The 57671-nt window shown below is 43.5% G+C and carries 54 protein-coding genes; 30 read left to right on the top strand and 24 right to left on the bottom strand.

Translation table 11 applies throughout. The annotated features are described in order from the left end of the window. Nucleotides 1-11 precede the first annotated feature (11 nt). The gene (locus IWT5_RS09455) at nt 12-665 is read right to left on the bottom strand and encodes a response regulator (protein ID WP_089109707.1); all 654 of its coding nucleotides are present in this window, start codon (nt 663-665) and stop codon (nt 12-14) included. Nucleotides 666-862: 197 nt separating this feature from the next. Between IWT5_RS09455 and IWT5_RS09450 the strand changes: the two genes are divergently transcribed. The 4 genes from IWT5_RS09450 to IWT5_RS09435 all read left to right on the top strand — a co-directional run bounded on the left by IWT5_RS09450 (nt 863) and on the right by IWT5_RS09435 (nt 4397). Further along, nucleotides 863-1180, top strand: coding sequence for a hypothetical protein (locus tag IWT5_RS09450; RefSeq protein ID WP_089109706.1), 318 nt, complete (start codon nt 863-865; stop codon nt 1178-1180). 332 nt (nt 1181-1512) lie between these two features. Continuing rightward, complete coding sequence (locus tag IWT5_RS09445; RefSeq protein WP_089109705.1) at nt 1513-3360, top strand: hypothetical protein; 1848 nt, start codon at nt 1513-1515, stop codon at nt 3358-3360. Nucleotides 3361-3501: 141 nt separating this feature from the next. Then, nucleotides 3502-4029: a MarR family winged helix-turn-helix transcriptional regulator gene (locus IWT5_RS09440; RefSeq protein WP_089109704.1), complete on the top strand. Its 528-nt coding sequence runs from the start codon at nt 3502-3504 to the stop codon at nt 4027-4029. 2 nt (nt 4030-4031) lie between these two features. Beyond that, entirely contained in the window at nt 4032-4397 is a 366-nt protein-coding gene (locus tag IWT5_RS09435; RefSeq protein ID WP_089109703.1) for a rhodanese-like domain-containing protein, read from the top strand. 93 nt (nt 4398-4490) lie between these two features. On the opposite strand, the gene rbsK is transcribed toward IWT5_RS09435, so the two are convergent. Further along, a complete protein-coding gene (gene rbsK, locus IWT5_RS09430) occupies nt 4491-5423 on the bottom strand; it encodes a ribokinase (protein ID WP_089109702.1) in 933 nt (310 codons plus the stop codon). A gap of 208 nt (nt 5424-5631) precedes the next feature. Further along, nucleotides 5632-6384, bottom strand: coding sequence for a type I 3-dehydroquinate dehydratase (gene aroD / locus IWT5_RS09425; protein WP_089109701.1), 753 nt, complete (start codon nt 6382-6384; stop codon nt 5632-5634). Between the two features lie 203 nt (nt 6385-6587). On the opposite strand from aroD, the gene IWT5_RS09420 reads away from it, so the two are divergent. Further along, on the top strand, nt 6588-7247 hold the full coding sequence (locus IWT5_RS09420) for an HD domain-containing protein (protein WP_089109756.1): 660 nt from the start codon (nt 6588-6590) through the stop codon (nt 7245-7247). 266 nt (nt 7248-7513) lie between these two features. Here the strand turns inward: IWT5_RS09420 and IWT5_RS09415 are convergent, their stop codons facing one another. Beyond that, the gene (locus IWT5_RS09415; RefSeq protein WP_089109700.1) at nt 7514-8023 is read right to left on the bottom strand and encodes an aminoacyl-tRNA deacylase; all 510 of its coding nucleotides are present in this window, start codon (nt 8021-8023) and stop codon (nt 7514-7516) included. Between the two features lie 159 nt (nt 8024-8182). On the opposite strand from IWT5_RS09415, the gene IWT5_RS09410 reads away from it, so the two are divergent. Beyond that, nucleotides 8183-8911: a GntR family transcriptional regulator gene (locus tag IWT5_RS09410; protein WP_089109699.1), complete on the top strand. Its 729-nt coding sequence runs from the start codon at nt 8183-8185 to the stop codon at nt 8909-8911. A 122-nt stretch (nt 8912-9033) separates the two neighbouring features. Then, on the top strand, nt 9034-10005 hold the full coding sequence (locus IWT5_RS09405; protein WP_089109698.1) for a nucleoid-associated protein: 972 nt from the start codon (nt 9034-9036) through the stop codon (nt 10003-10005). A gap of 47 nt (nt 10006-10052) precedes the next feature. On the opposite strand, the gene IWT5_RS09400 is transcribed toward IWT5_RS09405, so the two are convergent. Both IWT5_RS09400 and IWT5_RS09395 read right to left on the bottom strand, forming a co-directional pair. Beyond that, nucleotides 10053-10493, bottom strand: coding sequence for an Rrf2 family transcriptional regulator (locus IWT5_RS09400; RefSeq protein ID WP_089109697.1), 441 nt, complete (start codon nt 10491-10493; stop codon nt 10053-10055). Nucleotides 10494-10556: 63 nt separating this feature from the next. Beyond that, nucleotides 10557-11411, bottom strand: coding sequence for an NAD(P)H-binding protein (locus tag IWT5_RS09395; RefSeq protein WP_089109696.1), 855 nt, complete (start codon nt 11409-11411; stop codon nt 10557-10559). A gap of 413 nt (nt 11412-11824) precedes the next feature. On the opposite strand from IWT5_RS09395, the gene IWT5_RS09390 reads away from it, so the two are divergent. Next, complete coding sequence (locus IWT5_RS09390; RefSeq protein WP_089109695.1) at nt 11825-14203, top strand: phosphoketolase family protein; 2379 nt, start codon at nt 11825-11827, stop codon at nt 14201-14203. Nucleotides 14204-14657: 454 nt separating this feature from the next. Then, the gene (locus IWT5_RS09385; protein ID WP_089109694.1) at nt 14658-14885 is read left to right on the top strand and encodes a hypothetical protein; all 228 of its coding nucleotides are present in this window, start codon (nt 14658-14660) and stop codon (nt 14883-14885) included. 197 nt (nt 14886-15082) lie between these two features. Here IWT5_RS09385 and IWT5_RS09380 read toward each other — a convergent pair whose 3' ends face one another. Next, nucleotides 15083-15760: a hypothetical protein gene (locus IWT5_RS09380; RefSeq protein ID WP_089109693.1), complete on the bottom strand. Its 678-nt coding sequence runs from the start codon at nt 15758-15760 to the stop codon at nt 15083-15085. A 240-nt stretch (nt 15761-16000) separates the two neighbouring features. Between IWT5_RS09380 and IWT5_RS09375 the strand changes: the two genes are divergently transcribed. Together IWT5_RS09375 and IWT5_RS09370 are read left to right on the top strand one after the other, a co-directional pair. Further along, entirely contained in the window at nt 16001-16894 is an 894-nt protein-coding gene (locus IWT5_RS09375; protein WP_089109692.1) for an ABC transporter ATP-binding protein, read from the top strand. Further along, a complete protein-coding gene (locus IWT5_RS09370) occupies nt 16891-18111 on the top strand; it encodes an ABC transporter permease (RefSeq protein ID WP_089109691.1) in 1221 nt (406 codons plus the stop codon). Before IWT5_RS09375 ends, IWT5_RS09370 begins: the two co-directional genes overlap by 4 nt. A 127-nt stretch (nt 18112-18238) precedes the next feature. Here IWT5_RS09370 and IWT5_RS09365 read toward each other — a convergent pair whose 3' ends face one another. Both IWT5_RS09365 and IWT5_RS09360 read right to left on the bottom strand, forming a co-directional pair. Next, entirely contained in the window at nt 18239-18643 is a 405-nt protein-coding gene (locus IWT5_RS09365; protein ID WP_089109690.1) for an OsmC family protein, read from the bottom strand. A gap of 13 nt (nt 18644-18656) precedes the next feature. Next, complete coding sequence (locus IWT5_RS09360; RefSeq protein ID WP_089109689.1) at nt 18657-19094, bottom strand: OsmC family protein; 438 nt, start codon at nt 19092-19094, stop codon at nt 18657-18659. A 147-nt stretch (nt 19095-19241) separates the two neighbouring features. Here IWT5_RS09360 and IWT5_RS09355 point away from each other — a divergent pair, with 147 nt between their 5' ends. Then, entirely contained in the window at nt 19242-19682 is a 441-nt protein-coding gene (locus IWT5_RS09355) for a MarR family winged helix-turn-helix transcriptional regulator (protein ID WP_089109688.1), read from the top strand. Nucleotides 19683-19799: 117 nt separating this feature from the next. On the opposite strand, the gene IWT5_RS09350 is transcribed toward IWT5_RS09355, so the two are convergent. Next, complete coding sequence (locus IWT5_RS09350) at nt 19800-20711, bottom strand: RluA family pseudouridine synthase (RefSeq protein WP_089109687.1); 912 nt, start codon at nt 20709-20711, stop codon at nt 19800-19802. A 62-nt stretch (nt 20712-20773) separates the two neighbouring features. Beyond that, the gene (locus IWT5_RS09345) at nt 20774-21244 is read right to left on the bottom strand and encodes a universal stress protein (RefSeq protein ID WP_089109686.1); all 471 of its coding nucleotides are present in this window, start codon (nt 21242-21244) and stop codon (nt 20774-20776) included. 372 nt (nt 21245-21616) lie between these two features. Between IWT5_RS09345 and lplA (IWT5_RS09340) the strand changes: the two genes are divergently transcribed. From lplA (IWT5_RS09340) to IWT5_RS09310, 7 genes are all read left to right on the top strand, one after another. Then, on the top strand, nt 21617-22627 hold the full coding sequence (lplA, locus tag IWT5_RS09340) for a lipoate--protein ligase (protein ID WP_089109685.1): 1011 nt from the start codon (nt 21617-21619) through the stop codon (nt 22625-22627). 124 nt (nt 22628-22751) lie between these two features. Beyond that, entirely contained in the window at nt 22752-23762 is a 1011-nt protein-coding gene (gene lplA / locus IWT5_RS09335; RefSeq protein ID WP_089109684.1) for a lipoate--protein ligase, read from the top strand. A 301-nt stretch (nt 23763-24063) separates the two neighbouring features. Then, nucleotides 24064-25260 (top strand): RNA-guided endonuclease InsQ/TnpB family protein, encoded by a 1197-nt coding sequence (locus IWT5_RS09330; RefSeq protein ID WP_225360263.1) that lies wholly within the window; start codon nt 24064-24066, stop codon nt 25258-25260. A 151-nt stretch (nt 25261-25411) separates the two neighbouring features. Beyond that, nucleotides 25412-25864 (top strand): hypothetical protein, encoded by a 453-nt coding sequence (locus IWT5_RS09325; RefSeq protein ID WP_089109683.1) that lies wholly within the window; start codon nt 25412-25414, stop codon nt 25862-25864. A gap of 11 nt (nt 25865-25875) precedes the next feature. Next, nucleotides 25876-26370: a hypothetical protein gene (locus IWT5_RS09320; RefSeq protein ID WP_089109682.1), complete on the top strand. Its 495-nt coding sequence runs from the start codon at nt 25876-25878 to the stop codon at nt 26368-26370. A 364-nt stretch (nt 26371-26734) separates the two neighbouring features. Continuing rightward, complete coding sequence (locus IWT5_RS09315) at nt 26735-27547, top strand: hypothetical protein (protein ID WP_089109681.1); 813 nt, start codon at nt 26735-26737, stop codon at nt 27545-27547. 11 nt (nt 27548-27558) lie between these two features. Further along, nucleotides 27559-27930, top strand: coding sequence for a DUF1304 domain-containing protein (locus IWT5_RS09310; RefSeq protein WP_089109680.1), 372 nt, complete (start codon nt 27559-27561; stop codon nt 27928-27930). Here the strand turns inward: IWT5_RS09310 and IWT5_RS09305 are convergent. The 9 genes from IWT5_RS09305 to IWT5_RS09265 form a co-directional block, all read right to left on the bottom strand. Further along, the gene (locus IWT5_RS09305; RefSeq protein WP_225360262.1) at nt 27895-28593 is read right to left on the bottom strand and encodes an endonuclease III domain-containing protein; all 699 of its coding nucleotides are present in this window, start codon (nt 28591-28593) and stop codon (nt 27895-27897) included. The two genes, IWT5_RS09310 and IWT5_RS09305, sit on opposite strands and share 36 nt — an antisense overlap. 179 nt (nt 28594-28772) lie before the next feature. After that, nucleotides 28773-29201 (bottom strand): MarR family winged helix-turn-helix transcriptional regulator, encoded by a 429-nt coding sequence (locus IWT5_RS09300; RefSeq protein WP_089109679.1) that lies wholly within the window; start codon nt 29199-29201, stop codon nt 28773-28775. Nucleotides 29202-29596: 395 nt separating this feature from the next. After that, the gene (trpA, locus tag IWT5_RS09295; protein WP_089109678.1) at nt 29597-30388 is read right to left on the bottom strand and encodes a tryptophan synthase subunit alpha; all 792 of its coding nucleotides are present in this window, start codon (nt 30386-30388) and stop codon (nt 29597-29599) included. Continuing rightward, nucleotides 30381-31595: a tryptophan synthase subunit beta gene (gene trpB / locus IWT5_RS09290; protein ID WP_089109677.1), complete on the bottom strand. Its 1215-nt coding sequence runs from the start codon at nt 31593-31595 to the stop codon at nt 30381-30383. The genes trpA and trpB overlap by 8 nt, the downstream gene beginning before the upstream one ends. Before the next feature lie 18 nt (nt 31596-31613). After that, nucleotides 31614-32192: a phosphoribosylanthranilate isomerase gene (locus IWT5_RS09285; RefSeq protein ID WP_089109676.1), complete on the bottom strand. Its 579-nt coding sequence runs from the start codon at nt 32190-32192 to the stop codon at nt 31614-31616. A 4-nt stretch (nt 32193-32196) separates the two neighbouring features. Further along, nucleotides 32197-32976: an indole-3-glycerol phosphate synthase TrpC gene (trpC, locus tag IWT5_RS09280; protein WP_089109675.1), complete on the bottom strand. Its 780-nt coding sequence runs from the start codon at nt 32974-32976 to the stop codon at nt 32197-32199. Then, on the bottom strand, nt 32973-33995 hold the full coding sequence (gene trpD, locus IWT5_RS09275) for an anthranilate phosphoribosyltransferase (protein ID WP_089109753.1): 1023 nt from the start codon (nt 33993-33995) through the stop codon (nt 32973-32975). The genes trpC and trpD overlap by 4 nt, the downstream gene beginning before the upstream one ends. 490 nt (nt 33996-34485) lie before the next feature. Then, a complete protein-coding gene (locus IWT5_RS09270) occupies nt 34486-35094 on the bottom strand; it encodes an anthranilate synthase component II (RefSeq protein WP_089109674.1) in 609 nt (202 codons plus the stop codon). Beyond that, a complete protein-coding gene (locus tag IWT5_RS09265; protein WP_089109673.1) occupies nt 35078-36553 on the bottom strand; it encodes an anthranilate synthase component I family protein in 1476 nt (491 codons plus the stop codon). Before IWT5_RS09265 ends, IWT5_RS09270 begins: the two co-directional genes overlap by 17 nt. A gap of 1141 nt (nt 36554-37694) precedes the next feature. Between IWT5_RS09265 and IWT5_RS09260 the strand changes: the two genes are divergently transcribed. The 7 genes from IWT5_RS09260 to IWT5_RS09230 all read left to right on the top strand — a co-directional run bounded on the left by IWT5_RS09260 (nt 37695) and on the right by IWT5_RS09230 (nt 47189). Beyond that, nucleotides 37695-38561, top strand: coding sequence for a shikimate dehydrogenase (locus IWT5_RS09260; protein WP_089109672.1), 867 nt, complete (start codon nt 37695-37697; stop codon nt 38559-38561). Nucleotides 38562-38572: 11 nt separating this feature from the next. Then, nucleotides 38573-39592 carry a 3-deoxy-7-phosphoheptulonate synthase gene (gene aroF, locus IWT5_RS09255; protein WP_089109671.1) on the top strand — a complete coding sequence of 340 codons (1020 nt, stop codon included), beginning with the start codon at nt 38573-38575 and terminating at the stop codon, nt 39590-39592. Between the two features lies 1 nt (nt 39593). Next, entirely contained in the window at nt 39594-40670 is a 1077-nt protein-coding gene (gene aroB, locus IWT5_RS09250; protein ID WP_089109670.1) for a 3-dehydroquinate synthase, read from the top strand. A 190-nt stretch (nt 40671-40860) separates the two neighbouring features. Next, nucleotides 40861-41850, top strand: a complete 990-nt coding sequence (locus IWT5_RS09245) for a LacI family DNA-binding transcriptional regulator (protein WP_089109669.1) — start codon at nt 40861-40863, stop codon at nt 41848-41850. A 255-nt stretch (nt 41851-42105) separates the two neighbouring features. Continuing rightward, nucleotides 42106-43521, top strand: coding sequence for an SLC45 family MFS transporter (locus tag IWT5_RS09240; protein WP_089109668.1), 1416 nt, complete (start codon nt 42106-42108; stop codon nt 43519-43521). 58 nt (nt 43522-43579) lie between these two features. Then, nucleotides 43580-45838 carry a glycoside hydrolase family 65 protein gene (locus IWT5_RS09235; RefSeq protein WP_089109667.1) on the top strand — a complete coding sequence of 753 codons (2259 nt, stop codon included), beginning with the start codon at nt 43580-43582 and terminating at the stop codon, nt 45836-45838. Nucleotides 45839-46043: 205 nt separating this feature from the next. Next, on the top strand, nt 46044-47189 hold the full coding sequence (locus IWT5_RS09230) for an RNA-guided endonuclease TnpB family protein (protein WP_089109666.1): 1146 nt from the start codon (nt 46044-46046) through the stop codon (nt 47187-47189). Nucleotides 47190-47320: 131 nt separating this feature from the next. On the opposite strand, the gene IWT5_RS09225 is transcribed toward IWT5_RS09230, so the two are convergent. Together IWT5_RS09225 and IWT5_RS09220 are read right to left on the bottom strand one after the other, a co-directional pair. Next, nucleotides 47321-48169: an SAM-dependent methyltransferase gene (locus IWT5_RS09225; RefSeq protein ID WP_089109665.1), complete on the bottom strand. Its 849-nt coding sequence runs from the start codon at nt 48167-48169 to the stop codon at nt 47321-47323. Between the two features lie 58 nt (nt 48170-48227). Then, a complete protein-coding gene (locus IWT5_RS09220; protein ID WP_089109664.1) occupies nt 48228-48671 on the bottom strand; it encodes a helix-turn-helix domain-containing protein in 444 nt (147 codons plus the stop codon). Nucleotides 48672-48808: 137 nt separating this feature from the next. Between IWT5_RS09220 and IWT5_RS09215 the strand changes: the two genes are divergently transcribed. Genes IWT5_RS09215 through rny form a run of 3 tightly spaced genes read left to right on the top strand, consistent with a single transcriptional unit; the run spans nt 48809 to nt 52131 of the window. Beyond that, complete coding sequence (locus IWT5_RS09215) at nt 48809-49768, top strand: alpha/beta hydrolase (protein WP_089109663.1); 960 nt, start codon at nt 48809-48811, stop codon at nt 49766-49768. 43 nt (nt 49769-49811) lie between these two features. Further along, a complete protein-coding gene (locus IWT5_RS09210) occupies nt 49812-50492 on the top strand; it encodes a YoaK family protein (RefSeq protein ID WP_089109662.1) in 681 nt (226 codons plus the stop codon). A gap of 49 nt (nt 50493-50541) precedes the next feature. Next, nucleotides 50542-52131, top strand: coding sequence for a ribonuclease Y (gene rny, locus IWT5_RS09205; protein WP_089109661.1), 1590 nt, complete (start codon nt 50542-50544; stop codon nt 52129-52131). Between the two features lie 136 nt (nt 52132-52267). On the opposite strand, the gene IWT5_RS09200 is transcribed toward rny, so the two are convergent. Together IWT5_RS09200 and IWT5_RS09195 are read right to left on the bottom strand one after the other, a co-directional pair. After that, nucleotides 52268-53854 carry a bifunctional metallophosphatase/5'-nucleotidase gene (locus IWT5_RS09200; protein WP_089109660.1) on the bottom strand — a complete coding sequence of 529 codons (1587 nt, stop codon included), beginning with the start codon at nt 53852-53854 and terminating at the stop codon, nt 52268-52270. Between the two features lie 569 nt (nt 53855-54423). Further along, the gene (locus IWT5_RS09195) at nt 54424-56643 is read right to left on the bottom strand and encodes a cation:proton antiporter (protein ID WP_159459316.1); all 2220 of its coding nucleotides are present in this window, start codon (nt 56641-56643) and stop codon (nt 54424-54426) included. A gap of 471 nt (nt 56644-57114) precedes the next feature. On the opposite strand from IWT5_RS09195, the gene spx reads away from it, so the two are divergent. Further along, on the top strand, nt 57115-57513 hold the full coding sequence (gene spx / locus IWT5_RS09190; protein ID WP_089109658.1) for a transcriptional regulator Spx: 399 nt from the start codon (nt 57115-57117) through the stop codon (nt 57511-57513). The last annotated feature ends 158 nt before the right edge of the window (nt 57514-57671 follow it).

Here is a 57671-nt window from a genome sequence, read left to right as displayed (position 1 = left end):
TACGGGTCTTTTTAAAAATTAACGATACCATTCTTAACAGCATATTTAACTAATTTTGCGTGAGAAGGATAATCGAGTTTACGCATAATGTTAGCTTTATGTGCCTCAACCGTTTTGGTGGTAATAAACAGCCGACTGGCAATCTCTTTATTTGACCAGCTTAAAACCATTAGTGGTAGGACTTCTCGTTCCCGGCTGGATAGCGCGTTATAATAGTAGAGCTGCTCGTCAGCCTGAGCTGAGTCAATCCGTTTAAAGTCAGCCGGTGTCAGCACGATGTTTTGGTCAACAAAAATTCGGTTTTTGACCACGGTTGTGAGTGCATCAATAAACTCTGACTCGGGTGAATTCTTTAAAACGTAGCCAGCAGCACCATAGTGGAGACTATCATCGATGTAGTGATGCTCATCATGGGCGGTATTGATCAGTACTTTAACGTCAGGGTAATCTTCATGAATTCGCTGAGTAGCGCTGATACCGCACTCACCAGGAGGCATGGTCATTGCCATCACCACCACATCAATACCGCCTTCGGCAACTTTTACGTAAGCATCCGTGGCGTCGCTAACTTCAGCCATGACTTTAAAATTTGGCTGGGCATCAATAATGGCTTTTAGGCCAACCCGATAAATGGGATGATTGTCAGCAATTAGCACACGATACATAGTCATTAGCTCCTTTCTATAGTTTTGATTAAGATTATATATAACACCGACATTCAGAGATTAATTACCTCAATAATACCATGTGTTGATGGCTAAGAAAGCGATTTCATCCCATTTCTTTCAATCTTTTTAGAGTTGTGTTAGACTTAAAGAAAAATGAGAGAATCATGAATTTAAATTGAGAGTGGTGGTTCAAAGTGAACGACAGTATCTACTTGCTAACGCCAGAAGATAAAAATTTCATTTCTCATGTTTGTCGTAATTTACAGACATTTACACTATGGGTTGATGAATCTGGACATTCTGAAGACTTTAAATTAAAAGAAGCACGTGAAAGTAGTGCAGACTATTTATTAAACACATTGTTAGAAAAATATCACATTGAGCTGACTGATAAGCAAAAAGCTGAAAAATTACTGGCAACTGGGAGCTTAGCAGTCAAAGACATCAACGTTGTTACGGTGATTCAAGAAATTGCCCGGCTGATTGACACGTTTGCGGCAAGCGTCTCTTAGTCGAAGGTATTAATGTGAGAACATAGATATAAGCTGACCATAAGTCTATATCGACAAGAAGTTAATTTAATTTCTTGTCCCACACTCATCCGAAAATTTGCTTTAGAACATTACTTAAATATAGCCTTAGCCGGCTCTACAACTCAGATTCCGGCCATATAACACCAAACGACGCCATCCCGATAAAGCCCATCGGAATGACGTCGTTTGGTGTTATATTCTGGAATCTACCGAGTTGTGTCACAGCCTCTTGTGTTCTTCTCATACTGTGAAGGCGACAATTTGGTATACTACAGTTAACTCATTTTGGATAACAGGAAAGAGGATTAGCCATGCTTAGTTATTTTGCCTTGATTACACTTGTTAAATTATCAGGGTTATTGATTCCGTTTATTTGGTTCCTATGGATCAGTAACCGGCGATGGCGGCTTTGGGGGATCGTCACCATTGTCGTGCTCTTTATTGTGAGCTATATCAACACCTACTTTAATTTGCCAGATTTGGCCTACCCATCGTTAATTGATGGCTGGTTGATGTGGTTAATTGGCGGTTTTGTGGTGACAGCGGTGTTACGGCGATTTGTTTTCAATCCGAATGCCGTCAAAGAACGGGCACTTAACGAAGATAATTATTTTAGTCGTTTATTACGCAATTTTGGTATCACGATTGGCTGGCTTGGCCGGTTAGTTGGCGCAGCTGTTGCAGCAATCGTCGCAGTTATGATCCTTAGCGGTGTGGCTTCAGTTGTGACTTCAATGAATCCCAAGCCCGCAGTCAATTCAATCAAAACTGAAATGAATAATTCCACGGATGGCGCGCCAATGCCAGTCATCAAGAATAGTGCTGAGACGCCCGTTGTCAACGCACCGCAAACGGTCTCTACTGACATGAATAACTCACTGAACAGTTTTAAGAATTCTAACGTCTATGATTTGAACCATATGCGAGTACAGATGTACAGGGGCAAGATGGTATACGTCGCACCGGTTGAATTTTCAGGTGGCTTCTGGCGCTATATTCACTACCAAAAAGTCCCAGGTTATTTCATGACTAATGCCACGGACAAGAATGCTGATCCTAAATTTATGCCTAAAGCGATGCGTTATACGCCAAGTGCCTATTTTAACCGCGATGCAGATCGGCGAATTAATGCTTATAGTATGGGCTACACGATGGTGGGTGACACTTCTCAGCTTGAAGTGGATAACAACGGCACGCCTTACTACGTTAGAACGTTAGCGAAGCCCCTTTCTTACTTTAACCGTAACCTTGATTTTAAGCACTATAAAGTGGCTGTTTTGAATACGATCAATGGTAAGGTGAAGGTTTACTCGCCAAATAAAGTTCCGAAGTTTGTGGACGTTGCAGCGACACCGGAACTGGTTGAAAAAGAGGTTTCTATGTTTGGCCGTTACCGGCACGGTTTCTGGAACGCAACTAGTTTCGGGGGTCATAATGATGTGATGCAGCCAACCAAGGCGGGTACTGAAGGCGGCGATACCTTAACACCGTATGCATATAAGGGTCGTGTCTACTACTTCACGGGAATGACCAGTGTGAATAGCCATCAAAGTTCTATCTTGGGTTACGCCTTTGTGGATGCTCGAACCAATACGCTTCATTACTACCGTGAGCACGGTAACGTCATGACGCCAGAACGGGCGATTTCATACGCGCAGCAAGATATTAACCCGCAAAACTATAAGGGGACCTTACCGTTACTGTACAGAATCAATGGCAATCCGACCTGGGTTGTTTCCATGCTTGACCGGGATAATAACTCCTTTATGAAATTTGTTTATCTACTGGCGGATGGAAATAACCAAAGCGGGACCTATGCCATTGGCGATGATGCCCAGAGTACGCTGGAAATTTTCCAGCAGCGGGTCGGCGCTAAGACAGGCGCAATATCTGCGCCGAAAGTGACCGGTAAGACGATTTCTGGAACCGTCGAACGAGTGGTCAAACCCGATGATAAGCAGATCTTGTTTATCTTAAAGGGTGACAGCCACGTTTACCGGATGGATACTTCCGCAAAGACTTTCCAGCCAATTGATCAGTTCATTCAGGCTGGTGATAAGGTCAGCTTTAAAGCCACTGCTTCAGATAAGAACCAGCTGGCAACGGCAAATGTTGGCCTGGAAACCTATAAGAACCAGTCGATTAAGACACAGAAATAACGAGTAATCATAAGCGGTAAGCTCTGGATAAATGAGCTTACCGCTTTTTTGAATTGGATAGTTGACTTATTTTTAAATGTCAGTATACTGTTCAAGGTGATGTAGTTAGCCGGCTAATTAAATGATAGAGGTCTGAAAAAGATGGAAAAAGGTAATTTCAAAGACCGTCCGAATGCTACTCGGTTAGCGCTAAGTATCAGTAAGGTTAATTCCGACATTGATATTGATACCGTACAGCAGTTTTTGAACTTTCAGTATTCATATCGTGAGATGCAGCGCCAATATGACGCGGTGTTAGCGAAGTACCAGTTAACGGAATCGCGATTCGTGATTTTGATGTTTCTTTACGAAGCACCGCATCGGCAGTTATTGCCACTGCAACTCGCTGAAAAATTAGGTGCCACTAGAGCAACTGTCAGCAAGCTATTAAGGGGGTTAGTGGACCAAGGACGGGTTAATAAACAACCGTCCCCGACCGATAAGCGAGCTACCTTAATTGGGTTAACGGCGGAAGGCGAAAGAGTTTTGCTGGACTTTTTACCGCATAATTTTAGTGCCGTCAAAACCTTATTTGGTGATTTATCTTCGAACGAATTAACCACACTGTCACATTTACTAGCAAAGATTCAGAATGGTACACAGACACTGGAACAAGAAATGGAGAAATAAACATGGAAAACGAAAAAATTAACTTCTTGGAAACTTATCTGAGTCTCTACATTGGTCATGACGAGGTTTTACCAGAAATGCAAAAACCAGACTCAAAGTACGTTGTGTTAGACGTTAGAAACGCCCCAGCCCAAATCAAAAAGGACCAAATTAAGGGTGCCGTTGCTATTGCTGCTAAGGATCTTTCTGATCATCTTAATGAGCTGGATAAATCTAAGACTTATGTGGTATATGATTGGACTGCTGGTACGACACTGGGCAAAGCAGCCTTGCTGACCTTACTTTCAGCTGGCTTTAAGGCTTACGAACTTTCATGTGCCTTAGAAGGCTGGAAGGGTATGCATTTGCCAACTGAACCAGTGGCATAAATCAATATTAAACGTTAAAAGCAGCAGACAAATAAAAAGGATGTATTCTCACCGGTATTAGTGAGGACACATCCTTTTTAATAGTTTAGCTCATTATTTAGCAGCTTTTTCCGCAGCTTCAATTTCAGCTAAAGTTGGAATTGAAGGGTGAGCACCCATCCGTTGAACGGTGATGGATGACGCACGGTTAGCAAAGCGGATAGCTTCAGGCAGGTTGCTGAAGTCTGGCTTCAACTGAGAACTTAAAGCACCGATGAAGGTATCACCAGCAGCAGTCGTATCAACAGCATTGACCTTGAAAGCGTCAACGAAGCCGTAGTTACCATCAGCGGTGTGGTAGAAGGCACCCTTACTACCAACGGTGATGATGACACCCTTAGCGCCCATCGCATGGAGCTTTTCGGCGCCTTTGATCATAGAAGCTTCGTCAGTGATCTCAACACCAGTTAAGGTTTGGCATTCAGTTTCGTTTGGCACAACCAGGTCACTAACAGCTAAGAGGCTAGCTGGAATCGTTTCCTGAGCGGGAGCTGGATTCAAAATAGTGACAACGTTGTTTTCCTTAGCAACTTTGAAAGCTGCTTCGGCAACGTCAAGCGGTGTTTCAAATTGGGTAATGATGAAATCACTCTTAGCGATCGTGTCCTTAGCGTTATCAACGTCTTTAGTTGATAAGACTTGGTTAGCACCACCATAAACAAGGATTGAATTTTGACCGTTCTTATCAAGCAAAATGAATGCTTGACCAGTCTTGGCATCGTCAGTAACGGTGATTTGGTCCACATTAATACCAGAATCAGTCATTGATTTCACCATAAACTTACCGTTAGCGTCATCACCGATTTTACCAATAAAGTAGGTGTCGGCACCTGCACGGCCAGCAGCGATACCTTGGTTAGAACCCTTACCGCCACCAGCGAATGATTGATCACCCATAGCTAAAGTCTCACCAGGCTTTGGCAAGCGTGGGATTTCAAGGATAGTATCCACATTTAAACTACCAATTACAGTTACACGATTAGTCATCTTAATAAGCCTCATTTCAAATTGTGATTTAATTTACGATTAAAGTTAAGTAAAACGTTTTACGTATCTTGCTCTTAATAATATAGCAGATAGTGTAAGCTGTTTCAATAATTCTGGTAAAATTCTCATTTACTTGCTGTTTCAATCTTGATCCCCAACTTTTGATTTTTATTGGTTTCAGCCTCTTTAACAGGAACTATTGCTGATTTTATTGTGCAATAATTTTCAAAATCTGCCGAGTTTGGTCAACCGTCAATTGTCCCGGCGCTGACAGCGTTGACGTGGTGGCGAAGGTTAGCACGCTGTTAAACGTCTGACCGGCTACCCGGGTAACGGCTCCCAATGGCCCCATAGCCATTGTAATAATCGGCTGGGAAATGGATTGGCTAGCCTGATGGGTTGCCAGCATCAGGTTCAAAACATCATCGTTATTTTCAGGCATGACAGCCAGTTTAACGATATCACCATCTAGTTGGGCCATTTTAGTGAGCTGATCGATCATTTCTGATTCCGATGGGGTGTGTTCAAATTCGTGATGGCTGATAATGGTTCGAACCTGATGTGCTCGAGCAAAAGTAATCAGCTGTGAAGTGATACTGGGATCACGTTGCCACTCGACATCAATGGCGGTAACCTCGGTATGTAGGATGATTTGCGTGTAAATCGCTAAATAATCGGCGTCTGCGATTTGGCGTTTACCGCCTTCGGCACGTCCGCGTAACGTCATGATTAAAGGCAAGTCGCCAAGGATTTCAATGAGCCGGTTTGCTGTGGAAAGCACTTCGGCAGTATCTTCTAAATTATTAAAGTAATCTAGGCGCCATTCAGCAATATCTGCGGAAGAAGAAACGGCTTCTCCTGCTTGGCCAATGACAATATTGGGATCGGCCCCTGTGAGCGGCACACAAATTTTAGGTACGCCGCTGCCTAACGAAAGTCCCTTGAAAGATACGGGTGTCATTTGAACGATGATCCTCCTTTAGTTAATCTATTTCTCATCTGAATTTAGCATGTTTAAGTAGGGGAAGCAAGGAAAGATGCGAAAACCGCACATTGGTATTTTACATCTGGATGACAAAGTTTGGGAAAGCATTCATTCTAATTGAAAATTAATAATAATCAAGTAGAATATCTTCTATTATTGAGAAAGTTTAGGTGAGTGACTTGGAAGCAACTGAGCAATTAGCTGCAATTAGTAAATATACCTCGCAAAAATTGGCAGGCGATGCCACTGGTCATGGTATTGATCACATTAACCGGGTAGTGACGAATGCTAAAATGCTGTTGGCAGAAGAACCGTCAGCCGACTATTTGATAACGCTAAGCTCAGCTTATCTTCACGATGTGATTGATGATAAGCTGGTTTCTGACGTATTAACTGCGCAACGGAATGTGGAGCGTTTTTTAAGTTCAATCGGTTTCGGTCCAGATCAAGTGCAGACGGTGATGTTTATCATTAACAATATGTCATTTAGTAAATCACTAACGGATGATCAGCACCCATTACCATTAGAGGGTCAGATTGTTCAGGATGCGGACCGATTAGACGCTATCGGCGCAATTGGGATTGCTAGAGCCATCTATTACGGTGGACATCATAGTGAAAAAATTTATGATCCTAAAATCAAGCCACGTCAAAATATGACAAAGGCCGAGTACCGTAATTTAGATAACGAAACGATTATTAATCATTTCTACGAAAAATTGCTGAAGTTGCCAGATAGTATGAATACGCCGGTAGCCAAAAAAATCGCCAAGGGGCGGCAAAAAACGATGACCGACTTTTTGGAGAATTTTAAAGCAGAGTGGAATGGTATGAGATAAGTAAACAAGAGGCTGTGACACAACTCGGTAGATTCCAGAATATAACCACAAATAACGTCATTCCAATGGGTTTTATCGGGATGACGTTATTTGTGGTTATATGGCCGGAATCTGAGTTGTGGAACAGGTTAAGGCTATATTCAAGTAATGGAACTAAAGTAAATTTTAGGCTATGTGTGAGTCGAGAAATTAGATTAAATCCTTGTCGACATAGACTTATGTCACACGCGTCTTGTTTATCAGCAGTATTCAGAAAGCAAGAGCGCCTATTCTTCTTCTAGTAAATCTACAAAATGACCATTTACCAGTTTGCAGACTGCCTCAGCATTCACTTTCACAGAACGGCCAATCTGCCCTGAAGAAACAATAATTTCACCCTGTTCTTTGGCGGTATTATCAAAGTAAATGGGGTATTTAAGCTTTTCCCAAATACCAATCGGGGTATTAGCACCGTGTTCGTAGCCGGTCGTCTTTACCAATTCTTTCAATGGCACCATGTTGACTTTCTTATTCCCTGAAGCTTTAGCTAACTTTTTAAGATCCAAGTGCGTATCTAATGGCAGAACACCGACAACTGGACCAGTCGTTTTCCCCGAAGCTACCAGCGTTTTATAGATGGTGTGCTGGTCGAAGGTGCTTTCATCGACATCCATTTGCTGAACGTCACCAGCTTCGTGAGTGGCAAATGATAACTGTACATAGCTGATTTTAGCTTTGTCGAGGATCTGTTCGACTAAGGTTTTATGTAATTGACTCTTTTTCTTCTTTTTTGACATAGTGACCATTCCTTACATAATAAATTTGGTGCAGTCCAGATAAACAATTAATAAGGACCAATTTAATGAATAGTGCGTTTCAATCTATCCGAACACTACAAAATCTGTTATACTCGATTTAATTATAAAATCAGTGAGCTGGTTGCAAGGGAGATTGGAATGACAGATTTAGTTTACAGAAGAGTATTGCACGACTTGAAATCGCGAATTCACGATAATCAGTTTCCAGACAAACGACTACCAGATGAGCGAAGTCTAAGTGAAGCATACAACGTCAGCCGTAGTTCAATCAAGCGCGCACTTAGTGTTTTAGCAAATCAAGGGATTATTTTCAAGAAACGCGGTTCCGGTACTTTCATTAACCCATTATACATGAAGAACCAGACGATTTTTCACTATGAGGGGTCAAATCTAGGGATTACCGACAGTTTTAAGAGTGATGGTCAAACGCAGGGCATTAAGTTATTGTCCTTCAAAGTGGTTCCGGCTAATGAGGAAATGCAGCAGGATCTGTTCTTGGAAAAGGGCGATTTTGTGTATGAAATCAAGCGGCTGCGATTGTTTGATGACCATCCATTTATGATTGAGCGCGGGTTTATTCCAATTAGAATTGTACCGGAATTATCGCAAAAAGTTGTGTCTGGTTCAATCTTTAATTATTTAGAAGACGTTCAAAATAAGGTGGTTACCAAGTCATTTATGACGGTCAAAGTGGCGCCATCAAACGAAGAAGATCAAGACTTGTTAGGGTTAAAACCAACTGAACCGGTTGCCATTATGGAAGGTATTTTCTTCCTAGATGATGGTACACCGTTTGAAGTGTCTAATATGCGTTTACGCTATGATTACTTTAATTACAACACGTTTGTTACTTTGGATGAAGAGTAGCAGACCGGCATTGGATGAGTGATTAAGCGAATGATTGAGGGTTAGGGGCGCGTCGCGTGCCGCTAACCCTTTTAGTTTATCTTAATGATAGCAAGTAAATTAAATCAAGTAGGAGTAGTCCCATGAGAATATTAAAGGCAGTTGTCCACGTGATGGACAAGGATTCAGGCAATGTTGTGGTGTCGCATCAGGCGGTTGACCCAGGTAACGTGGTTATGGAGGAATATCTCCAAAAGCTCATCGACAAGTTAATGAAAACTGAGTATACGGAAACCAACCTTGAGGACTGTCAGGTTGTGAAACAGCTCGTAGATGATCCGGCTAATTTTGTTGATCATTCCGCTCAAATTAGTTTGGCCTTTTTTGATGCTATCAAAGGCGCTACCAAAATCAGCGGCGGCGACCTGCTCTTTTTCCGCGCCCAAAACGATGATTTGGTTGAGCTGACTGGGATGGTTAAGCTTGACTACACCGCGAAGTATTCGCATGCGATCGAGTATGATAATGACACGTTGGTCAATACCATCATTCAAAATAAAACCATTTTGCCAGCGCCGGTTCAAACGGTTAAGGACGGGTTCTTGGTCATGGGAAATACGATCCGCGTTCAATCGAAGAAGTATGACAACAATGGTGAGGATTGGAGCTTCGCCCAAAATATTTTGAAAATTCCACCAGTCAAAAAAGTCTCTGAACACATTAAAGTCATCGAAAAAACGGTGAAAGAAACGGCTAAGAAGTATACTGAGACTGACGTACTAACAGTACCGGAGACTCATAAAGCCGTTTATGAGAGTATTAAAAAGGACGAAAGTATCGATAGTGACTACGTTGCAGACACCGTCTTTCAAAATAATCCGGAAGCTAAAGTCGCTTTTAAAGAAAAGCTGAAGGAACGCGGGGTTGCGGAGACGGTGCGGGTGCCAAACGCACCGATCTTTGAGAAAAAGTATCAAAAGCAAAAAATCAAGCTTGGCAACGGGATTGAAATGACGGTGCCGGTAGACGTTTTGAAAAATAAGGACGTCGTTGAGTTTCGAACCAATCCTGATGGCACCATGTCTGTCATTGTGAAAAATGTTGAACGAGAATAAATAACAAAATGGCCAGCCCTGTGTATCACGAGGACTGACCATTTTTGCTATTTGTTTGCTGCCTTCAATCGACGTACTTGAATATCATCGACGATCTGGTCTAGCGTTATTTCCGCCATACTTTGTTCAGCTTGTGCCTGAACTTTGGCATATGCATCATTAAGTGCACCTTGAATATTCGCACCAACCAGACAATTTGGGTTAGTTTTTTCGTCAACATGCAATAGGCTGTGATCATCCTCGACAGCATTATAAACTTCGAGCAACGAAATTTCGGCAGTGGGCTTGGATAAGGACGGCGCGGCAATACCAGGTTGGGTGACTAATAAGCCTGCCTTAACTAAGGCTGACATGAGACGTCGGACTAAGCTTGGATTTGATTCGATGCTCAGCGCGATGCTATTACTGGATAAGTCGCCATCATCTTGAAAGATGTCGATATAGGCAAGGACGTGCACGGCATCGCTTAATTTGTGAGAATACTTCATCTTAATAACCTCGATTAAATAGTGAATCCATTCTATAGCAAATGCCCGTCCCGATACAAGCCGTTACTTATAAGATTGAATTAAATCAGCTATATCGGTTTGCGGACGACCCAGTACAGCAGTCAAATCACTGGTCTCTTCCGTTAAATCACCGCTATTAATGAGTGCTTGAATTGACGTCACGATTGAAGCTGTACCAGAATCCAGTCCATTGTCGATCAAGTTTTGCTGGTAGGTGGCCTCACTTTCAGCACGGACTTCAAACGGCTTATCACTGACTGTCTTCACAATTTCGGCCAAATCCGAATACGAGCGAGACGCACCCGCAAATTCATAAATCGCCTTGGGCTGATCAAGCGTCATGACCTTAGCAGCCGCATCAGCATAATCACTTTCAGCTGCCCAGCCGACGCGGCCATTCCCAGCCACGTATTCGAAAGGGTGACCCTTTAATGCAGCCTTGATTGGGTCTAAATCATTTTCCAGATACCAGTTATTACGCAGAAAACTGTGAGGAATGCCACTAGTTAAAATGGCTTTTTCGGTATACTTATGGTCTTCGCTCAGAGGAGATTGAGCTGATTCCAGTTGCGGATAGCTCGTATAGGCTATATAGCTGACACCCGCCGCCTTAGCCGCGTTGATGACGTTTTGATGCTGCGTTTGTCGCGGCATTTCAGCACCAGGGATTGATGACACAAACAGCAATTTATCAACGCCGGTTAATGATTGAGTCAAACTTTGCTGGTCTGTATAATCGCCTTTTCGAACTTCAATACCAGCAGGAACTGATTTTGAAGCTTTATCGACATTTCTTGCTAAAGCAATGATGTGAGCATCTGGCACTAATTGTACCAGTGTGGTTAATGCTCGGTTACCAAAATGGCCGGTGACGCCTGTTACAGCATAAGTTGTCATGATATTACCCCTTTTTAAGTGTTACTTTTTGATTAACATGTTATTTGTAATGTAACACCTTGTAAATAAGCTGTCAATTGCAGTGATTAGGGTGTTGGGGAATGCACTGCGTAAACTAGTCATAGTTAAAGCCAATTGAGATGGTATTTTCAGTTTTTGACGGTTAATGTAAACGCGACAGTCATCGTCAAACTCTTTGATATCGGCGTTTGGCTGTTTTATTTTAGTCACTTGATTTTGTCTAGAAATTGGACCGCATCAATTTTCAAAGCGGTTGACTTTTATGTAAATGGGACTATCATAGTGGGTGTAAATTATCGGTACAATACGTATCTGGTAATTCACGCCTCATATTCAGCTGCATTGATTACGTCGTGCAGTTATCTTTAATCAATTAAAGGAGTGTTACTCTAATGGCAGAAGATTACGATTCCAAACAGTATTTGGAAGGCGTTGACACGTATTGGCGTGCCGCCAACTATTTATCTGTTGGTCAACTATATCTACGGGACAACCCATTATTGAACCGCGACTTGACTTCAGACGATGTTAAAATTAAGCCGATTGGTCACTGGGGAACAATTGTTTCTCAAAACTTTATCTACGCACATTTAAATCGGGTCATCAAGAAGTATGATTTGAATATGTTCTACATTGAAGGTTCAGGGCATGGTGGTCAAGTTATGGTTTCTAACTCATATCTTGATGGCAGTTATTCAGAAATCTACCCTAACATTTCTCAAGACGAAAAGGGTCTTCAGAAATTATTCAAGCAATTCTCATTCCCAGGTGGCGTTGCCTCACATGCTGCCCCTGAAACACCAGGTTCAATCCACGAAGGTGGCGAACTTGGTTACTCACTTTCACACGGTACTGGTGCCATTTTAGATAACCCAGACGTAATTGCCGCTGTTGAAATTGGTGATGGTGAATCCGAAACTGGTCCATTAGCAACATCATGGTTCTCAGACAAGTTCATCAACCCAATTAAAGATGGTGCTGTTTTACCAATTATTAACATGAACGGCTTCAAGATTTCTAACCCAACCATCCTTTCACGGATGAGTGATGAAGACTTGACTAGCTACTTCAAAGGAATGGGCTGGGATCCAGAGTTCGTTGAAGTTAAGAACCCTGACGATCACGAACCCGTTCACGAAGACATGGCTAAGGCTATGGACAAAGCCATTGAAAAGATTCGCGCTATTCAAAAGAATGCCCGCGAAAACAATGATAATTCATTACCTAACTGGCCAATGATCATCTTCCGTTCACCTAAAGGCTGGACTGGTCCTAAGGAAGACTTCGATGGTAACCCCGTTGAAGGTTCATTCCGTGCTCACCAAGTTCCGCTACCAATTGCCTCAGGTGCTATGGAACATGCTGACCAATTAGTTAAGTGGTTGAAGTCATACAAGCCAGAAGACTTCTTTAATGAAGATGGCACAATCAAGCAATCCGTTCGTGATATGGCGCCTAAGGGCGAACAACGGATGGCTATGAACCCTATCACTAACGGTGGGATCAAGCCAGAACCATTGAAGCTGCCTGACTACAAGAAGTATGCTATCAAGGTTAAGACTCCAGGTGCTATCACTGCTCAAGACATGATCGTTTGGTCTGACTGGGTTGCTGATACCATGAAGATGAACCCTGATAACTTCCGTGCATTCGGTCCTGACGAAACGAAGTCAAACCGTTTGTACTCAATGCTTGATACTGGTAAGCGTCAATGGGAAGAATCAATCAAAGAACCTAACGACGAAAACATGGCTCCTCAAGGCCGTGTCATCGATTCACAACTTTCTGAACACCAAGCTGAAGGCTGGTTGGAAGGTTATGTCTTGACTGGTCGTCATGGCTTCTTCGCAACTTACGAATCATTTGGTCGTGTCGTTGACTCAATGTTGACACAACACATGAAGTGGTTACGTAAAGCTTCTGAACAATCATGGCGCAAGCAGTATCCTTCATTGAACTTCGTGGATACTTCAACTGTCTTCCAGCAAGACCACAATGGTTACACTCACCAAGACCCAGGTATGTTAACTCACTTGTACGAAAAGAAGCCAGAGTTAATTCGTGAATACTTGCCAGGTGACGCTAACACCTTGCTCGCCGTTGCTGATGTTGCATTCCGCAGCTATCAAACAATCAACTTGCTGGTTACTTCAAAGCACCCACGTCCACAATGGTTCTCAATCGACGAAGCCACTAACCTGGTCCACAATGGTTTAGGTTACATCGACTGGGCTTCAACTGATCAGGGTCAAGAACCTGACATTGTCTTCGCTGCTGCTGGTAGTGAACCAACTTGGGAAGTCTTTGCGGCCGTTTCATTGCTGCATGACGCATTCCCAGAATTGAAGATGCGGGTCATTAACGTTGTTGACATCTTGAAGCTTCGTTCACCAGAAAAAGACCCTCGTGGCCTGAGTGACGAAGAATTCGACCGTTACTTCACTACTGACAAGCCAGTTATCTTCGCCTTCCACGGTTATGAAGACATTGTCCGTGACATGTTCTTCGACCGTCACAACCACAACCTTCGTGTTCATGGTTACCGTGAAAACGGTGATATCACCACACCATTTGACATGCGTGTCTTGAATGAACTCGACCGTTACCACTTGGCAAAGGATGCTTTGCTGAGCATGCCAGAATATGCTATCAAAGGTGCTTCCTTCGAACAGCATATGGATGACATGGTTGCTAAGCACACGGCTTACATCCGTGAAAATGGTACCGATATGCCAGAAGTTAACAACTGGAAGTGGACACCACTTAAGTAATTCAATTGCTTAAAAGCATTTTAAAAGCACTTCGAGATTTAGTTCTCGAAGTGCTTTTTTGTCGAGTAAGATCGATATTAAGTAAGGAGATAGAATAAGGGCTCATTTCGTTGCGTGAAACCAGGCAGCTCGTCGTGGCTTGCTCCGGAGCTAGCACTTCGCTTCGCTCAGGGCGGATCTCCTCCGTCTGCGCAAAGCAGTAACCTTCCAAAGGACGGAAGCTAACTGCTTTCGACACCACGATCTGCCTGGTTTCACTCCACTGCATTTACGCTGCCGCATTTTAGTCAGCGGAACTGTCTGGTTGCTGTCGCAAATGGGTAAATATCAATAAAGGTAAAAACGTTTGTTAGCCCAATGGCTGATTAAATCACTTGACTGATAAACGCTCTGTATGTGACACTTAAAATATTCTGGATCCAAAAATAATAGAAAGAAGTTTGTAGAATAACTGATGAAACCTTCTAAGGTATTTTTAAAACCATTTGATTCATGGAGCAATGCTTTAGATATTTTGGGCGGTATCGGAATTGTGTTACTAATTTTGGACTGGTATTTCCCGTCTTTTTGGCTAACTAGTGTGTTAGTTTTGGATGGTTTTGTGGAGACGATAGGTATTATTGTTCTCATTATTCTGAACGAAAAAAAGAAAAGAAGACTAAGGCGGCATGAGAAACAATAAACTAGTGATTTACAAAAAAAGAGAAGCCAGAAGACTTTTGAAAGTCCTTTGGCTTCTCTTTTAATGTCACCGACCAAACTTCTTACTCCGCTACATGTACTTTGCCATGTTTAGTCAGCAGAATTGTTTGGTTGCTGTCGCAAATGCCCCTATATTAAAAAAGGGTCTAGACTGTCTAGACCCTTTTGGTGTTAACTTTAGGCCATTGGAGCTGGCAAGCAGAAGTAATTCTTAAGCGTACCAACTGAATAGCTGGTAAATAATTTGCTAAAGTGATTCTTGTTGAGGCGAACCGCTAACCGATACTGATAATTTCCCTTTTTAGAGATGTGTCTGTCAGGTAGCTTCAACATCTTTTTCTTCGCATAATAGTGAGTTAAATCGCCCTTTTGCTTAGTGGCAGTAATCTTTGTGGATGAAGTTGGTTTAGTACCGGTATTGCCATTGGCAAAGTATTCGACGTAATTATTTGAGGTAATGGCAATTTTGGGTGCCTTAATATAATTACTCTGGGTAGTAAATTGTTTGCCTTTAGCAATTGTTACAGGACGTGGAAACTTTCCTTTTAACACCTTTAAATTGCCACTGTATGGAACAGTCATTTCTGCGTTCTCGTTGTTATGTCTGATATCATAGCTTAAATCGCCCACATCAATTTTAGCGTAAACTTTATGATTTTTGGTTGTTGGTGCAAATAGATAAACACGCGTCTTTGCAGGGATGGTTAATTTGCCAGATTTGATTTGGCGAGTTGTTTCGGCATATGAATAACCTGAGTAACTTTTGGCGGAAACATTCGTTTGTGTCGACAGACCGATTCCGACAGCTGCTAACAATGTTGCTACGGTGAGACCAATCATTTTATTGAGTTTCATGTGAAATCCCTCTTCGTCGTTATAGTAATACTAAATAATAGTGAAAGCCACCTCATGAACTCGTTAAGAATCACCTACTGTATCACGGATGCGTGGAAAATCAATTTGAGAGCGTGAAACAGGGCGCTTAGATTATAAACAGCCTTTTAATATATTTGTGAACGCGCTCAAGCATTTACTTCCCTGGTTTATTTGATATGATAAACACAACGATGAACATGGCAAATGGGGAGGTGCATGATGCTAAAAATCGAACACTTATCGAAACAGTTTGGTGATTTACAAGCTTTAAGCGACGTGACTTACAACGTTAAAAAGGGTGAGATACTAGGCTTAATTGGTCAAAATGGGGCTGGTAAATCGACCACGTTTCATAGCATATTGAGTTTTATTCACTATGATGGAAAAATCAGTTGGGATGATCAGCCGATTAATGAGCGGGTCTTCGATCAAATCGGGTATTTACCTGAGGAACGCAGTCTGATGCCTAAGATGACGGTTGAACAGCAGATCCTATATTGGGCACGGTTGAAAGGTAAATCCGCTAAGCAAATCAAACCGGCGATTGATCAGTGGATGAAACGGTTTGAAGTGAAGGGTAAGAAGACTGATAAGATCAAATCATTATCCAAGGGGAACCAGCAAAAGGTTCAATTGATTTGTACGTTGATTCACCGACCATCGCTGATTATTTTGGACGAACCCTTCAGCGGCTTAGATCCGGTGAACGTGGATATTTTGGAGCAAGCCATTTTAAACGCTAAAAAAGAGGGCGCGGCAATCATCTTTTCCAGCCATGATATGGGCAACGTGGAAGCACTCTGCGATGAGTTGGTGATGATGCGCAGAGGTGAAATGATTTTGCATGGGGAGATTCGGACGATTCGTGAACAATTCGGGAAAAACGAAATCTTCGTGACAACGGATTGGCCAACGGCACAGTTATCGCAGTTACCTCATATCGTAGAAGTGACAGAACTTTCACATCATCGTTACCGGCTAAGGGTAGACGATCCCGCTGCCGGTAAACCAATTTTCCAGCAGCTCTCAAATGGCGAGTACATGGAAGAATTCAGCCAGCAACCGCCAACTTTAGACGAGATTTTCCGATTGAAAGCGGGTGACCCCAGATGAAAAAAATGTGGATCGTGACGCTGACCACTTATTTACGGCAGGTTAAATCGTGGAGCTTTGTGATTCTGGTGCTGTCGCCATTCATCATGCTGCTGGTGTCGTTTGGCGTTGGCTTTGTTTCTGCTAACTCAACTAGCAGTAGCGATGATATTGCGGTGATCGCCAAACAACCAGCGCTTCGTAAAGGCTACATTCAAGTCGCTGGTAAAGACAACGTGGATACTAAACTCACAACTGCGAAGGCAGCTCAGCATGCATTGAAGAAAAACGATATTAGTGGCTACGTTATTTTGAGTGCGGGTCAGCAGTACAGCGCGGTTTATCACGGTAAAGAAGCCATGTCAGCCTCAGATAAGGCCCAATTAACAGGTTATTTAGGCAAATTGCAGACCCAAAACAATGTCGCCCAAGCTAAGCTGACGCGGCAGCAGCTGAAACAACTGTCCGTACAGCCAGCCTTTAAACAGGTAGTTCAGAAACGCGAAGGTATCGTTAAAATGGCCCGCATGGTGTCATTTTGGATCTTAGTTTTCATGGTTTACATGATTTTAACCACGTACGCTTCAATTACGGCGCAGGAAATTGCTTCTGAAAAAGGGGCCAAAGTGATGGAAATGGTCTTTTCCAGTACCACTGCCTCTAAGTATTTCTGTGGTAAGATTCTGGGCGTGTTAATGGTGATTGCCACGCAACTGCTAGTATACCTGGCAGGCGGCTGGGTGAGCCTAGTCGCAGCTAAGCAGATGAACATGGCGAAACCGTTCTTTGACCAGTATGGCTCATTAGTTAATCAGGTCGTGCATAATCTCGTTAACGTTAACCTTCTGTTTTTATTCTTAGGCGTCATCATCTATACGATATTAGCGGCGTTCAGTGGGGCGTTAGTTTCGAAGGCTGAAGATGCTTCGAAAGCAGCGTATCCTGCCGTCTATCTCAGTATGATCGCTTTCTTTGCGACTTTCCCGTTCCAGAATAATGCGGATGCATTGATGGTCAAGATTATGTCCTATGTGCCGTTTTTCTCATCGTATTTCATGCCGTTACGGATCATTAACCAATCAGCGAGTTTCATGGAGATTGGCATATCGCTAGGAATTTTGATTCTGACAATCATCGGTTTAACTTGGTACATCAGCAGTATCTATAAAGGGCTGATTCTACAGGCGGATGAAAGTCACTTCTGGCAACGACTGCGTAGGGGCGTAGCTTATAAGTAGGTTTAAAGGAAAATGAAAACCAGTCCTCATTTCAAACAGAAATGGTGACTGGTTTTTTAATTTAAAAGATCAAGGCTTAAAGTTTGGTGCCACATGTGGTGTTTAAGTGAAAGATCATCTGGACAAGTTAGTGAACAGTACTAACTTCAGTCCGAGTAATTGGGACGGTATGAGTTAAATTATCCATGACTGGACATGTATTTTCTGCGAATTCGACAAATTCAGCACATTTTTGTTTTGATTCGTTGGTTTTGAAATGAACCGTAACTTCAATGTCTGAAAGACCCGTTTTATTTTGATTGCCCACCAAGGTGTAGTAGAGACTATTATATTTAAAGTTTTTTTGCTTGTTGAACGAAGCCATTACAATTGATTCACATGCACCCAATGCTTCCAAAATTGTTTCATAGGTATTTACATGAAAATCATTGGGTTCTGAGGAAAGTGTCAAGTTAAAATCTCGAACTTTAATATGATAATCTTTATCGGATATTTTATGATTAACAGAAACTTTGTAGGTTTCGATTGCCATGAGGGGAGCCTCCTTAGTTAATTTCAATACCATTTAGTTTTACGGGAATACCATTTGATAAAAGTTGCTCAATCGGACAATTCTGTTTTATCAGGTCGGCAAAATTTTGGCTTTTTTCCGGTGATTCATTAGTTTTGAATATCAATTTATAGCGAATTTCTTGAAAACCGTTTCGAATATCTGGATCGCCCATGAATCCCGCTGGATCAAGATCGCCTTCTAAATCAATGTTCAATTCTTGATAATTGAAGCCGTTTTTTGAGGCTAGTTTCATTGCAGTGTCTTGAAGGGAAGATCCTAATGAACAAAGTTCCAATTCCACTGGATTCATACCAGTATTGGTTCCTCCTGAATTAACTGGTTCATCAATTGTGGTATGAATACCACGAGAATGAACGTCAACTTGTAGACTGGAATTAGTTTTTCTGGCAGAAGCGGTGTACTGTGGCATAATATCTACTTCCTTTGAGTTATTGTGTAAGCGCTCACAAACACAGTATAACTGAATCCTGAATTAAGTCAATAGTTAGCTAACTATCTATTTTGATGTTAACTTGTGTTATAATTATGCCGACAACGAGGAAAGTAGGTAAAGCATATGGCAGCTAAACGATTTGATTTGAACAGCTGTATGATGTTCATAACTACCAGAAGCAGTAAATTATTTGCAACTAAGTTTAATCAAGCACTTAAAACTGAAAATATTGCTCGAAGTGAGTGGATGTCTTTATTTTATATTGATCAACACCAACCACTTACACAACGCCAATTATCCGATTTAGTGGGTATCACCGGACCTAGTATGGTGAAAGTTATAAATAAGCTGGTTACAAGAGAATTGATAATCAGCGAGCAATCGCGTACCGATAAACGGGAAAGGCTAATTTCATTAACTGCAGATGGAGAGCGGCTTCTAAAGGAAACTCTTCCAATTGCGTCACAATTTCAGGATGCAGTGACAGACGGTATTTCACAGAGAGATTTAGATAAAGTTGCGGATGTAATGGATAAAATGGTTGAAAATGCTAGTAAGTTATAAGTCTTAAATTAAATGAGAAAAGCCAATCTTGATACAAAGAGTACCTTACAACTGAGAAGAAGCTGTAGGGTACTCTTTTTGATTAGATATGACTCCTGATTTAATTATGAAATCAAATCAATGCTTTTGCTGTTCAAACTGCTTAAAAGTCTCTGGCAAACTTGCCGTTAACGTCACGTGCTGAAACGAAAAGGGCAACGGTAGGCGTAATTGCCAGCTGTGCAGTAATAGCCGTTGTTGTCGCGGGTCCTTGGCATACAGCGGGTCACCAACGATTGGGTGACCCAAGCCTGCGAAATGAACCCGGATTTGGTGAGTACGGCCGGTTTGCAGCTGAACGGCCACTAGGGTAGCACCCGGCTTACGGCCGATAACCTTGTAACGAGTAATGGCCATTTGCGGCTGGCCGCCATTTAGCTGCCGCTTCCGCTTATCGGTTAAGCTCCGGCCAATCGGCATTGCAATGAGACCCTGTGAGCTATTAAGCCGGCCGTGGACCCAGGTAAGGTAAGTTCGCCGGATCAATTTTTCTTTCACTAACCGGACTAAAACGGGTACCACTGCCGGATTCTTCGCAATTAACAGCGCCCCGCTGGTTTCTTGATCCAAACGATTGATCACATAGGGCTGTTGATTTTTAGGTGCCAGATAAGCAGCAACGTGATTCAGGGTTGTGCCAACTTCATCCGGTTGATTCGGGTGGGTTTTACTGCCCTGAGTTTTGTTGACCACTAGCAAGTTGGTATCTTCATAGAGTACTTTAACGGTGGCGGCGCTATCTGGTGTGACGTTTGAGTATGGGTGATCAAAATCGGTCGCCAAAAAATCCAACGAGATATGGTCACCCGGATGCACATCAAAGTTAACCGGCAAGTATTGATCGTTGACTAATACCCGCTGACCGCGTTTTAAGCTGAAGATTAAGTGTTTCGGCAAATACCATTCATCTATTAGCAGCTGGCGTAAGGGTTTCGGCTGAAAATCACTGGGTAGCTGGCAGTTAAACCGCCACTGTGCGGGTTGAGCCATTTGAGCACCTCCAAAAAAGCACCCTTACCCGAGAATGGGCAAGGGTGCTTGACGTTTAAAAATTAATCTTTATCTAACTTCGCTAATTCAGCTGGCTTAACGATTAAAACATCGCAGACAGCAGAACGGCTGACGTAGTTAGTAACGGAACCGATCATCAAACGTTCAACGGCGGTTAAACCGGTTGAACCAATAACGATCAACTGAGTATCGTGGTCAGCTGGAAATTCACGAGCAATAACTGGTTTAGGATTACCAAACCGAACGTGAATATCAACTGACTTAACACCAGCATCCAGTGCCTTTTGTTTTAATTCAGTCAAGCGGGCTTGCACGTCTTCAGAAAGCTTGTAAATAACATCACCGCTAACAGCGCCACCATACGTGTCACTGAATTGGTTAACTTCCAAAACGTTTAAGATATCTAAATGAGTATCGTTTAACTTTGCGACTTCAATTGCTTTGTCTAACACCGGATCGGTGGCTTTTGATCCATCAACCGGCGCGAGAATGTTATTGTATTGCTGGTCCATATACGCCACTCCCTCACAAAATACTAAATAGCTGAAAATTCTTCTTCGTAAGCACGTCATGGTTTTGCCCAACAAAACGAACCACTGGTACTTCACACTTTATTTTACCATAATTTAGCCACTAGTATTAACAAAATGAAAACTTGTTAAACACAACGCTTTCATATTTGAAACTAATTTTGTAAGCTGTTTCGCAGACTAAATCGTTGTTATTTGATAAGTTTGGTTACATAATTAAAGCGTAGAAATGATTGGCGACTACGGCCGTCATTAAGAGACCGCTGTAACTGGCATCAAGCTGATTACAGCGGTTTCATTTTACCTATAAAGCGGTAAACTTAGAGTAAGATCAATTAAAGGAGCAGCAAGCCCATGTACTACTATAATATGGAAACGGAAGACATCGGCTATAATCTAGCAACCGAGCAGTATTTGATGAATAATAAGGATTTTGATGAACCTATTCTGCTTTTTTATTATCAAAAGCCTTGCATTATTGTCGGCCGAAATCAAAATACGCTAGAAGAGATCAATCAAGATTACGTCGCTAAACATAATATTCAAGTCACTCGGCGGCTTTCCGGTGGCGGTGCGGTTTACGATGATCTTGGCAACGTCTCATTTAGCTTTGTTGTCGACCGTGATGATGACCGATTTGGCGACTTTAAGGCCTTTACTAAGCCGATCGTTGATGCACTTAAAGAAATGGGAGCAACCTCAATTGAAGTGTCAGGTCGAAACGACATTTTAGTTAATGGTAAGAAGTTCTCGGGTAACGCGATGTATGTCAAAGATAACAAGATGTTTTCGCACGGGACATTGATGTACGATGTGGATCAAAGTGTGATCGCTCACGCACTCAACGTTCCAAAGGATAAAATGGCTTCAAAGGGGATCAAATCAGTTCGTTCCAGAGTAACGAACCTGAAACCATACCTGAAACCAGAATATCAAAACCTCACTATTGCTGAATTTCGCGATACGATTTTGCGTAAAGTTTACGGTGTTGATGATCTTGCCGAAGTAGCTGATAAAGCCTATCACCTGACCGATGAGGACAAGCAGCAAATTCAAAAACTCTACGATGATTACTATAATAACTGGGATTGGGTCTACGGGACTTCACCAGAATTTACGGTTAAGCGGCGTCAGCACTTTGATTCGGGTACTATCGACGCCCGAGTGTTAGTCGAGAAGGGCCGAATCAAGCAAGTCACCTTCTTTGGTGATTTCTTCGGTGAAAAATATGCGGTTGATTTAGCCAAGAAGTTAGTCGACGTTCGCTACGATCAATTATCATTACGGCAAGCGCTGGCTGATGTCAATGTGGGCGACTACTTTGCGGGTATTACGCTGGATGAATTTGTTCAGTTTTTGGGTTAAAAATGAGCTGAGAACATTTTTCGTGCACAATTTAAGTGTACAAGCTGTAACCCCTTTCATGAGTATGGTAAAATGAAAACCAGTTACATGAATGTTGCTTAATATTTGGAAGGGAAGTTTGGACATGCGGTATGTTTCTATGACGGCACATGATATTGGCCGTAACTTAGCTACTGAACAGTATTTAATGAACAATAAGGATTTTGGTGAACCTTTAGTCTTATTCTACTATGAGAAACCATGTATTATTGTCGGTCGCAACCAAAACACTTTGGAAGAGATCAATCAAAAATACGTTGAGGAGCACGGTATTACTGTTACCCGTCGTTTGTCCGGTGGTGGTGCGGTTTATCAAGACCTTGGTAACCTGTGCTTTAGCTTCGTGCTGGATAGTAACTCTGAACAGTTCGGTGACTTCAAGTCTTTCGTTCAACCAATTGTTGATGCCTTGCACGACATGGGGGCTACCTCTGTTGAGGTTTCAGGCCGGAATGACATTTTAGTCGACGGTAAAAAATTCTCTGGCAATGCTATGTACACCAAGAATGGTAAGACATTCTCACATGGGACTTTGATGCTGGATGTGGATCAAAACGTGATTGCGGATGCGTTAAACGTGCCAGCAGACAAGATTGCCTCAAAGGGGATCAAATCAGTCCGTTCTCGTGTGACAAACTTAAAGCCATATTTGGCACCCGAATATCAAAATATTACGGTACCGGAATTCCGCGACAAATTGTTGAAGGAATTATTCCACGTGGATAGTCTAGATGAAATCAAGGATAAGGAATACGTTGTTACCCCTGATGAACAAAAGGAAATCGACAAGATCTACGAACAGTACTATAACAACTGGGACTGGGTCTACGGGACTTCACCAGAATTTACGGTAAAGAAGCGTCAACACTTTGATTCAGGGACTATCGATGCTCGAATCTTAGTTGAACAAGGTAAGATTTCCCAGATTAAGTTCTTTGGCGATTTCTTCGGCCCGAAGGATGCTAACGAATTGGCTGAAAAGTTGAAGGGTATTCGCTATGACCGTGAAAACCTTGAAAAGGTCTTTGCTGATGTTGATATCAGTCAATACTTCATGGGTATTAAGAAGGATGAGTTGGTGGACTTGTTAGCATAAGGTGCGGAACCAAGCGATTAGAGACTGGAGCCTAAGACGCTTTAGACATAAATCCCGGTTTTGGATTTGTGTCTAAAGTGACTTAGGTGCAAGTCTCTGCTTGGTGCAGCCCAATTCGGCTATGTAAAATATTCAGTTCATTAATCAAATACCAATATTCCAAAGACAGGTTTACCCCCAGCAAAACATTGCTAGGAGCAAACCTGTCTTTTTTATGTCGAACTATGCTACAATTTGAACTATTAATAATGATTAAGGAGGTGTTATCTGTACTTCATTTCATATGGATTCTTATAAATAAATGTTAAAGGGTGATCTGATGCTAACCACCTATAAAGTTGAAGTTAAGCCCACTGCTAAACAAGCATGGCTGATTGATTCTCACATCAGCGGTAGTCGTTGGGCTTACAATTTGTTTTTAGACATCAATAAACAACGTTATGAAATGAGTTACCACTACTTAAATGCTTATGCTTTTAGTAAGTGGTTTAATCATGAATACCTTGAAGCTAATCCTGATGATAAGTGGATCAAGGAATTGTATGCCAAATCGGTTAAGCAGGCTTTTATTGACGCTGATGCGGCCATGAAGCGATTTTTCAAGAAACAAAGTGGTTTCCCACATTGGCGATCTTTTAAACGCGGTCAAGGCAGTTACTACTTTGTTAAAAACAGTAAAACGCAAATCATTGCCTGTCAGCGTCACCGAATCAAGTTACCGAAAATCGGTTGGGTACGCTTAAAAGAATGTGGTTATATTCCCACTGATGCTGAGCATTTTGTGATTAAACACGGTCGGATCAAATTCAAGGCTGGCCGGTATTACTTGACTTGTTTAGTAGAACAGGCTGAATTACCCAAATTAGAATTAACTGGTGAACCTATCGGTATTGATCTTGGCCTAAAAGAATTTGCCATTCTAAGCGATGGCATTTTGTATCCTAATCAGAATAAAAGTAGTCGGGTAAGACGGATCAAAAAACGTCTGCGACGGCTGCAGAGAAAAATGTCCCGTCAGTATCAAGCACTGAAAGCTAGAAGACAGAAAGAAGGAAAGTCTGCTACTGATTTAAATCTAGCGAAAACTCAGCGGAAAGTGCAACGCTTATATCAACGTCTAACTCACATTCAAGCTGATTATCAAAATAAGCTGATTGCCAGTGTGGTGAGAACCAAACCACAGTGGGTAGCCTTAGAAGACTTGAATGTTAAAGGTATGATGAAAAATCGGCATTTAGCTAAAGCAGTCAGTTATCAAGGCTTCTATAACTTTAGAATCAAACTGATCACTAAATGCCAGCAATTAGGCATTCCGGTGCACTTAACTGGCCGGTTTGAACCAACTTCTAAATTATGCCATCAATGTGGCTATAAAAAAGTTGATTTAAAGCTAAGTGAGCGAACCTATCAATGTCCTAAATGTAGTTATACCGAAGATCGTGATATCAATGCGGCCCTGAACATCAGGGATACTGAAAACTTTGAATTAGCCTACTAATACGGGCTTCAAAGCATGTACCGGTGGCTAGCCGGGAATTAACGCTTGTGGACTATCATATCAACTGTATTAGTGAGCTTCGTGCAAAGCAGGATAGGTAGAAGCAAGAAAAATCTATAACTTTCTTATAAGTTATCAGTAGCAGTATCAAATGTTAAAGCAAAAATTAATCACATTCGGCATCGTTTCGTGGGTGCTTTTCTCCGCAATGAATCTGCTGCTGTCATCTAAGTTGATCGGATTAGGCAAATCCTTTCAGATGTCAGCTGTGATACGGTCACTGATCATTTCACTGGTTCTTTATGCAGTGCCAATGATTTGGGCCGCGCTAGGCCATAATTCCGGCTATTACTTGTTAGCAGTGGTGATCGTCATTTATTCATTTGGCTTACTAAATGGTATCGTGACGGTGATGGTCAGCAGCCATGCAATTCTCAGTATTAAGGCGGCAATGATATTAGCCAATGTTTTAGTGATCCTCTTTAATGGCTATTGGATGGTATTGGCGTTAAGATATCGTCACTGGCTTGATAATAAGCGTGATAATGATAAGCTGGAAGAAATTAAGCGAATGCAGCAGGAAAAAGTCAAACAAAATAAGTAATCGAGGTAACTATGGAAAGTTTAGTTAAGGACTTCGTTGAAGAAGTTGAAGCTGAAAATTATGAAACGCAAAATTTCGGCGGCAGTTTAGCTGAAATCAAGAAGAGTGGTGCAGCTAAGGCACTTGAACCAATGGTTGAGATGATCGTTAAAGCGGTTGGTGAAAATAAATTAGCTCAGGCAACGTTGACTTTAACGGATGCTGATATTCAGGTTCATTTGGAAACCAGTATTATTAAATTACCGCTGCGTTATCTGAACGCAATGAAGAAAATGTTAGCGGATGATGATACTTTGCCAATTAGCGTCTACAGCATTATTGAGTCACCAGACATCAACGCATCTTCACTGCGAATTGATAAAGTGGCTTCGGCAGATGATTTCGTTAGTCATCAAGGCGATATGGCAGATGCGATTGCAACTTGGCTGGATCAGCAATTAGACCAAATTAAAGAAAATCAGGAAAAGAAAGCCGCAGATGAGGATGCAGAAACGACTGATAAGTGATCATGCCGATTTGCTTCTGATATCATTCCGTGCTATGATGTTTTACATGCGATGAGTCGAGAATATCACGTCGCTAGCAATAGCGGTTTGCGCGAGCAACTAGGTGATTTTTTTGCACAGCAGGCAATGTAACACCGCCGGATTTGCGGCTGCCTTGGTTCAAAGGAAATGTGGATTTTTGAGAACCCATTTAGTTTCGGCTAAGTGGCTGTATGGGCGTCCCAGCAATGGGGCGTCTTTTTTTATTTCACAATTTAAATTGTCGATTATTTTGGCAAGAAAATTAAGCTCCCCCTTGCGACCAATGTTTGCCTCTGTTACATTTGAGTTAAATCAATCATCGATCGAAATGGGGGAGTTTCAGATGAACAAAATAGTGTCCGCATTAATAGCAGGATTAGTAGTTGGCAGTTTGGGAGAAGCGGTATTGCCGACAACAGGGCAGGCTGCCACGTCCTGGAAGGTAGTCAAAACAAAGTCGTATAGTGACGTTGCCTACCATTCAAAAACAACCGGTAATCAATATATGTGGAATTCAACCCACACAAAAAAGATTCATAATTTAAAGAACTATCCCCGCACGACTTGGTACGTCTATAAGGAAGTTAAACTTCAACTAGGGAAAAAGTCGGGCTACTATTATCAAGTAACGAATAATAATGGCAAGATTAAAGGCATCATTTACCATTCCTATTTGACCAAGGGGGACAATCCCAAAGATGCCTTTGCGCATAGTTCAATCGTGAAATCTTATGGTGGTGGCCTAGCCGGCATTAAGTCAGTTCGTGAGGCAGCTAAATTACAGGCGGACATTCTAGCCATGTTCCCGGGAACGATATTGAATACGAGCTATTCTAAGGATGCCCAGAATGATTTAAATGCTGGTGTCAGCAAAGCGACGCCGTATTCAGCACTCAATAAGAATTCAGCAGCAACGGGGATTTTTTCACCCTATAACTGGGTCAGTACGTCAAGTAAGACTGATTATAGTAAACTAGTTGCCGATACGCTATCAGCACAGGGATACTCAGCTTCAAAGCGTGCTAAATATAAGGGTTACCAAATTGGAATTTATGCAACCCCGCATGGCTATACATCTGCTTACAAGAATTGGCCTAGCGGTTACGGTTCATTTGGTATTTATCTCGTGCCAACTGGTGATTCTAAATTATTTTAGGGGGAATACAGATGTCACTCATGAGTACGATACTAGTTGTCATCGTGGCAGTAGAAGCACTTTTAATCTGTTGTTTAGAGATATTCGGTTCTCAAACAGCAGCAGCTCAGCGCGCTTTTGGCTTTTCAGCCGAGTATCAGCATCGTCCAGAAACCAAGAGCACCATGGCCAATATTGGTTTGTATAATGGCTTTATCGGAATCGGTCTGCTGTTTATGCGTTTTGGCTTACCGGCCAATGCCGCGGTGGCAGGATGCCTGTTATTTACCGGCTTTGTGTTTATTGCGGGTATCTTTGGCGGATTAACCGTTAGACGGCAAATTGTGTGGACGCAAGGGCTTCCAGGATTACTGGCGCTTTTGAGCTTGTTGGTATTCCGCTAATTTCTGGGCTAAAAAGCTATCCTCAAAAGTGTCATCACGTTGAAGATATTGCTTACCGAATTCATCTAATTGACCGTGAAAGTCCTGTGCTATTTGATAGGTAAAATTTGAGGGCAAGGTGATCTGCTGTTTCAGATGCTGGTAGGTATCCGTTTTCTGGTAGCCTAAGTGTTTGAATAGCCGTCGCGTATATGAATCAGCAATGAATGCCGGCTGATCAAAAATGTAGACGATGTAAACGTCAGCGGTTTCCTGACCAACACCAGGAAGTTCTAGCAATTGTTTGCGGAGCTCAGGCTGACTTAAGCGTGATGCGATACCGGCATAGTCCCAGTTACGATCATTGAACCACTTGAAAACGTTGTGGATTGCTTTTGCCTTATTTCGGTAGAAACCACTTACCTTGATCAAATCAATTAATTCAGGTTGCGATAGTGCAAGCATTGCTTCCGGATTTAGACCAGTACGGTGCTTTAAGCGATTGAGACTGATATCAGCGTTTTGCCAAGCGGTGTTTTGAACTAGGATTGCGCCCACAATGATGTCACGCTTATCCTCAGCGGGCCACCAGCCAGAAGGCCCCATGTGTTGCCGTAAAGTTTGATATAACCAGTTAATGTCGATTGAAATAGTGCAGTCCTTCTTTCCATTCGTGCGGGTCACAACTTATATTCTACACGATTTTATAAGATGGCGAATGTGGGATGAAACTAGGAAGTTTTCTGAATCCAAAAAGCCTACTCTGTTGGTGAGAGTAGGCTTTTTTCATATTCAATTTTTTATTTACACCATATCAGCAAGTATCCAAACTTAATTTTACCCCATCTATACATACCTAAAAGTCAATCTTGATTTTCGTCAACCTGCTTTTGAATGGTATTGAGTAGTTGCGTTAACTTTGTGGCTTCAGCATCCGACAGCGGTTCTTCCAAAAGGCCGTTCATTTGAGTGAATGCCTGTTGAATGTTAGCCACTAAATCTGCTCCAGCCTGTGTTAACGAAAGGAGTTTTGTCCGCTCGTTTTCAGCCGGAATTGTCCGAACGATTAAGTTGCGACGAACCAAGCCCTTTAATAGATTGGTGACACTGGCTTCTTGCCGATTAAGGTAGTGAGCAATGTCCCGCTGCATACTATTAGGGTGGCTAGAAATATAATTGATAGCTCGCGCCTGATCAGAATTGAGATCTATTGAGCGGAGCCGCTGATTCAAATACTGTGTTTCGAAACTGGCAATGCGATGAATGAGACTAGCTGTTGTTTTACTATTCAAGTTTTCCCCCTCCTCCTATTCTAATTCGACTGTAGGATACCAGTATATGCTTGCAATCACAACCATAAAGACTTGATTTTGACAAATAAACTTAAATCAGTTGGGTTTGAAATGGTTACAAAAGCCGCAATCACGCCATTATTAAGCAAAAATTAATCATGAAAAAACAAAATAGTTACAAATGATAAAACAAGTTTCTAAAAATGTATCTCTAGAAATAAGCAATCAAATTGAATGTTATTTGAACACGTCACTGATGTTACTAAAGGTTTGGGTAATCTCATCTTGAGTAGGCACCTCTCCAGTTTCGACAACGGACAAAATGATCCCCGTTAAATTAGATTAAACAAAAGTCGCTCAAGCAGACAGCTTGAGCGACTTTTTGTGCGCTGTGCTTATCTCACTGGATGAGCATTAACAGCTGCTTTCATTTGTTTGGTATAATCGGTTAATTTTGCGGGTGCTTGGCGGCCGTATTCGGCCACAATGTTGACACAGGCACTACCAACGATGGCGCCATCAGCAATTTGTGCCATTTCGGTAGCTTGTTCTGGGGTGTGAATCCCAAAACCAATGGCAGTTGGGACGTCGGTGACTTTACGGATCCGGTTCACTAGGTCGGCCAAACCGTTGGCAAATTCACTACGTTCACCGGTAACACCCAATGATGAAACTACGTAGATAAAGCCGGTAGCTGCGGCCGCAATCTTTTCGATGCGGTCACCGGAAATTGGCGTTACCAGAGGAATCAAATCAACATGGTGTTTCGCAGCGATTGGTTCTAATTCGTCGCGTTCTTCCAATGGCATATCCGGAATAACTAAGCCGTAAATACCAAGTTCTTCACAACGGGCGGTAAAGGCGTCGTAACCGTATTGGAAGACGATGTTTAAGTAGGTCAGAAAGGCCAGCGGTACATCGGTTTGCTGATGAATCTCTTTGACCATATCGAAAATGGTGTCCATTGGTAGGTCAGGATCCGCTTTTAAAGCACGTAAGTCCGCGGCCTGGATAACAGGGCCATCAGCAATCGGATCTGAGAAGGGAATCCCTAATTCAACAATATCTGCGCCACCCTTAGCCAGTGCAACCACGTTGTTGACGGTGCCTTCAAAGTCCGGATCGTTAGCTGCAACGAACGGGATGAAAGCTTTTTGATTTTTAAAGGCATCTGTTAATTTACTCATCGATATCCACTCCTCTGTATTTAGCGATTGAAGCTACATCTTTGTCGCCCCGACCTGAGAGGGTGCAGACAATGATTTGATCTTTTCTCATTTTTGGTGCGATTTTTCGTACGTAAGCAACGGCGTGACAGCTTTCGATAGCAGCCACAATGCCCTCTGTTTTGGCGATATATTCGAAAGCATCCACAGCTTCGTCATCGGTAATGCCAACGTATTGTGCCCGGCCGGTTTTAGCAAGGTAGGCATGTTCGGGTCCAACACCAGGGTAATCAAGGCCAGCTGAAATTGAGTAAACGGGGTTGATTTGCCCCGTCTTGTTTTGCAGGAACATGGACTTCATACCGTGGAAGATACCATCTGATCCTCGTTCAACGGTGGCGGCGGTGAGTTCAGTTTCAACCCCTTTACCGGCTGCTTCGGCGCCAACGAGTTGAACACTTGGATCGTCGATATAGTTAGCGAATGATCCAATGGCGTTTGAACCGCCACCGACACAGGCCACGACCATATCAGGCAATTTACCGGTCTTTTCTTTGAGTTGAACTTTTGATTCTTGGCTGATCACTGATTGAAAGTCACGGACCATCAAAGGATAAGGGTGAGGACCAGTGGCTGAACCCATGAGATAGAAGGTGTCGTCAACCCGTTTAGTCCAGTCTTGCAGTGCCGCGTTGATGGCATCTTTCAAGACCATTGACCCGCTGGTAACGGGGTGCACCTTGGCGCCTAATAATTCCATCCGGTAAACGTTTAGCCGTTGACGGTCAGTATCTTTCTTACCCATGAAGATTTCACATTCCATACCGAAGTAGGCGGCAATTGTCGCAGTAGCCACACCATGTTGACCAGCACCGGTTTCTGCAATCAAACGGGTTTTGCCCATGTGTTTTGCCAGTAAAGCTTGGCCGATAACGTTGTTGATTTTGTGGGCACCAGTATGGTTCAGATCTTCACGCTTTAAGTAAATTTGTGCGCCACCAAGGTCTTTGGTCATGCGTTCTGCGTAATACAAAAGTGAAGGACGGTTAGCGTAGTCCACTAGCAGATCATGGAGTTCGGTTTTGAATTCTGGGTCGTTCTTGTAATGCTCGTAAGCTTTAGTCATTCGATCCAGTTCGTTCATCAGGGTTTCAGGAATATATTGCCCCCCGTATTCGCCGTAGCGACCGGAAGTGTTCTTGTTAAGTTTCAAATTAAGTTCAGTCATTTATCAAGTTTCCTTTCATTAGTTAGCATGAGTAGTTGCAACGATTGCGCGAATCTTATCGGGATCCTTTTGACCGTTGGTTTCAACACCGCTGGAGACGTCGATCACATCGGGGTGAACCGTGTTGATGGCGGTGGTGACGTTGTCGGGGGTAAGCCCACCAGCGAGGATAAATGGGTGGGGTGCTTTTGGCACTCGCGTCCAGTCCAGGGTAATTCCTGAACCGTTGCCACTATCCAGCATCACGTAATCAGCTGCGGTGGGTGTAATCTTGGCGTTCGGTTTAAAGACTTGAAAAACAGTCGCTCCCGCCTCTTTTAGTGCTTTAACCGTTTCTTCGGATTCGTGCCCGTGCAGTTGAACGATTTGAATCGCACCGCTGCGGTAAATGTTTAACATGTTTTCTAGCGGTTCATTAACGAACACGCCAGCAGTAGGAATTGACGGATCAAGCAGTTGCCGGAATTTTAAGGCAGTTGCCAATGAGATTTGACGGCGACTTTTCGCAAACACAAAACCAGCGAAATCCGGGTGCACTTCATTAACTACCTGCGTATCTTGTTCTCGCATTAACCCACAGATTTTGATTTGCGTCATGTCATCACACTCCTAGCAATTGCGTAATTTTTTCTGCTTTATCAGGTGCAGTCATTAAGGCTTCACCAATCAAGATGCCGTTCATGTGGTTGGCTTCCATTACTTTCACGTCGTCTCGGGTATGAATCCCGCTTTCAGCAACGAAGGCAATTTTGTTTGGCACCAGTTTACGTAACTTGATGCTGTTGTTCAGCGAAACATCAAAGGTTCTAAGGTCGCGGTTGTTGACCCCAATCAGTTGAGCGCCTACATTCACGGCCCGCTGTAATTCCTGTTCATCGTGGGCTTCGACTAATGCGGCTAATCCAAGTTCGTGGGCTAGTTTAAAGTAGTCTTTCAGCTGCTGATCACTGAGAATTGCTACTATTAATAACACGATGCTGGCACCGGCAGCTTTAGCTTGGTAAAGCATGTACGGATCAACCACGAAATCTTTTCGCAGAACGGGGACATTGACGTTGGCTGCAATTTCTTGCAGGTAGTGAATGTCGCCCTTGAAGTAATCCGGCTCAGTGAGCACTGAGATGGCGCTGACACCGTGCCGGTCATAATCTTCGGCAATTTCTAAGTAGGGGAACTGTTTTGCAATCAGCCCTTTAGATGGGGAAGCTTTTTTAACTTCACCGATCAGATGAATGCCAGGTGCATTGAAGCGGTCGTAAACCGCTTGTGGATCCTTAGTCGGCGTTGCGGCGGCTTTAGCTTTCATGTCGTCAACTGAGATAATGGTTTTTTCACGTTGGAGGCGGCGTTTTGTGGCTGCCACAAGGTCGTCTAGAATCATGCTACCTGTGCTCCTTTCGTTAAGTCGATTAATTCGTTTAATTTCTTTTCAGCGGCGCCACTGTCGATCACTTCAGCAGCTTTCTTAACGGCACCTGCCATGGTTAACTCTGGATGAGCAGTGTAGAGTGCCAAGCCGGCGTTCAAGAGAACGATGTCGCGCTTTGGACCAGGCTTGCCAGCCAGGACATCGCGAGTGATCTGCGCGTTGTCAGCAGGTGTGCCGCCAACGATGTCTTGCTTTTCAGCACGCTTCAAACCAAATTGTTCTGGGGTGATGGTGTAAGACTTGAAATCGTCACCACGAACTTCAACTACGTGGGTTGGTGCGGAAATGGAAGCTTCATCTAAACCATCAGTACCATGAATGACTAAAGCATTTTTAACACCTAACTCGTGAAGGACGTGTGCCATTGGTTCTAGAAGCTCATCATCATAGACACCCAGTAGCTGCATTCCTGCGTGAGCTGGGTTGGCTAATGGCCCAAGGACGTTGAATAAGGTTCGAATTCCCAGTGTTTTACGAACGGGAGCCACAAAGCGCATGGCCTTGTGATATTCCTGTGCGAATAAGAAGCAGATGCCGATTTGATTTAAGATATCTTCACTGGCTTCTGGTGTGACGTTGATGTTCACACCTAAGGCTTCAAGCACATCAGCGGCACCGCTCTTAGATGAAGCGGCCCGGTTACCGTGCTTAGCAACTGGCGTACCAGCAGCTGCGGCAACTAATGATGAAGTGGTTGAAATGTTAAATGAGTTGGCGTGATCACCACCAGTACCGACGATTTCAAGAACCGGTTCCCCGGCTTTAAAGGTTAAAGCGTGATCTCTCATTGAATTAGCAGCACCCGCAATTTCTTGCACGGTCTCGTGCTTGACGGTTAAAGCGGTCAGTAAACTTGAAATTTGAATGTCATTAGCTTTGCCATCCATGATCTCGTTCATCACGTCGTTCATTTCGTCAAAGGTTAAATCGGTACGGCCTGCTACTTTAGTAATTGCGTTTTCAATTGTCATTGTCATGGTAAATTCCTCCAGTTTATTGTCAGTTCGTGTTCATCAATTGAGTTGATTCAGCTGAGAGGCTTTGCCATCGTTTTTGATTTAGATTTGTCATCATTAAGATCTCCTTTGGAATAGAAAAACTCCGCCCATAACATTCGCGCTATAAATAGCGTTTTGTTAAGGACGGAGTTTGAATTCCGCGGTGCCACCTTAATTTGATGCAGGGACTTCTCCCTCACATCACCCTTAGCGAAATGCGTAATCACATTTCCGACAACTGACGTATGTCTGTACGTGCTCCCGTACTCGGAATCTTTCGGGGCGCCCCTCCGTGGTCCATTTGATTACCTGCGTTCGGTCGCACTCTCAGCTACGGCGGCTCTCTTTACGTGCACGATAATCTTGATCTCCACATCATTGGTTTGTATGAGCGAATTTGTTTGATTGACAATAGATTAAAACTTTATGAAAATATTGTCAACACTTTATTCTAAATTTAATTTTACGCAAGCTTGCCAAGCGCCATTGCAACGCGAATTTGAGCTAAATAATTTTTTATAATCTGTTTGCCAACTTCAGCGTCAGTCATGATGGATTCGGGATGGAATTGCACACCGTAAACCTGGTTAGCTTCATCAGCCACGGCTTGGATCGTACCGTCATCAGCTGTTGCTGTTACGGTTAAATCGTCCGGCATGGTTGATGGCTCAATGACCAGTGAGTGGTATCGAGCTGCCTCAAATTGAGTAGGACAGTTGTTAAACATATCGGCGTGTCCCTGCTGTGTCATGAGTGACGGCTTCCCGTGCATGAGCTTTGGCGCGTGAACCACTTGGGCGCCATAAGCTTCACCAATGGCTTGGTGACCGAGACAAACGCCGAGGATTGGTACCCGGCCGATAAAGACCCGGAGAATCTGCATCATATTGCCGGCGTCTTCTGGACGACCAGGCCCTGGGGAAAGGATGATTCCCATTGGATGCTTAGCTAAAAGTTCATCAGCCGTGAGTTCATCATTTTTCACCACGGTGATGGGTTCCTCACTAAGTGTGCCGATAAGTTGATACAAGTTATAGGTGAAACTATCGTAATTATCAATTAGATAAAGCATGAGCGACGCCTCCTTGATCTGCTGTGTTGATCGCGTTAACCACTGCGCGGGCCTTGTTGTTAAATTCCTGATATTCATATTTAGCAATGCTGTCAGCTACGATCCCGGCACCGGAATGAACCACAATTTGGTCACCCTTCCGGTAGGTCAGCCGGATACCGATACAAAGGTCCAAGTCGCCGCTGAAATCCAGGTAGCCTAGGCAGCCGCCGTAAACCCCACGTTTGCGGTTTTCCAGTTTGGAGATGATCTGCATAGCGGATATCTTCGGCGCACCTGATAAGGTACCGGCGGGAAGAACAGCGTTAACGATATCCATGGCGGATACCTTCGGATTGGCGGTACTTTCTACTGTTGAACCCAAGTGCATCACGTTGGCGAATTTCAGTAAATTCCGAGTCTTGGTGACTTTGACAGAACCAAACTGACTGACAACGCCCAAGTCATTTCGCCCTAAATCAATCAGCATATTATGCTCGGATTTTTCCTTCTCGGAAGTCTGCAATTCGTGGGCAAACTTATCGTCCTCTTCCTTGGTCGCACCACGTCGACGAGTACCGGCCAGCGGATAGGTGAAGAGGGTGTCGCCACGTTTGGTGATCAAGGTTTCAGGAGATGCACCTAACGTTTCAAAGTCACGGTGGTGGAAATAGAACTGGTAAGGACTGGGACTGTCTCTAAATAAGGTTGGCGCAACCCCTAGCAACGAACCGCTCATAGCAGCCTGTTGCGGGTTGGAGAAAATCAGTTGAAAAATGTCGCCGTCCACGATGTGTTTTTGAGCAACTGCTACTCGTTCTGAAAATTCTGACAAGCTGAATTGGAAATGGAAGGGTTGGGTCAATGCAAATCGTGGTAATGGTTTTGGCTGGGCATTGACGATCAATTGTTGAAGCTGTTTCAAATCGGCCATCACATCGTCGTAGCGTTCAGCCAGTTCGTCAGTTGGAATGATTTGGCTGAGGGTGACTTTTTGTTGGCGATGGTTGTAAGCAATCACGCGGTCAACCAGTAGGAGGTCGGCATCGTCTAAGTCCATTGGATCAGCTACTTTTTGTTTCAGTGCGGTAGTGGCATATTTAGCATAATCATAACTGAAATAGCCGATTAATCCGCCTGTAAATGGTGGTAGTCCAGGGATAAGGGGTGTTTGATGCTGTTTTAAGATGGTTTCCAAGATGGGTTTTAGTGCCGTTTTCTCAGTGGTCGTTTTACCACCTTCAACAGTGGTCGTCAGCACGCCATCACGGTAGGTGAAAGTTTGTTTTGGTGCGAGTCCGATGAAGGTATAGCCATCTTCGGTCTTCTTTGGTTTCCCAGTTAACAGAAAACCGGGTTCTTGCGCTTCTTTTAAAGCGTTGAACAAACTGACAGCATCAAAGTCAGCAAGTTGAAATTCTAAAGTCACCGGTGCAGCTGGATAGCCTTTAGCGGTGGCAAGCAGTTCGTTTAATGTCATGGTGAATTCCTCCAATATAATGTTTGTTAGTGGTGGCTACATTTAATCTTGGAGTTTGCCATCGTTTCTGGTTGTTTGGGTTTGTCATAAGTGAACACTCCTTTGCGGTATACGAAAACGCCGCCCATAACATAAAACGCTATTACTAGCGTTTAAGTTAAGGACGGAGTTTATTTCCGCGGTGCCACCTTAATTTGATGCAGGGACTTTACCCTCGCATCACCCTTAGCGAAATGCGTAATCACATTTCCGACAACTGACGTATGTCTGTACGTGCTCCCGTACTCGGAATCTTTCGGGGCGCCCCTCCGTGGTCCATTTAATTACCTGCGTTCGGTCGCACTCTCAGCTACGGCGGCTCTCTTTACGTGCACGATAATCTTGATCTCCACATCATTGGTTTGTATGGACGGTGTTTAATTGGCACTTACATTACGCAATAATTTAAATTTTGTCAAGTTGAAAGAAGAATGTCATTATTCAATTCTCATAATCTCTAATGGAAGGACACCGTTTTATGATAAAGGAGCACTTTTCCATTTAATGTAGGGAAGAGAGTGACGAAGCCTTTTTTTACCGGTAAATTAAACAATCAAATTAATTTAGTTAGCTGAATCGGTTAACAATCGTCAATAAAGACCGTACTTAAAGCAATTTAAAAGAGGAAAGCTAGATTCAAGGGTAAAACATCAAAAAAATTTAAAATTATTATTGAGCCGAGAATACTGTTATTATGCAGTTCTTTAAGTGTGTTTAAAAATTAAAGAAGATTAAAATTAGGTTAGTGCTTGACAGAATAATTCTAATAGTTTATTGTCATATACAACAAATCAAAACAGCAAAGGGAGTTTCAATTATGATTCTGAAAACGAAAGCATTAAACCGACAATTAAATCGATTTAGTTACTATTGGTCAATGTAGTGTCTACACCGGACAGGTTGCAGACACGCATCACTGCAATCTGTGCGGCCAATAGTTTTTCAGCATCACTTGCCGGTCACACAGAAGTTTTCAAAACACTGTGTGACACGGAAGACTCCGTTGTTATAATTTCGACGTTCAAACGTCTCGCAGTGTTTTGTGAAAGCAAAACATTACGAGACGTTTTTATTTTGATTAGAAAGTTAGGGAGGTGACAAATTGGTTGATGCACACACAAGTTTATATGGCTTTATTGCAAAGCCCGCGCGGCACAGTTTGTCACCGCTGATTCACAACACGAGTTTTCAAGCTTTAGGCATCAACAGCGTTTACCTCGCATTCGACGTTGAACAATCACAGTTCGAAAATGCAGTTCAATCGATGCGAGCGCTGCCGATACGCGGTATTAACGTTTCGATGCCCTATAAGCAGCAGATCATTAAGTATCTTGATGAGCTTACCCCAGTGGCTAAACAACTGAGGGCGGTTAACACGGTGATCAACCGATCAGGCCGCTTAATCGGTGACAGTACGGATGGCGAAGGATTTATCAACGCGTTGGCGGATGAACAAGTCAGTGTGAAGGGAAAGCGAGTAGCAGTATTAGGAGCTGGCGGTGCGGGCAGAGCGATTATCCTAGCTACAGCTAATGAGGGCGCAGAAGTAGTCGTTTTTAAACGGCAGAACGGAACGTTTAACGAACTGAAGCAGCGACTGGCTAGCTGGTCGGATCACATTCGGGTCTTACCCTATGAAGATGAAGACCAGATGGCAGCAGAACTTCAGCAGGCAGACGTCATCGTCAACACCACTAATTTGGGAATGGCGGATGATACTCGCAGTCCCGTTTCACCGCAGGTCATGGCTGTACTTCATACCGGACAGATAATTGCTGATGCAATTTATGCGCCACTTGAAACACCATTTTTAGCCCAAGCGAAGCAGCAGGGCTGTCATACCATGAACGGTCTTGGCATACTGGTTCAGCAAGCAGCTGGATCCTTTAATCGCTGGATGGGTCAGAAAATGCCAATTGATAAAGTTAAAAATGTAATCAAACAACAATTAGAACACACCAAAAAGTGAGGATGATAAATATGATTATTGTATTGAAAAGTAACGACCAAGAAACGATTGCAGAGCTCCAACAGCACTTCAGTAACACCCACGAAATCTTCGTCCATCATAACCGAGTAGCCATTCAAGGGATTACGGCAGCTGATTTATCAGACAGTGAACGTGAAGCAGCTACTGAACTGATCAATGACGTACCCAAGGCTGTTCAAGGCAGCCGTGAATTTCACCCAGAAGATACGGTGATCAAAACCAAGCACAGCATCATCGGTGGCGATAACTTCACGATGATGGCAGGCCCATGTTCCGTTGAATCAGAAGAACACGTGATGAAGATGGCAGCAGTTGCTAAAGCCAATGGTGCAACGATCCTTCGTGGCGGTGCTTACAAGCCACGGACCTCCCCATACTCATTCCAAGGGTTAGGCGAAGATGGATTGAAGTTCTTACGCCGCGCAGCTGATCAGTACAACATGGATGTGTTGACAGAAGTGATGGATGACGAGCACGTGAAACTGGTTGCTAAATACACGGATATTTTCCAAATTGGCGCTCGTAACATGCAAAACTTCTCACTGCTTAAAGCCGTTGGTAAGACCAACATTCCAGTGATGTTGAAGCGTGGTATGTCAGCTACTGTGGATGATATTTTAAACGCCTCAGAATACATTGCTGCAGGTGGTAACCACAATATTATGATTGCTGAACGTGGGATCCGGACCTTCGATAACAAATACACCCGGAACACCATGGATGTTGGTGTTGTACCAGTCCTCCAGAAGTTAACGCATTACCCAGTTATCATTGACCCAAGTCATGCCTCAGGTCACACGGAATTTGTGACACCATTAGCCTTAGCCGGTGTTGCAGCTGGTGCTTCAGGCTTAGTTGTTGAAATTCATGATGACCCAGCTCACGCGCTTTCCGATGGACCACAAGCTTTGAAGCCTAACGAATTCAAAGAATTATCCGACAAAGCCTTTGCCATTCGGGAATTATTAACCACTGGTTTACCAGTAGAACAAGCGGAAGCGGGGCGCTAAGATGACAACTGTTTCTGTGACGTTACCAGAGACAAAATACGATGTTTTAATTGAACGCGGCTTGTTAAAGAAGGTCGGCGAGTTAGTTGCAAAACAGTGGTCAGCCCGAAAAATTGCGCTGGTCAGTGATGATAACGTTGCCCCTTTATATCAAGAACAGGTTGCTGATGCGTTAACGGCTGCTGGTTTTGATGTTCATCGTTACGTTTTTCCGGCAGGTGAGGCGTCTAAGTCACTGACGGTCTTAGCTGATTTAGCACGGCAAATGGCAGCGGATGCCTTTAACCGTGATGATAGTGTCATTGCATTAGGTGGTGGCGTTACGGGTGACCTAGCAGGGTTACTGGCTGCTTCATACATGCGTGGACTGTCCTTTATTCAAATACCAACGTCATTGCTGGCTCAAGTGGATAGTTCAGTGGGCGGTAAAACGGCTGTGGACCTTGATAACATTAAAAATATTATTGGCGCTTTTTACGAACCGGATCTAGTCATCGTCGATCCTGATACCTTAGCCACCATGAAACAGCGTGACTTAGTTGAAGGTTATGGTGAAATCGTGAAGACTGCCGCACTGGAAGGTGGTGACTTTTGGCAACTGATCGAGACCATTAACAGTCCGGCTGATTTGATTACTCATTCGCCTGAACTCAGTGCCCGCTCGATTCATTATAAAGCGTCTGTCGTGATGGCTGATGAAACCGAAAGCGGTACGCGTCAGTTACTGAACTTTGGCCACACCATCGGTCATGCTGTTGAAGCATTGGCTGATGGCGGCTTACGACATGGTGAAGCGGTTAGCATTGGTACCGTCGCCATTATGCGGGTATTTGAAAATGCTGGCTTGGCGGAAGCAGGTATCACTGAAAAGTTACGTGATCGCTTTGCGGCGGTTGGGTTACCAGTGACTGATGATCTATTAAATTCACCACTGGTACTGGATAAAGTTAAAAACGATAAGAAAAACCGGCATGGACACTTGAATCTGGTTTATCTGACGGCCATCGGACGACCCAAGATCAAGTCGATTCCAAGCAACGAAATTGCTTCATTTTTACACCTACCCGTGGCTGAATAGTTATGAGTAGGGCGTGGTAACAACGTTTGGGAAGGCGTTGTTATAGCGTGAAGGACATTATTGCGAAATTTGAAATAGTTTAAAAAAAGCTGAGGGATGAAACCTTCAGCTTTTTTGTGTTTGGGTTGATCGCAGTTTAAAATGGGATAAGTGTGATGTCCATCATGCGAATGACCGGTTTTCTGATACAATGGAAAAAGTAGAGGGGGAAATCACCATGGTGACGATTCGTGATATTGCTAAGCGTGCGGGGGTATCAGGTTCAACTGCTTCACGGGCACTAAATAATCATCCCAAGATCAGTCAGAAAACTAGGGATAAAATTAAGGCGATTGCTGATGAAATGGGCTACTTACCAAATTACAATGCCAAGAATTTAACGAATGGCGTCTCTAACGCTATTGGCGTCGTCTTTCCACCAGGTGAAATGAGTACCGCCAGTAATCCATTTTACGTGGACATTTTAATGGGGATCAACCGGGAATTACGACCACGAAACGGGGTATTATCAGTTGCGATTGCGAATACCATGGATGAATTAACGGCAAACGTGGCAGCGTTGATCAGTCAGGGGCTGATCCGTTACTTCGTTTTACTCTACTCTAAGAAAGCGGATCCCGTTATCAAATTACTGCGAGAACAAAAAGTTGACTACGTTGTGATAGGTGATCCTAATGCCGAGGATGAGTGCTTTGTGAATAACGATAATCAGTTGGCCGGGCAAAAAGCGGGCGAGTACATGCTCCGAAAATTCAACGCCAAACGGACGCTTTTTGTTGAATCTGATCCAGAGCAAGGGTTTGAGCGTAAGCGGCGGTTAGGCTTCCAGCAGGCTATGACTACTGCTGGTATTCCTTCCGAAGTTCTTAAAGTATCCCTTAAAGGGCAGATGAAGCTGGATGATGCCATCGCCCAGTTCCTAATGACGCGACAAACAATCGATGGCATCGTCACAACGGATGATCGGTTAGGTTTAATGATCTATCAACTATTATGGCGGCAACTAGACCGAGAAGTTCCTTTAATCAGTTTTAACCGGAATCGAACAAATAATTTGTTAATGGGTCCCATGGTTCGTTTTGTTGAACTGTATCCACAAACGATGGGGGCTGCTGCCGTTCGAGTTTTAGTTGATCCAGCTAAACATTCTGAGATGATTCCCTTTACGATTGAACGGTAAGTTACTTGAAACAACTATCGTGGCGGGCTTTTGGAGCAGTCTGATCATGGTGGCCTATTCTGAATTTTAAATAAAAAATTTAAAAAAAGTGAAATCGAGTTAAAGCCTATCACAATAGGCTAGAAAGCAAACTTGAATTTCACTTTTCTTTAAAAGTTTAGTGCAACCGGTTGCACTAAAATGGAAACGGTTGCATAATAGTTCTTGCGGAAAGCGTTTGCAATTTTCTGTTTCTATATTTTAGGAGGGATTCATATGGCACAATCAGTAACTGATGTCACTGATGGGTCAGCAAAAGCTGCTGAACCCAAAAAAGATTTATTGCCATCCTTGCCAACCAGTACAATTTTCCTGATCAACTTCGGGTTTCTGGGTGTCCAAATGGCGTTTCAACTTCAAAGCACGAACATGGGGCGGATTTTCCAAACCATTGGTGCTGATCCGAACAACTTAGGTTTCTTCTTCATTCTGCCACCATTGGCTGGGATGATCGTTCAACCGTTAGTCGGGTATTTCTCAGACCGAACTTGGATGCCAAAACTCGGCCGTCGAATTCCGTATTTGTTAATTGGTGCTATTGTCGCCATGATCGTCATGTTCCTATTACCAAATGCTGGTAGCTTAGGCTTTGGTTACGGTTCACTGGCTGCTCTATGGTTTGGCGCCATCACGTTGCTATTCATGGATCTTTCATCTAACGTTGCCATGCAACCCTTTAAGATGATGATTGGTGATATGGTCAACGAAAAGCAAAAAGGGTTTGGCTACTCGATTCAAAGTTTCGCATCAAACGCCGGTGCCTTATTAGCAAGTATCTTCCCATATGCCTTAACTGCTTTGGGGATCGCTAACGTGGCTAAGAAGGGGACTGTTCCTAACTCAGTTGTCTGGTCATTTTACGCTGGTGCCATTATCCTGTTACTTTGCTGCTTACTGACTGTTTTCCGAGTTAAGGAATACGATCCAGTGACTTACGCTAAGTATCACGGTATCTCTGACGACAGCAAGAAGAAGGGTATTTTTGAAGCCTTAAAGACTGCTCCAAAGATTTTCTGGACCGTTTCCATCGTTCAATTCTTCTGCTGGATGGGCTTCCAATACCTGTGGACCTACTCAACTGGTGCCATTGCTGATAACGTTTGGCACACTGCTAACGTTGCATCGGCAGGCTATCAAGATGCTGGTAACTGGTACGGGGTTATGTCAGCCGTTCAAGCGATTGCTGCCGTTATCTGGGCACTGGTCCTTTCACGGGTCGGCAACAACCATCACAAACTGTTCTACTCAATTAGTTTAGTGATGGGTGGTCTTGGTTTTGGTTCAATCTTCTTTATTCATGATAAGTACACGTTGATCGTTTCATTTATTTTAATTGGCTGTGCTTGGGCTGCTATGAACGCCTTCCCATTCACTTTCTTGACCAACGCTATCGAAGATTCAGAAAACATGGGGACTTACTTGGGCTTGTTCAACAGTAGTATTTGCTTACCACAAATCGTTGCTTCAATCGCAAGTTTCGCTTTATTCCCATTGTTAGGCTCACACATGCCAACCATGCTTCTCTTGTCAGGCCTCTTCCTGATCTTAGGTGCTTTGAGTGTTGGTGTTGTTAAAGAAGTCTGGGCTCGTAAGTCTGATGCTAAAGAAGAACCAGCAGACGCAGAGGAATAATAACGTTAAGCCTTTGATCAAATTCAGTCTGTAAGTCAACAAGGAGGACAATTTTAGAATGAAACGAACTTTTGAAGTCACCCCCTGGAACATTGTTACGCATAAGCTAGATCCTGAAAACAAGCGTCTTCAGGAATCCATGACTAGTTTAGGTAACGAATACATGGGGATGCGCGGTTTCTTTGAAGAAGATTATTCAGGGGACTCACTGAAGGGAATTTACCTCGGTGGCGTTTGGTTCCCAGACAAGACCCGTGTCGGTTGGTGGAAGAATGGCTATCCGAAGTACTTCGGTAAGGTCATTAACGCCATCAATTTCATTAAATTAAACGTTTTGATCGATGGCGAACCCATCGACTTAGCCAAGGATAAGGTTTCTGATTTTGAACTGAATCTGGATATGAAACAGTCGAAATTGACCCGGTCATTCACGGTCACCAAAAACGGTCACGCCATCGCAATGAACTTTGAACGGTTCATCAGTGTGGCCAACAAGGAATTAGTTGGTATTCGCGTTACCGCCACAAACAAGAGCAATGAGGCCGTTAAAGTGACCTTTAAATCAGCCATGGATGCTGATGTTCAAAACGAAGACGCCAACTACGACGAACGTTTCTGGGACGTCCTTAAGACAGAACAAAACGCAACTAACGGTTCAATCGTTGCCATCACTAAAGAAAATCCATTTGGCACACCACGGTTTACCGTTGGCATTAAGATGACCAACGAAGCTGACTTGGCCCAAGAAAAGGTCAATCAGCCAAATGATAAAGAAGTTGTTAATCAGTTTAGCGGTGAATTAGCACCCAACCAAAGTACTAAGATCGTTAAACGGATCACCGTTGTTACCTCCCGTGATTACGACACACAAGACAAGCTGGAAGCAGCCATGAATGATCTAAGTGCGAAAGCAACCGCGGTATCATACGACGATTTGTTTGCCGCTCACGCTAAAATCTGGGCAGAGCGCTGGGAAAAATCCGATGTTGAGATTGATGGTGATACTGAATCGCAACAGGGGATTCGCTTCAACTTGTTCCAGCTGTTCTCGACCTACTATGGTGAAGATAGCCGCTTGAACATCGGCCCTAAAGGATTTACTGGTGAAAAGTACGGCGGTGCCACATACTGGGACACTGAAGCTTTTGCCGTTCCCGTTTACCTGGGAATTACGAATCCAACGGTGACACGCAGTTTGCTGATGTATCGTTACCAGCAACTGGATGGTGCATACGTCAATGCTAAGGAACAAGGCCTTAAAGGTGCCTTATTCCCAATGGTGACCTTCAACGGGATTGAATGCCACAACGAATGGGAAATCACGTTTGAAGAAATTCACCGGAATGGTGACATCGCGTTCGCCATTTACAACTACACCCGTTACACTGGCGATAAGAGCTACGTGCTGAACGAAGGCAGTAAGGTCCTGACCGAAATTTCTAGGTTCTGGGCTGATCGGGTACACTTTAGCGAACGTAACCAAAAGTACATGATCCACGGTGTTACCGGCCCTGATGAATACGAAAACAACGTTGATAACAACTGGTACACGAACTATTTGGCTAAATGGACTTTGACCTACACTTTGGAGATATTAGACGAAGTTTCACCAGAAGTCGCTAAGAAATTAGCCGTTACTGATGATGAAAAGAAGCATTGGCAAGACATTGTTGATCGTTTCTACTTACCAGAGGACAAGGATCTTGGCATCTTCGTTCAGCATGATGGGTTCTTGGATAAAGACATTAAGCCCGTTTCAGCTATCCCTGCTGATCAATTACCAATTAACCAGCACTGGTCATGGGATAAGATCTTGCGTTCACCTTACATCAAGCAAGGCGATGTTTTACAAGGTATCTGGGACTTTATCGATGACTTTACACCAGAACAAAAGAAAGCCAACTTCGACTTCTATGAACCACTGACGGTTCATGAATCTAGTTTGTCTGCTGCTATCCATTCCATTCTGGCTTCTGATCTTCACTATGAAGATAAGGCCGTTGAAATGTATGAACGGACTGCTCGTTTGGATCTGGATAACTACAACAATGATACGGTTGACGGCTTGCACATTACGTCCATGACCGGTGGCTGGTTAGCCATTGTTCAAGGGTTTGCTGGTATGCGGGTTCGCAATGACCAATTACACTTCGCACCCTTCCTCCCTAAGAAGTGGAACAGTTATCAATTCCGGATTCAGTTCCGGGGTCGTTCGGTTCAAGTTAAAGTTGATCAAGATGGCACTCACCTAACGCTTTTGTCGGGTGATCCATTGACAGTTGACTTGGCAGGGAAACCAGTTGAACTGAAGGATTAATTGAACAACAAAGAGTCTCTAGATAAAATAAAAGAAGCTGAGAAGATTAATTCTCGGCTTCTTTTTGATGTCAGGCAAGGAAACACGTTCTTTTAAGGACGTGATGAATTGCCATTTTCTTGCATTATTTGTTGGTAATACTTTGGGAATATTGTATAATGCGAACATACGTTTGCAGAAGACAAAATTAAAGGATGTTACCGTGATGACGCTAAAAGCCATTAAAACCCGCATATATCCCACGACTGAACAGCAAGAGAAGATTATTGCCAACTTCGGTTACTGCCGTTTCGTTTGGAATCAGCTGCTCGACATGCAGAAGCAGCGTTACGCAGACGGCGGTAGTTACGTCAATGAGTTTGGCATGAACTACCTCATTAAGTGTTTGAAACAGGAATACCCGTTTCTTAAAGCAGCGGAGTCGACTTCATTGCTGCACGTGAGTCGCGACTTACATCACGCCTATCAAAAAATGTTCAAAGAACACAGCGGATTTCCGAGGTTCAAATCCCGTAAGTTCCCCAAACAGAGCTATCAATGCAATGCCGTTAATCAAAATATCCAAGTGATCGATCAGCATCATCTTAAGCTACCCAAGTTGGGGCGCCTGAGATTTAAAGCCGGACGACAACCAATTGGCAAGATTAAGAACGTGACGATTCGACGCTCTGCTGCCGGTAAGTTCTATGCCATTGTCCTGATTGATACTAACGTCGAAGTACTGCCCAAAACTTCAAAGGTGGTCGGCATTGACATGGGCGTTTCTGATCTCATGATTACTTCCGATGGGATCAAATACCCCACCATTAGATTTGATAAACGGCTCAGTAAGAAGAAACATTACTGGGAAAAACGGTTAGCGAGACGTCGCCAGCAGGCACAAGCAGCGATTGCTTGGGATCATCACAATAAGGTAATTGAACCACGAGAGCTGACCGACTTTAAAAATTATCAGAAGGCTAAACGTATGGTCGCCAAATATAATGAAAAGATCGCCAATCAACGGGATAACTATTTGCATAACGCCACGAAGAAATTGGTTGAGCAGTTTGACGTGATTAAGATTGAAGATTTGAAAGCCAAAAATCTGCTGAAAAATCACAAATTATCCAGGGCGATTGCCAACCAATCTTGGCGAAAACTGCGTGTAATGCTGGAATACAAGTGTGTTTGGTATGGGAAACAGTTAGTTACTGTTAACCCCAGAAAGACTTCTCAGATCTGTTCCAACTGTGGCTATGACGATGGTAAGCATACTTTGGATATTCGCCAGTGGACGTGTCCAACCTGTGGGATCAACCACGACAGGGACATCAATGCCGCTACCAATATCTTACAGGCTACTGAGTAGCATCTAGACTGACTGGCATGGAACGTGCCTTAGCTAATAGCCGTAACCTCTGCATGCCATTCAACGAATGAGGTGTAAGTCAGCGGTGTTCCTAGAAGCTCGTTACTTTAGTGACGAGTAGTTCACTGCGCTTATTTCACTAAATAAATCTGATCATGAATCAAATCAAAGTGGTTGAAGTGTTTGTTTAATGCTTTGACTTCAGGGGTATCCAAAAGCTCAGCGTGCTGCCAGAAGGCTTTTGAATCCGTCGCACCATTTTTCTCACCGATGACGATGAAATCAAAATCTTTATCAGCAGCGCGGATCTGTTGCAGGAGCTGCCAGTCAATTTCCAACCCGTCTGGCGACCAAACCATAATAATCACGTCAACTTGATCCTGATACTTGGTAAAGGCATCGCTAGCGCTTAATTGCTCGATCTTAGTGACCGGATGTTTACCCGTTTCATTTTCCTTGGTCCAATCCTTTGAGTCAGTGGTCACCACGGTTTGACCATTATCGCGTAAGCCCTTTGAAACGTAACCATTACCTGCCATGACCTCTAAGGCTGGTCGGCCGTTAACAAAATCAGCCAGATCTTTTGCCACGGGTGCTGAGATATACGCCCACATACCGTAAGTTTCTTCGAGGTAGTCGCGGAAACTGCGTAATTTTTTATCTAGGTCAGGCAGGGCGTCGGATAATTGATTCCATTGTTGATCACCTTCCGGATCACCCGCTGGGAAGGTTTCGTTGAGCGTTTTAAAAATAACATCCTGCGTGTCATCAGGCAGTAGCAGCTGCGGTAACGTTTGGGGCAATAGGCCTTGTTTGAGTAACCGGTCAGCTTGGAGAACGTTATTGATTAAAATTTTAATTGCTGGGAAGTGGCTAAACAGACTGTTATATCGTTCCAGCGTTGCGATATAGTCTGATGGCTTCGCGGTTCGCTGACTGCGCGCCCGTTTGAGCAGCTTTTTCTTTTGTTTTGGGTTCAAAAAAAGACCTCCAGACACAAACGCGTCATTCGAGCATAATCCGAATGACGCGTTAATATTATTGTTGTGATTTTTCGTTATCAAGCCCAAGCTCAAGTGATTCTTGGTGGGTAATGGGCGTATCCTCATCGTTAATGTCCAGTCGACGGGAACGACCGTGGATGTAGCCGTTCATCAGCTGATAAATGGCATATCGATCGTCTGATGATAAGGCTTTTTGGCCGAATTTTAATTCCTTGCCAGAAAGAAACAGCCGATCCAAGTCGTATTCATCACGTTCTGATTTACCTGCCAAATAATCCATCGTGACGTCAAAAAATTCCGCTAATTTACGAACTTCCATATACGAAGGAACCCGGATGCCACGTTCCCAATTACCAATCTGGGCCGCAGTATTTCGATGTTCTTTATTGGGTTTAAATAATTGATTTAAGGCAGTTGCCAATTGGCCTAGCGTTAAATCTTGACCACGGCGCAATGCCCGGAGTCGTTCGGAAAACATGCACATCACCTCTCAACTTCTATTGTATACCTAACGGAGCGTTTTGTGGATAATGGGTTTCATTTCTTAGGTGATTTGGCGGCGAGTTCAAGTGGCGGATACCTTATGGTATGATATACCCCGTATACCTTTAAAGAATGGATGTGCACACGTTGAATAAGCATTTAAAACACTGGCTGATCGGATTATTGATCGTTGCCGGAATCATTTGTATCGGAATTGGGTCCGCAGGCTATTACTTCTACAATATGGCGGTTGCCCGCGGTAAGAAAACGTTTATTAATAATAGCAGTGCCATAAAAAAGAGTGACCCGCTTTACCGTGAGAAGAACTGGTATCAGGGGACTAAAAAGTTAGTTTGGCATGAAACTTCAGCGACTAAGCACCTGAAGCTAGTGGCAAATTATGTGCCAGCTGATAAAACGACGCATAAAACGATTGTGATTGCGCACGGTTTTGGTGGCAGCAGCGATAAAATGGGAGAATACGCAGGGTTGTTCCATGAGCTTGGGTATAACGTCCTGTTGCCGGATGATCGTGGGGCAGGTAAGAGTCAGGGAAACTACATTGGTTATGGCTGGCCAGATCGATTAGATTATTTAAACTGGATCAAGCAAGTGATTCGTAGAAACGGGTCACAATCGCAAATCGTGATGTTTGGGACGAGTATGGGCGGTGCGACGACTATGATGGTCAGTGGCGAAAAAACGCCGAAACAAGTCAAAGGCTTCATTGAAGATTGTGGCTATACTAGCGTTTATGATGAAATCAAATATCAGGCTAAATCAATGTACAATCTGCCGGAATATCCACTGGTTCCCGTCGTCAGTGGCATTAATTACCTTAAAAATGGCTATACCTTTAAGCAGGCAAGCGCGTTAAAACAAGTGGCTAAAAATCATAAGCCAATGTTGTTTATTCACGGCACGCACGATACTTTTGTACCGACGCGAATGGTTTATCCGTTGTATAAGGCAGATAAGGGACCGAAACGCCTCCTATTAGTCAGCGGTGCCCAGCATGCCAAGTCCTATGCTCACGCGCCGGCCCTTTACCGCAGTACGGTTAAAGCTTTTCTAGACCGATATTTTAAGTAGTGAATGCTATAATTTAACCAGAGACTTTTTGGGGGATGTTACTGTGACCACAAATCGGGCATCGTTTAGCTGGCTGACCTTTTTGGCGACTTTTTCAATGGGGGCCGTTGATGCGTATACGTATATTGCTCATAATGAAACGTTTGCCAGCGCGCAAACGGGCAACTTAGTTGTTTTTGCAGTGAAGTTTGCTCGTGGCGGTTTCGGTCAGGCCTGGGTTTGTTTACCAATCTGGTTTGGTTTTGCACTGGGATGTTTTGTCGCTCAGGCCGCGTTAAGCTGGTTGAATAATAAGCGGGATTTGAGGCAGCGATATCTCTGGTTAATGAGTATTGTCGTTGTGACGCTACTGATTACGGCCTTGGGGCAGAAATGGTTTAGCGAACTGGTGCTGATTTTCATTTTAGGCTGGCTGTCAGGTTATGAATTGACCAGTTTTCGTGAAGTTAAGAATACAACGGTGAATAACGGGATTATGACGGGGAATACGAAAAATATGATGGTCGCGTTATATCATTGGCTCGTTGAGCACGACCAGGTAAGTCGCTCGAAGTGTTTATGGTTGCTGGCTACCCTGGCGACGTTTGTCGTGGGTGCCAGCTTATCCGCAATGATCTGTATGAAAATGAGTTCGGATATCATTATGTGGGCGGTTTTAGTCTTAAACGCAGCTGGTTTGTTAACGATTTACCTGACCAGTCGCTTTAGAAATAGCGCACAATAGCGTATAATGACAAAGGTATATCGAAACTATAAATGAAGGAAGTGCCGACATGATTGATACGATCATCGTGGTTGCGACCCTCGTGATTGGTCTTTTGGCTGGTTTTATTGTTCGTCGCCAAAAGCACCAGCGCGAAGTTAATGAAGCAACTAAACAAGCAGCGGCACTTCGGGAGTCCGCTCGTCAAGACGCGGAACAACAAGCGACAAAATATCTCACTGAAGCGAAGGCAAAGATTCAGGCAGAACGGCAATCAACCGAAGCTGAATTAGTTGATCAGCAATCAGAGACTGAGAACCGGCAGAAACGAACTGAGCAACGTCAGGTCACTTTGAAACAGATGGAAGAACGCTTAGATCAGCGTCAAGCTGCAATCGATGAGACACAGACTGCACTAAACGCGGATCAGACTCATCTGGATGAGACCAAGAAGCAGGCGCGTCAGTTGTTTATTGATCGGCAAAACGAAGTGTCTAAGCGTGCTGAATTAACGACTAATGAAGCCAAGGATCAGATCCGGCTGGAAACTGCCCGTAACCTTGAGCAAGAAGCAGACGTGACGGTTCGTGAGTTAACTGATAACGCTGAAGCATCAGCGGATAAGGCTGCTCGTAACCTGATTATTGAATCGATTCAACGCGGGCCCGTTGACTGGCCCCGTGAACACGCGGAACATTCGGTGCTGGTACCAACTAATGAGACTAAGAGTAAGTTGATTGGTCGTGATGGTCAGCATATTCGTTTATTAGAATCGCTGACGGGGACTGACCTTGTGTTTGATCCTGATCAACCGAACCTGCTGCTGATCAGTACCCATGATCCGATCCGGCGTGAAACAACGCGTATCGCAATTGAGAGCTTGTTGGCTTCCCGTAAAATTACGGCTGCTGCTATTGAAAAACAGGTGCAAACCGCCCAAAACGATGTGCTTAAAGACCTTCGCCAAACGGGTGAACGGGCTGTCAGCTTATTGAAGGTGGGCTTTATGCACCCAGACTTTATGAAAATTATTGGCCGTTTGAAGTTCAGAACGTCATATGGTCAAAACGTTTTGAATCACTCCATTGAAGTGGCTCAAATGGCTGGTGTCATGGCTGCTGAATTGGGTGAAGACGTTCGTTTAGCTAAACGGGCTGGTCTGCTTCATGATATTGGGAAGGCCATTGACCATGAAATCGAAGGGACCCACGTTGAAATCGGGGTTGCTTTAGCCAAAGCCTATGGTGAGGATCCAGTCGTGGTCAACGCGATTGCCTCTCACCATGGCGACGTTGAAGTGACGTCACCGATTTCGTCGCTAGTTGCCATTGCGGATGCCGTGTCAGGTTCCCGTCCTGGTGCTAGAAGTGAGTCAGTAGAGGAATATATCAACCGGCTCCACAGCTTGGAAAAGATTGCGAACGATCAAAAAGGTGTTCAAGAAAGTTACGCGATTCAAGCTGGTCGTGAAATTCGGATCGTGGTTCAGCCAAAGGTATTGGATGATAAAGCGAGTGCTGAATTGACTGAAAACGTGAAGAACCAGATTGAAGAAGAACTGACTTATCCAGGGAAAATCAAAGTTACAACGATTCGTGAACTGCGAGCCGTTGAGTACGTTGGTGATAAACCTGGTAAAAAGAAGAAAAAACGGGCCTGAAACAGCGCCTAGGGACGTTTTGTAAAATGTGATATCACTTTATCTTTTAACGAAACATAAAAGAAGCAGTCTTGAGATTTTATGATCTCAAGACTGCTTCTTTTGTTGGTTTTTGATATCAGTTAGAATCGGTGGTTTAAGCGTTATCAGGCTCGTTTACCACTTCAAAATTATGGTTAACCGATGCTTTAATGACTGAATGTGCTCGGAGATAATCGGCAATCAGCTGACTCATTGGCGTTTTATTTTCGGCAATAATCTTATCTGCATGGAACATGTCATAGTGACCGCCACCACCTGCGCGATAACGATTGACAACTAATTTGAAAGTTTGTGCTTCCGTCACGGGTTGACCCTTAAACAGCAGTTTGTCGATGCGATGGCCAACTGGTTTTGCAACGTTGATCCGGTAATTGATGCCTTCGTACATATCATAATTATAATGGCGTAATTTCGGCGAATAAAAGGCGGGATTAACGATGATTTGACCGTTTAAATTAAGCGTGAAGTAAGTGGCCGCTTTTTCCAAGGCAGCTTTAAGTTCTTTGCCGGTAATGAGTTCCAGCGCTAAGCCATCGGGATAGACGTAATTAGTCATAATGTTGCGCATTGTGATCGGATTTTCAAACCCATGGCCTTCATTGTTAAACAATGAAGTTGCGGAGATGTCTGCGTCCATTGTGGCCATTTGAACGTGCTGAATGAATTCAGTGTAGGCTGTTTCTTCCATTCTGGCTTTCTCAGCGCTTTTGAAGGTGAGGTCACCATCTATTCGAGCCAGGGGCTCAGCCAGCCAGTGATCGACCTTTTTATCGAGCTGATGGCTATGAATGGCTATCTGTTGGTCAAATTTGGCATCTTTAGTCTCGATAAGATGAGCGCTTTTGTCAGTGACAACATAGCCGCCCTCTTTTGAGGGCTCTAAATGAAGGACAATTTTACCCACAGCTTCACCGCGATAGCCAGGCTGTGTCACAGGGACGTCAAAGACGGTTGTAGCGATTTTTCGGTGTTGATGGCCAGTGATTAACGCATCGATGCCTTTGACCTCAGAGAGCAGCTGGTAGGCTTCATTTTCGCCATTGCTCAGTGACTCAATCAGTTTACCGGTCTTTAAGTTTCGTTCAAAACCACCGTGATAACTGACGATGACGACATCAGCTATTTTCTTTAACTTCGGCACAAGTTCTTTAGCGATCGAAACGGCAGTGTGAAAGTGGACATCATTGCTCACATTATCATGATTTTTCCACTGCAGGACGGCTCGGGTCGTTAACCCGATAATGGCGATTTTAACGCCATCGCGTTCGATAAGGCGGTACTGCTGGCCAAATAATGGCCGGCCGGTAGCATCCAAGATATTTGCATTCACAACTGGGCGATCACTTGCATTCAGTGCCCGCTCCAAATAATCAGTGCCGTAATCAAATTCGTGGTTGCCTAAAATTTCGGCATCGTAGTGAATTTGATTATAGATTCTGACCAGGGGCTGCGGGTCTGCGTGCGGCTGCACCTGGGCGACATAGTAGGCTAAAGGAGAACCAGCTAAAAAATCACCATCATCAATGGTGATTACCGGTCCCGGTGCTGACTGCTGTTCTGCAGCAAGTACCGTTGCGGCCCGAATCAGCCCGAAAGGCATATGGGCCCGGGGTTTGACGTAATTAGTTGGGAAAATAAAGCCGTGCGTATCGCTGGTTGAAAGAATCGTAAGTGTGAGCATGTCGTTTCCTCCAATGCGGTTAGTATAATTATAGAAAATTATAAGTTTTTTCTGTCGGGATAGCAACCGCAGAGAGGGGGGACTTGCAGCATAGCTGAGTCAGGCTACAGCAAGCAAAGAGCTGCACCTAAGTCACTTCCGACATAAATCCAAGCCCGGGATTTTTGTCGAAAGCGCCTTAGGTTTCGCTCTCTGAGCGCTTGCTTCCGCACCGTGATTTAGTCGGGCTACACGAAGCAGAGACTTGCACCTAGTGAAATCAGGCCATAAATCCAAGCCCAGGATTTTTACCCTGCTCCCACTAGGCTCCAGTCTCTAACCGCTTCGTTTCGCACCCTACAAAAAAAGATCCACCCGGGGGAGGGTAGATCCAACATAGGAGTAGGCATTTTCGTGATGGGGTTCACGGAAACTTTATTTTACTTTGGAGGAGTAAAATGAAAAAGCTTACTTAATATTATCTAAATATTAGGTTGTTATTAATATAAATCCGAAATGTGAAGAAAGTGTGAAGATACAATAACAGTTAGATGACTAAATCGGATTTTAAAGATAGTTGAGCCTGTGAGCTAATTGCCACTTTGCATATAAACCATCTGATCCATTGAGATTTTCTTGTGAAGTTCGTCGATCAGTTCGCTTGATAAGTCTTTGTCCTGACTGATGTTTTGAACGTAGCTATACTCAAACTGAAACGCCATTAAAAACAGTTCGTTTTCGGCTTCGCTGGTTGCCTCACTATGCGTCATTCTTGAGCGGCGAACATTGTAGTAGTGACGAATGACATCGACTTCTTGGCGATTATCATCTGTTTCAATAGCATCCAAGTAGCCGTTAACTCTGTCATAGCCAGCTTGACTGAGCCGGCTAAAAGCTTTTTTAGCTTCTGGACTCATTCCTCGCTGCTGTCCACGAGGCCGACGACTAGGGCGATGACCCCTTGGCTGCAATGAACCTGGCAGCTGTAACTGCTCAGTAACCTGAACGGCTGGCAATAATTTTGCTTTCGTCACTGGTAAAGCCAGCTGTTTTGGTTGGTCAGTTTTCTCTTTTTCGGTTTGGGGCAGCCTGTCATCTTTGTGTTCAAGATAGAATTTTTGGTAGTCGTTAAATTTTTCGGCTTGGCCGTGATCTTTGAGCCACTTCATTTTGACCTGGCGGGTTTGCTGGAACGATTTATTAAAGTGTTTTCGAGAAATTTTAGGGAAGAAACGGAAACCGAACATTTTAAACCACATTTTAAACTTTGCCCAAGGGCTGAGAAAGGCGAATTGTGACTGGAAAATAATGGCACGACTATATTGCCAGCCAAACGGGGCCTCAACTTCACCATTATCAATCATTTCGGTAACGGTGGCTTGTTCAACATTCTCAGTCTGTTGGAGTAGTTGATGAACCAGTTTAGAGTTGGCATTCTTTTGAGACTGATTTTTTTGACTGTTCAAGACTTCAATCACACCTGGTAGCGCACCGGAATGGTCATTTGAACGCCGCAACTGGTCAATCGCAAAGTTAACCATTTTCACCAATTGATCGCTAAATTCATCAGCGGAGTAAGGGACCCGTTTATTTGGCAGGAGAAATGGCAATGTGAAAGTTGGCACGATCATACTCAGCAGGATAATGATTCCGGCAATTAAAATGATCGCGCTGCGGAATGGAAAGGCGTGACCAGCGACAACTAATGGTAGTGAGAACGCCATTGACAGGGTAATGGTACCGTGGACCCCACTAAGCGCCATAATGATACTGTCCTTAAAACGAGTTTCCTTAGACGGCAGCGAAATGAGGTTAAGCATGCACCACAGAAAGCGCATAACGGCCATTAGCAGGTATAAGCAGGCAGCGGTTAAGATTAATAGTGGTAGGTTGTGGATTTCTGTAGTAGAAAGATCGTTCAAAACGCTCGGAATGGAGGCACCTAGCAAAACGAACACAAATCCGTTGAGCAGGTTGGTAGCTGTTTCCCAAGTCGTCTTAGTCACCACTTGAGTTTGCGTTGAAGTTAGCCGTAATTGCTTGCCCTGAATGCCGTGAATGATTCCTGCAGCAACAACGGCTAAGATACCGGAAAAGCCGAAGTGTTCAGCGGTTAGATACACGATAAACGGGGTTAGTAAACTAAACGGCAGAATAACGGCGATCGTGTCCAACGTTTTACGCTGAAAAAGCACCCGGATGATGACAATGATTAAGCCCAAAATAGCGCCAACAGCGATCCCACCTAAAAAGACGACTAAAAAGTGTTCCGTTCCTTTAGCCAATGAAAATTCTCCCGTACTAAAGGCCGTTAAAGCCAGGTCCATGGCAACGATACCGGAAGCGTCATTAAAGAGTGATTCATTTTCCAACGCACCCATCACGTGTTCAGGAACTTCAATCCCAGACGTGATCGAAGTGACCGCCACGGCGTCCGTTGGGGTGACGATAGCCGCAAGTGCAAAGCAAAGGGCTAGCGGTAATGTGCCCCACAAAACATGGGTGAGTACCCCACCGGCTAGAATGGTGACTAACGCTAAAACAACGGCTAACGATAGCGTTGAATTAATGTTCTTCCGCAGCCGGTGCATGTCGGTGTTTTGACCATCATTAAACATCAGGGGTGCAATGATGACCAGCATAAATACCTCTGGCTCCAAGTGGAAGTTATTGAACAGTGGCACTAAAGATAACAGTACGCCAGCAATGATCTCGTAAAAAGCTAACGGTACTTTGGGATAAATTGCAAAAACAATATTAGCGGCAATCGCCGCAACCACTAACAGTAAAATCGTAAAGAATGAAGCCAATGGAACCACTCCCCCAAAATGAATTAAGTAAATTATAGCGCGCGTAATATTGGATTGCTATAATCGGATTACTTAAGCTGCGATAACAATTTTTCAAGGCGATAAACAGAAATGCAGGACCTGAAATTTAACTTTCAAAGAGTAAGTAACCTAGTAAAATCAAGTGTTTTGAGGCGTTATAACGGATTCATAATCTATTAAATTAATTTTATAAACGTACACAATTTTATTTTGCTATGACAGGCGTGGTTATAACATTTTCAACAAACTTTGTGACAATCAATAAATATCTTTTCACAAGCAAAAAACTATAAAAACAGTATTGCATTATTTGAAATTTGATGGTATTATAATGTTGTTCGTGATGAAGTGTTGGGGACTTAGTAATGAATGAATTAAGATGCACCTTTGCTTTTGTTTTAGTTTTTTGTTTGTTACTAGGGGAAAGCGAAATGAAGGAAGTGCTTATATATGATTAATTTATACGTTGCACCGAGCAGCGCATCAAGTCGTAAAGCTCGTGCATGGTTAGAAAATCATCACATTCCGTTTAAGGAACGTAACATTAAGTCCAATCCACTTAATGCCGATGAAGTTAAGCAGATCTTACGTTTAACTGAAAACGGCAGTGAGGACATTATCTCTACGCGTTCAAACGTCTTTAAAGAACTCCATATCAATTTGGACGATTTGGCAGTCAGCCAGTTAGTTGACTTAGTTGTTAAGTATCCTGATTTAATTAAGCGACCGATTATCTTTGATGATAAACGCTTGGAAGTTGGTTACAACGAAGAAGAGATTCGCCGATTCTTACCACGTGAAGTTCGGGTGGCAGAATTACGCGATTTAGAATCACAGCTCAGTTCATAATTTAAACTAAACCTGCAGCAGCATCTCATTTGAAGATGCTGTTTTTTTCTACCATAAGTCAAGTATGAAGCGACTTACGAGATGAATTTATTTTGATAATGTATCGAAAATAGCGCACACTAAATAAGCCTTAAGCTTGTCTGATTTTTTGGATAATG

It is taken from the genome of Secundilactobacillus mixtipabuli (assembly GCF_002217925.1).
In the GTDB taxonomy this organism is placed as follows: Bacteria; Bacillota; Bacilli; order Lactobacillales; family Lactobacillaceae; genus Secundilactobacillus; species Secundilactobacillus mixtipabuli.
Note: the sequence above shows the minus strand (reverse complement) of the source record. Positions and strands in the feature narration are given on the sequence as shown.

Bases quoted from the DNA above. Each gene is read 5' to 3' on its own strand.
- IWT5_RS09455 (WP_089109707.1), bottom strand. From the start codon at position 665: ATGTATCGTGTGCTAATTGCTGACAATCATCCCATTTATCGGGTTGGC.
- IWT5_RS09445 (WP_089109705.1), top strand. From the start codon at position 1,513: ATGCTTAGTTATTTTGCCTTGATTACACTTGTTAAATTATCAGGGTTA.
- IWT5_RS09440 (WP_089109704.1), top strand. From the start codon at position 3,502: ATGGAAAAAGGTAATTTCAAAGACCGTCCGAATGCTACTCGGTTAGCG.
- IWT5_RS09435 (WP_089109703.1), top strand. From the start codon at position 4,032: ATGGAAAACGAAAAAATTAACTTCTTGGAAACTTATCTGAGTCTCTAC.
- rbsK (WP_089109702.1), bottom strand. From the start codon at position 5,423: ATGACTAATCGTGTAACTGTAATTGGTAGTTTAAATGTGGATACTATC.
- aroD (WP_089109701.1), bottom strand. From the start codon at position 6,384: ATGACACCCGTATCTTTCAAGGGACTTTCGTTAGGCAGCGGCGTACCT.
- IWT5_RS09415 (WP_089109700.1), bottom strand. From the start codon at position 8,023: ATGTCAAAAAAGAAGAAAAAGAGTCAATTACATAAAACCTTAGTCGAA.
- IWT5_RS09410 (WP_089109699.1), top strand. From the start codon at position 8,183: ATGACAGATTTAGTTTACAGAAGAGTATTGCACGACTTGAAATCGCGA.
- IWT5_RS09405 (WP_089109698.1), top strand. From the start codon at position 9,034: ATGAGAATATTAAAGGCAGTTGTCCACGTGATGGACAAGGATTCAGGC.
- IWT5_RS09400 (WP_089109697.1), bottom strand. From the start codon at position 10,493: ATGAAGTATTCTCACAAATTAAGCGATGCCGTGCACGTCCTTGCCTAT.
- IWT5_RS09395 (WP_089109696.1), bottom strand. From the start codon at position 11,411: ATGACAACTTATGCTGTAACAGGCGTCACCGGCCATTTTGGTAACCGA.
- IWT5_RS09390 (WP_089109695.1), top strand. From the start codon at position 11,825: ATGGCAGAAGATTACGATTCCAAACAGTATTTGGAAGGCGTTGACACG.
- IWT5_RS09385 (WP_089109694.1), top strand. From the start codon at position 14,658: ATGAAACCTTCTAAGGTATTTTTAAAACCATTTGATTCATGGAGCAAT.
- IWT5_RS09380 (WP_089109693.1), bottom strand. From the start codon at position 15,760: ATGAAACTCAATAAAATGATTGGTCTCACCGTAGCAACATTGTTAGCA.
- IWT5_RS09375 (WP_089109692.1), top strand. From the start codon at position 16,001: ATGCTAAAAATCGAACACTTATCGAAACAGTTTGGTGATTTACAAGCT.
- IWT5_RS09370 (WP_089109691.1), top strand. From the start codon at position 16,891: ATGAAAAAAATGTGGATCGTGACGCTGACCACTTATTTACGGCAGGTT.
- IWT5_RS09365 (WP_089109690.1), bottom strand. From the start codon at position 18,643: ATGGCAATCGAAACCTACAAAGTTTCTGTTAATCATAAAATATCCGAT.
- IWT5_RS09360 (WP_089109689.1), bottom strand. From the start codon at position 19,094: ATGCCACAGTACACCGCTTCTGCCAGAAAAACTAATTCCAGTCTACAA.
- IWT5_RS09355 (WP_089109688.1), top strand. From the start codon at position 19,242: ATGGCAGCTAAACGATTTGATTTGAACAGCTGTATGATGTTCATAACT.
- IWT5_RS09350 (WP_089109687.1), bottom strand. From the start codon at position 20,711: ATGGCTCAACCCGCACAGTGGCGGTTTAACTGCCAGCTACCCAGTGAT.
- IWT5_RS09345 (WP_089109686.1), bottom strand. From the start codon at position 21,244: ATGGACCAGCAATACAATAACATTCTCGCGCCGGTTGATGGATCAAAA.
- lplA (WP_089109685.1), top strand. From the start codon at position 21,617: ATGTACTACTATAATATGGAAACGGAAGACATCGGCTATAATCTAGCA.
- lplA (WP_089109684.1), top strand. From the start codon at position 22,752: ATGCGGTATGTTTCTATGACGGCACATGATATTGGCCGTAACTTAGCT.
- IWT5_RS09330 (WP_225360263.1), top strand. From the start codon at position 24,064: ATGTTAAAGGGTGATCTGATGCTAACCACCTATAAAGTTGAAGTTAAG.
- IWT5_RS09325 (WP_089109683.1), top strand. From the start codon at position 25,412: ATGTTAAAGCAAAAATTAATCACATTCGGCATCGTTTCGTGGGTGCTT.
- IWT5_RS09320 (WP_089109682.1), top strand. From the start codon at position 25,876: ATGGAAAGTTTAGTTAAGGACTTCGTTGAAGAAGTTGAAGCTGAAAAT.
- IWT5_RS09315 (WP_089109681.1), top strand. From the start codon at position 26,735: ATGAACAAAATAGTGTCCGCATTAATAGCAGGATTAGTAGTTGGCAGT.
- IWT5_RS09310 (WP_089109680.1), top strand. From the start codon at position 27,559: ATGTCACTCATGAGTACGATACTAGTTGTCATCGTGGCAGTAGAAGCA.
- trpA (WP_089109678.1), bottom strand. From the start codon at position 30,388: ATGAGTAAATTAACAGATGCCTTTAAAAATCAAAAAGCTTTCATCCCG.
- trpB (WP_089109677.1), bottom strand. From the start codon at position 31,595: ATGACTGAACTTAATTTGAAACTTAACAAGAACACTTCCGGTCGCTAC.
- IWT5_RS09285 (WP_089109676.1), bottom strand. From the start codon at position 32,192: ATGACGCAAATCAAAATCTGTGGGTTAATGCGAGAACAAGATACGCAG.
- trpC (WP_089109675.1), bottom strand. From the start codon at position 32,976: ATGATTCTAGACGACCTTGTGGCAGCCACAAAACGCCGCCTCCAACGT.
- trpD (WP_089109753.1), bottom strand. From the start codon at position 33,995: ATGACAATTGAAAACGCAATTACTAAAGTAGCAGGCCGTACCGATTTA.
- IWT5_RS09270 (WP_089109674.1), bottom strand. From the start codon at position 35,094: ATGCTTTATCTAATTGATAATTACGATAGTTTCACCTATAACTTGTAT.
- IWT5_RS09265 (WP_089109673.1), bottom strand. From the start codon at position 36,553: ATGACATTAAACGAACTGCTTGCCACCGCTAAAGGCTATCCAGCTGCA.
- aroF (WP_089109671.1), top strand. From the start codon at position 38,573: ATGATTATTGTATTGAAAAGTAACGACCAAGAAACGATTGCAGAGCTC.
- aroB (WP_089109670.1), top strand. From the start codon at position 39,594: ATGACAACTGTTTCTGTGACGTTACCAGAGACAAAATACGATGTTTTA.
- IWT5_RS09245 (WP_089109669.1), top strand. From the start codon at position 40,861: ATGGAAAAAGTAGAGGGGGAAATCACCATGGTGACGATTCGTGATATT.
- IWT5_RS09240 (WP_089109668.1), top strand. From the start codon at position 42,106: ATGGCACAATCAGTAACTGATGTCACTGATGGGTCAGCAAAAGCTGCT.
- IWT5_RS09235 (WP_089109667.1), top strand. From the start codon at position 43,580: ATGAAACGAACTTTTGAAGTCACCCCCTGGAACATTGTTACGCATAAG.
- IWT5_RS09230 (WP_089109666.1), top strand. From the start codon at position 46,044: ATGACGCTAAAAGCCATTAAAACCCGCATATATCCCACGACTGAACAG.
- IWT5_RS09220 (WP_089109664.1), bottom strand. From the start codon at position 48,671: ATGTTTTCCGAACGACTCCGGGCATTGCGCCGTGGTCAAGATTTAACG.
- IWT5_RS09215 (WP_089109663.1), top strand. From the start codon at position 48,809: ATGGATGTGCACACGTTGAATAAGCATTTAAAACACTGGCTGATCGGA.
- rny (WP_089109661.1), top strand. From the start codon at position 50,542: ATGATTGATACGATCATCGTGGTTGCGACCCTCGTGATTGGTCTTTTG.
- IWT5_RS09200 (WP_089109660.1), bottom strand. From the start codon at position 53,854: ATGCTCACACTTACGATTCTTTCAACCAGCGATACGCACGGCTTTATT.
- spx (WP_089109658.1), top strand. From the start codon at position 57,115: ATGATTAATTTATACGTTGCACCGAGCAGCGCATCAAGTCGTAAAGCT.